Origin of the sequence: Aeromonas aquatica (genome assembly GCF_000764655.1) — a bacterium.
Taxonomy (GTDB): Bacteria; Pseudomonadota; Gammaproteobacteria; order Enterobacterales; family Aeromonadaceae; genus Aeromonas; species Aeromonas aquatica.
Map to the genome: position 1 here is coordinate 1 of NZ_JRGL01000006.1, position 57671 is coordinate 57671.

Sequence of the window (57671 nt, forward strand, 5' to 3'; positions counted from 1 at the left end):
CTGAAACGGGCACGGCTAAGCAGGTAGTGACCTGTCAGGTAATCACCGCTGTCCGAAGCGGACGTGCGCAGGTCGATATAATAAAAGCTTCCTGATCAGGGTTACTCTCTTACCCGCGGTATCCAACTGTTCGATATTTCTCCGTTTATCCTTGTTTTGAATATAAAAAGTACAGAATGTGATACCCCTACCTTTCTTGGCGGGCCCGCTCTGCTTTAATTCGTCTGCCCACATTCGATGGGCCAAGGAAACACAATAATCTGAGGAATGGACACATGTTCAAAAGAACAGTAACGATGATGCTGGCGGCGGGAACCCTGGTATTAGGCGGTTGTGCAGCTAACGGTGGCGCTGAGCAGGCGGGGGCGGACAACAGCGATTTCGGCGGCAAGTCCATCTACCTGCGTGGGGAGATGAACGACTGGATGGCCACTGATGAGACCAAGGCGGTCAAGGTGGCCGACAAGCTCTACATGGCCAAGGGCACACTCAAGAAGGAGTGGGCTCCCTACAAATTCAAATTTGGTGACTCAAGCTGGAGTTGCGGCACCAACTTTGGCTACAAGAGCCCGAGCGATGGCGTCGCCGTGCTGGGCGGCGAGCCGGTGCCGGTCAACCCCTGCTCCAAGTATGAGGACATGAAGTTCTCGCCGGAAGCAGACGGGGTCTATGAGTTCTATCTGAACCTGGCTGGCGAAACCCCGACGGTCTACGTCAAGAAGCCCTGATCCTGCCCCGAGTGGTCAATCCCTCGGACAATGAAACGGTTAACAGCTCTGGCCCAGCACTCTGCTGGCCAGGGCATTTTTTTAAGCTTGGGACGGCGGCCCATGATATGAAGACTACTATATATAGTGTTTTCGTATTTCACATTCACCTATTAGTTGTGTTTTTATCCCTATCATGACGCTGATGTATTCACATAAGGTGGCTTGAAAATGGCTAAATCCAATCCGGTGCTGGAGACCGATCCCGGCACCGACCTCATCCCCATGCAGGAAACCTCCCTCGAGATCTGGGATAGCAAGTATCGTCTCAAGAGCAAGGATGGGGCCCCCATCGATAGCACCATCGACGAGACCTACCAGCGGGTGGCCCGTGCCTTGGCCGAGCAGGAGCGCGAGCCGGATGCCTGGTATGAGCCCTTCCTGTGGGCGCTGCGCAATGGCGCCATTCCGGCGGGCCGGATCACCTCCAACGCGGGGGCCTTCGAGCACAAGCCCGCCACCTCGACCATTAACTGTACCGTCTCCGGCACCATCGAAGATTCGATGGATGACATTCTCGGCAAGGTGCACGAGGCGGGGCTGACCCTGAAGGCGGGTTGTGGCATCGGCTACGACTTCTCGACCCTGCGCCCGCGCGGTGCCTTCGTCTCCGGTGCCGGGGCCTATACCTCGGGCCCGCTCTCCTTCATGGATATCTACGACAAGATGTGTTTCACCGTCTCGTCTGCCGGCGGTCGCCGTGGCGCCCAGATGGGCACCATGGATATCCGTCACCCCGACGTGATCGAGTTCATCCAGGCCAAGCGGGAAGATGGTCGTCTGCGCCAGTTCAACCTCTCTCTGCTGATCACCGAAGAGTTCGTCAAGGCAGTGAAGGAGGATGCCCCCTGGCAGCTGATCTTCCCCTACACGGCCAAAGAGGTGGAGCAGGACGGCATAGCGCTGGATGATCCCGACGTGGTGTTCTGGGCCGACTGGCCCAACAAGGAAGGGGTGGTCATCAACGCACTGGGCCAGGTGGCCTGCAAGGTCTACAAGACCCTGCCGGCGCGCAAGCTGTGGAACGTCATCATGACCTCTACCTACGACTATGCGGAGCCCGGGTTCATCCTGATCGACAAGGTCAATCAGATGAACAACAACTGGTTCTGCGAAGAGATCCGTGCCACCAACCCCTGTGGCGAGCAGCCGTTGCCCCCCTATGGTGCCTGTCTGTTGGGCTCGGTCAACCTGACCAAGTTCGTGCGTCACCCCTTCACCGAGCAGGCCAGCTTCGACTGGCAGGCGTTTCGCAAGGTGGTGGCCATCTTCACCCGCATGCTGGACAACGTGGTGGAGATCAACCAGCTGCCCTTGCCCAAGCAGCGTGAGGAGATCACAGCCAAGCGTCGCCACGGCATGGGTTTCCTCGGCCTCGGCTCGACCCTCACCATGCTGCAGATAAAGTACGGCTCCGCCACCTCCGCCGCCTTTACCGAGCAGGTTTCTCAGGAGCTGGCCATGACCGGCTGGCAAGAGTCCCTGCGTCTGGCGAAAGAGAAGGGTCCGGCGCCCATCATGGAGCAGGAGTTCGAGGTGACCGGCAAGATGCTGCGCCTGCGTCCCGGGATGGCGGCCGATGGTATCAAGGTCGGCGACAGGCTCAAGGGCAAGGTGCTGCACGCGCGCTACAGCCGCTACATGCAGCAGGTGGCCGAGGTGGATCCCGCCCTGGTGGCCGCGCTGGCCGAGGTGGGAGGACGTTTCACCCATCACAGCAGCATAGCGCCGACCGGTACCATCTCCTTGTCGCTGGCCAATAACGCCAGCAACGGCATAGAGCCGAGCTTCGCCCACCACTACAGCCGCAACGTCATCAAGGCGGGCAAGAAGAGCAAGGACAGCGTGGATGTCTACTCCTTCGAGCTGCTGGCCTACCGGGAGCTTATCAACGCCGCTGCCATGCCTTACACCGAAGATGATGCCTGCCGCCTGCCGGATTACTTCATCACAGCCGACGACATCAGCCCGGCCCAGCACGTGGACATCCAGGCGGCGGCCCAGCGCTGGATAGATTCGTCCATCTCCAAGACGGCCAACGTGCCGACCGACTTCCCGTTCGAGCAGTTCAAGGACATCTACATGTATGCCTCGGACTCGGGGTTGAAGGGTTGTACCACCTTCCGCTTCAACCCTGAGGCCTTCCAGGGGGTGCTGGTGAAGGAGAAGGATCTGGAGAACACTCAGTACGAGTTCACCCTGGAGGATGGCTCCGTCATCACGGTCAGGGGCAACGAAGAGATCGAATACGATGGCGAGCTGCACACCGCCGCCAACCTCTATGACGCCTTGAAAGAAGGCTATTACGGTAAATTCTGAGAACAGATTATGGTCAAGAAGATCGACAAGAAAATCGTCGCCTACAAGGTGCGTACCAAGGATGAGCCGCAGGAAGATCTGGCCCCCCAGGATGACGTGGTGCAGATGCACGAGACGGTGCTGCGCCCGGAGCGCTTGATGGGCACCACCTACAAGCTGAAGACGCCGGAGCATGTCTCAGAGCACTCGCTGTTCATCACCATCAACGACATTATTCTCAACGAGGGGACCGTCCACGAGACGCGCCGTCCGTTCGAGATCTTCATCAACTCCAAGAGCCTGGAACACTATCAGTGGATAGTGGCGCTGACCCGCATCATCTCGGCGGTGTTTCGCAAGGGCGGGGATGTCACCTTCCTGGTGGAGGAGCTGCGTTCCGTGTTCGATCCCAAGGGGGGCTACTGGAACAAGGGCAAGTATGTACCATCGCTTATCGCCGAGATTGGCAACGTGATCGAGACCCATCTCACCGAGATAGGCATGTTAAAGGCAACCGGGCTGGATGAGCATCAGCAGGCGTTTCTGGCCGAGAAGCAGGCACAGATGCAGGCCGAACAGGAGGCTGACGCCCATCAGGCAGGCAGCGGCTTCCCGGCCAATGCGGCGCTCTGCTACAAGTGCCACAGCAAGGCGCTGGTGCAGAAGGATGGCTGCATGACCTGCCTCAACTGCGGCGACTCGAAGTGTGGCTAGCAGGTGTGGTTAGTCCGATAAGCAGTGCGAAAAGACCGGCCTATGGGCCGGTCTTTTCTATTGATTATTTTCTGTTCAATCGGTGGCGGGAGCCAAAGGGATTTGTTGCACGCTGGTAAAATCGGGCGTAGCGTGAGGGGTAATAAAACTGTCACGGCCGTGTGGTTTCAATGACATCTGAGATTCACACACGTGGCACCTTCAGTGCCAAGGAGGATGCTTATGGACAATACGGACCGAAAGCTGTTTATCCTGGATACCAACGTTCTGCTTCACGAACCCCTCGCCATCTACTCCTTCAAAGAGCACGACGTGCTCATCCCCATGACGGTGCTGGAAGAGCTCGACAACATCAAGGATCGTCAGAAAGACGTCAGCCGTGATGCGCGGGTCGCCATCCGTGCGCTGGAAGACGTGTTCCGTGACGCCAACCCTGAGCAGATAGTGCAAGGGGTGGCGCTGGCGGGTGAGGCGAGCGGTCATATCTCCATCTTCAGTGATCACCATCTGCCCCAGGATGCCGAGGTGTTCACCGACAAGGAGGCCGACAACCGCATCATCAACGCGGCCCTCTATCTGCAAAAGCACGAGATGAAACGCCAGGTGGTACTGGTGACCAAGGACATCAACATGCGCCTCAAGGCCAAGGGGGCCGGTTTGGCGCATGTGGAAGACTATCGCAGCGACCAGCTGATCGATGACATCCGGCTGCTGGCCAAGGGCTTCCAAGTGGTGCCGGGCAGCTTCTGGGAGCGGGTCGGCGAGTGCGACAGCGAGACCCATGGCCGCGACACCGTCCACGTGATCGACTCGAACCTGCTGGAGGGGGTGCACGTCAATCAGTACCTGCTTGACGAGGAGAACTTCTTCGCCGCCAGGGTATTGAGCAACGATGGCCACAAGATCCGCCTCAAGGATCTGGGCCGCGAGCGGTTGATGTCACGCAAGGCCTGGGGCGTGCATCCCAAGAACATCTATCAGGGCATGGCACTGGATGCCCTGCTGGATCCGCACATCGATCTGGTGATCCTGACCGGCCCGGCGGGCTGCGGCAAGACCCTGCTGGCCATGGCGGCGGCCCTGGAGCTGGTGATCGAGAAGGGGATCTACGAGAAGGTGATCGTGACCCGCAACACCCCGGAGATCGCCGAGAGCATCGGCTTCCTGCCCGGCACCGAAGAAGAGAAGATGATGCCCTGGCTGGCGGCGGTCACCGACACCCTGGAGGTGCTGCACAAGCAGGACGAGAACATGAGCGGGTCCCTCAGCTACATCATGGAGAAGGCCAATATCCAGTTCAAGTCGGTCAACTTCATGCGCGGGCGCAGCATCCAGAACACCTTCGTGCTGCTGGACGAGTGCCAGAACCTGACCGCGTCCCAGATCAAGACCATCATCACCCGCTGCGGCGAGGGCACCAAGATCGTCTGCTCCGGCAACCTGGCCCAGATTGACTCCAACTACCTGAGCCCGGTGACCTCGGGCCTGACCTACATCGTCGAGCGTTTCAAGGATTTCGACGGCAGTGCCAACATCTTCCTGAACGGGGTGGTGCGCAGCAAGCTCGCCTCCTTCGCCGAGGAAAACCTCTGATTTAACTGAATATCTTCATATGAAAAAGGGAGGCCATTGGCCTCCCTTTTTTGTTCCCGCTGGCTGCTATTGACCAAGGTAACGCAGCAGTCCCGGGTGATCGCTGTTTTGCAGGATATCCGGGGTGCCCTGCAGGGCGATGCGCCCCTCGTCCACGAACAGCACCCGATCGGCGATCAGTTGGGCATCCTCGGGATTGTGAGACACCATCAGCACGGTAATGCCCTGCTCGCAGGCGAGCCGGGCGACTTCCGCCAGCATCTCCCGGCGCAGGGCGGGATCCAGCGCCGAGAAGGGCTCGTCCAGCAGCAGCAGCGGCTTGCCGCGCACCAGGGCGCGGGCCAGCCCCACCCGCTGTTGCTGGCCACCGGAGAGCTGCTCCGGCAGGCGGCTCAGCATGTCGCCAAGACCGACTCGCACCGCGCCCTGCTTCACCTGCTCGCGCTGGGCCGGACTCAGGCGCAGGCCCGGATGCAGCCCGATGGCGATGTTGTCGAACACCGACAGGTGCAGGAACAGGTTGTGATCCTGGAACAGGGTGGTGACCGGGCGCTCGGCGGGGCCGAGCGGCAGCAGATCGACGCCATCGAAGCGCAGGGCTCCTGATTCTACCGGCACGAAGCCGGCGATCATGCCGAGCAGAGTTGATTTACCGGCACCGCTCGGGCCGATCAGTGCCGTGATCTCCCCCTTGGGCAGAGAGGCGTTGAAGCTGACGCGCCAATCAGGGTAACTGGTTGCCAAATCATCAATTAACAGCATCTTTGACTCCTATGATGTGGCTGGGTGCGCAGACCGTATGTAGATCCGCATTTGGGCAGCAAACTCGACTATCACGCATCCAGGTTTTTGCCCCCGAGACCCCGCTCCACCAGCCAGAACAGGGAGAAACACAGGGTGAGCAGCAGCAGGGCGGTGGCCGCCGCATCGGTCAGCCGGTAGCTGCCGAGCTGCTGATAGAGCAGCCAGGGCAGGGTGGTGAGCGCCTGGCTGCCAAACATGGCGATGGCACCCAGGTCTCCCAGGGACAATATCATGGAGAGCGCCATGGCCAGCGCCAGTGGGCGGCGCAGCAGGGGCAACTCGACCAGGCGCAGGCGTTGCAGGCCGCGCACTCCCAGGCTGTCTGCCAGCCTGTCGTACTGGCGCACCACCAACTGCATGGGGGCGCTCAAGGTGCGCAGCACATAGGGCAGCGCCATCAGGGCGTTGACCAGCACCACCAGCCAGGGCCCGAGGGCAAAGACATCGGTGAAGGGCATAAACAGGATGAAGAGGCCCGTGCTCAGCACCACCGCCGGGATCATCAGGATCATGGAGCCGCTGGCCTCCCACAGGGCGGCGGCTCGCCGTTTGCGATCCCGCACCCTCAAGTGGCGGCTGGTGAGCAGCAGGCTGGCGCCGAGCAGGGTGGCGAGGCTTCCCGCCGCCAGTGCTATACCGAGGGACTGCCCCCCCGCCCGCCACAGCTGGGGCGAGCCGAGCGCCGTCAGCAGGCCGGGGTTGAAGCCCGCGATGACTATGGCCAGCAGGGGCGGCAGGAAGATGGCGAGGCCGAGACTGAGGGCCACGATATCAACCCACTGAGTGCCCGGCTGCTGTCTGTCCGGGCGCAGGCAGGGGCGGCGGCTGGTGAGGCGACTGGACGGGCTGGTCTGCAACTTGTGTTGCAACAGCAAGAGACCTGCGGTCAGCAGCAGTTGCACCAGCGCCAGGCCGCCGGCGGTGGCGAGATCGAAGTCAAAGCGCAGGGCCTGATAGACCGCCACCTCCAATGTGGTGGACTTGGGGCCGCCGCCCAGCGCCAGCACTGTGGTGAAGCTGGTGAAGCAGAGCATGAAGATGAGGCTCGCCAATCCGGGCAGCAGGCCACGGATGATGGGCCACTCCAGCAGCCGGAAGATATGAGAGGAGCGCATGCCGAGCTGGCTGGCGAGGCGCCAGGAGGACTCAGGAATGCTCTCTATGCCTTGCAATATGAGGCGCGCCGCCAGCGGCATGTTGAAGAACACGTGGGCCAGCAGTATGCCGAACAGGCCATACAGGTAGTTGCCGGGATCCAGCCCCAGGCTGCGCAGGGCATGGGGCAGCCAGCCCTGGGAGCCGTGCACCGCGACGATGCCGAAGATGGCGATGATGACCGGCAGCACCAGCGAGAGGCCGAACAATTTGAGCAGCAGCCGGCGGCCACGAAAACGGCGCCGCGCCAGGGCCCGCGCCACCGGAATGGCCAGCCCCAGGCTCAGCAAGGTGGAGAGCAGCGCCTGCCCCAGGCTGAAACCCAGCACGTGGCGCAGGTAGGGGTCTGCCAGCAGGGTGCTCGGCAGCGTGCCCGCCTGCCACAGCAGGGCGACAAGCGGGCCCAGCGAGAGCAGCAGGATAACGGCGGTGGCTGCGCTACCCGGCAGCCACCAGAGAGGACGAGCCTGTGGTTTTACAGCGTGACGGCTCACTGGGTGACGGCTTGCAGCCATTCCTTGATCCAGCCCTTGCGGTTGGCGGCCACCTCATCGGAGCTAAAGCTCAGCGGTTTGGCCACGGTGATCATCTGCTCGAAGCCCTTGGGTAGCGGGGTGTCCGTCACCGGATACATCCAGTTGCCGCCGGGGATCTCCTGCTGGAAGGCGGGGCTTATCATGAACTGCAGGAACTGGTCCGCCAGCTTGTCTTGCTTGGCACTCGCGAGCTTGGCGGCCACTTCCACCTGGCGATAGTGGCCCTCCTCGAAGGCGGCGGCCTGGTACTGGGACTTGTTCTCGGCGATCAGGTGATAAGCCGGGGAGGTGGTGTAGGAGAGCACCATGTCCGCCTCGCCGTCGAGGAACATGCCGTAGGCCTCGGACCAGCCCTTGGTGACAGTGACCGTCTTCTTGGCAAGCTGGGCCCAGGCGGCAGGCGCCTGATCACCATAGACGGATTTCATCCACAGCATCAGCCCCTGACCCGGGGTGGAGGTGCGCGGATCCTGGTAGATCACCTTGAGATCCGGGCGCTCCACCAGCTCCTTCAGGCTCTTGGGGGGAGTCTTGAGTTTGTCCTTGTTGTAGACGAAGGCGAAGTAGCCGTAGTCATAGGGGACGAAGGTGTCGTCCTGCCAGCCACCCGGCACCTTGAGGGCGGCCAGATCGGTGTGATGAGGGGCGAACAGACCGCTCTGCTTGGCCTCGCTCACCAGGGCATCGTCCAGTCCCAGCACCAGATCGGCCTGGCTGTGTTTGCCTTCCAACCGCAGCCGGTTGAGGATGGCGACCCCGTCTTCCAGTGCCACCAGCTTGAGGGTGCAACCACACTCCTGCTCGAAGGCCTGCTTGATCTTGGGACCCGGTCCCCATTCGCTGGCGAAGGAGCCGTAGGTGTAGACGGTGAGGGGGTCGGCGGCGAAGGCCTGGGCACTGAGCAGGCTGGTGGCGACCAGCAGAAGGGTTTTCATCGATGGCACTCCCTGTGGGTTGCGAGCTGCCAGCGGATGAGGGCGCAAAAAACGAGCGCCATGCCTCAAATTCCTCCGCCAGCATTATCTGGATCAGGTTCACGGGTATAATCTCAGCGGTAAACCGCACCCCGTTTGAGAAACGAATCGCATTGTATTAACGTTTTTTGGGGGAGGCCAGCACAATTATTTCACCGGCCGATACGGGCGTAACGGCATAGCAGAGGAGGTCCTCGTGATCACCAGTACCAAGGAAAGGCGCGCCTTTGCGCGCATGGTCATCAATGCCCCCGTCACCCTGTTTCAGCATCAGGATGTGCTGGAGGGGATCTGCCGGGATCTCAGTGCCAACGGCATGGGGGTCGAGGTGAACGAGCACAGCTTCGATGTGCATCAGCCCATCCGGGTGAGCCTGGCCACCAGCAGCAACCTGCTGCCGCCGTTCGAGGTCCAGGCCCGCATAGTGCGGGTGCTGGAGGAAGAGAGGGGGCTCTTGCTGGCGTTGGAGTTTCAGTCTCTGGCCTGATATGGCGACAGATTTCACTGCTTTTCATCGGTCAGCATCTGCTGGCCGATGTCATTTAGGTTTTCAATAGATTGATATGCTGCCGCTTGGCTGTTCTCCATCGCTTCTCGGCCTGTCTGGAGGCGACTCATTGACTGGCCAGCACGGGCTGCAGGCTCCATTGTCTGCTGTCGACCAGCATTTTGCTGGTGGGCGCCAGCTGGCCCATGGGGAGCTGGGCCGGGCCGGTAGGCTCCATCAGCAGATAGGTCTGCCCCTCCCAATTCAGGGTCGCGTCTCCCGGCTTGGCGGGCAGGGCGACGCCGAGCAGCGCATGGCCCGGCACGAACACCATGGCCTGGGGGAGCTCGGGGAAGAGCTGGGCCAGCATGGCCGCCATCAGGGTCATCTTGCTGTCGCAATCCCCCCGGTTCTGCTCCAGCACCTGGCGCGGGGTCAGAAAGCCCTTGCCGGCCCGGCCGGACTGGCTGTCCAGCAGGCTATAGGGAATGGCTTGAACGAAATCGAGCATGAAGGCCACCGTCTGTTGGCGCGCCTCCACCTCTGTGGTCCCCTGCCGTTTGAGCTGATCCGCCAGCGGTGCCAGCTCGGTCCGGCTCTCCAGCGCGATACGCACGTGATCCTGTTTGATGGCGGGCACGCCATCGGACGGGGTGAAGCGCTGGAAGTAGTGTTGCTTGAGCCACTCCTGCTCCAGCTTTGCCTGCTCAGGCCCGACCCAAGCCTGGGCTTCCCTCGCCTTGTCGGCGTTGCGGCTCTTGATGTTGAGGGCGAGCGCGGGGCGGGAGAGGGAGAACTGCACCTCGGGAAACGCGATGACGGCCTGTTGCAACAGCTGCTGCAGCATATCCTCCTGCATTCGCGCGGGTCTATAGGCGATGAGCGGCGGCAACGTGCCCGCCTCCAGCCGGTAGCTGAGCTGCTGCGCCTTGTCCTCCCTGTCCTGCCAGCCGACGTTGAGCTGGCCGCCGTTGCTGTGAAAGTAACGCTGCCCGGCACTGGCCGGCAGGGCGAACAGCAGGGCGCAGAGCAGGAGGCCGCTCGCTTTCGTCATCATCCTCTCCTCAGGTATCGGTTGGGCCGTCTCTTGCCGTCAGCCGGAAATAGAACAGGGAGCCTGGGCTCCCTGTGGATGCTACTCGTTGTGGCTATTCGTGCCTAGATCCCGCTCGGCTGCCTTGGGTTGTCTCGAAGGCGCCGATGTGAGTCTTGAGCGTGCTTAGATCCAGCTGGGTTGCTTCGCCTCGAAGGCGTCGATGGCGGCCCCGTGCTGCAGGGTCAGGCCGATGGCGTCCAGCCCGTTGAGCAGGCAGTAGCGGCGGAACTCGTCGATCTCGAAGCTGAAACACAGATCGCCGGCGCGCACCTGGTTGGCCTCCAGATCCACCTCGATCTGCAGGCCTGGAGTGGCCGCGACCAGCTGGAACAGGGCCTCCACCTCTTGCTCTTGCAGGCGCACCGGCACCAGGCCGTTGTTGATGGCGTTGCCGTAGAAGATGTCGGCGAAGCTTGGGGCAATGATGGTCTTGAAGCCGTAATCCGCCAGCGCCCAGGGGGCGTGCTCGCGGCTCGAGCCGCAGCCGAAGTTCTCCCGGGCAAGCAGTATGCTGGCACCAGCAAAACGCGGCTGGTTCAGCACGAACTCGGGGTTTGCTTGCTGGCCTGCGTCATCCAGGAAGCGCCAGTCGTGGAACAGATGCTTGCCAAAGCCGGTGCGGTTCACCTTCTGCAAGAACTGCTTGGGAATGATGGCGTCGGTGTCGACGTTGGCGCTGTCGAGGGGGACGACGATCCCTTTGTGTTGCTTGAAGCCTGTCATCTTGTTCTCCTCGTAATTACAGCGCGCGAATGTCGGCGAAGATGATGTCGGTGACGGCGAAGGGCCGTCCGTGTTGTTTGAAACCTGTCATCATGTTCTCCCTGTCGTTACAGCGCACGAATATCGGCAAAGTGACCGGTGACGGCGGCGGCGGCGGCCATGGCCGGGCTCACCAGATGGGTGCGGCCGGCGCGGCCCTGACGCCCCTCGAAGTTGCGGTTGCTGGTGGAGGCGCAGCGCTCCCCCGGTTGCAGACGGTCGTTGTTCATGGCCAGACACATGGAGCAGCCGGGCAGACGCCACTCGAAGCCCGCCTCGATGAAGATCTTGTCCAGCCCCTCGGCCTCGGCCTGGGCTTTCACCTGCTCGGAGCCCGGCACCACCAGCGCCTGTACGCCAGCTGCCACCTTGCGACCGCGGGCGATGGCGGCGGCGGCACGCAGATCCTCGATGCGGCTGTTGGTGCAGGAGCCGATGAACACCTTGTCGATGGCGACATCGCTGAGCTTCTGACCCGGTTGCAGATCCATGTAGGCGAGTGCCTTGCGGGCGGACTGTTGCTCCATCAGATCGCTGAAGGAGTCCGGATCAGGAATAGGCTCATTGACGGCGATCACCTGACCGGGGTTGGTGCCCCAGGTCACCTGCGGCGCGATATCGGCGGCATTGAGTACCACCTCAGCATCGAAGCTGGCATCGGCATCGCTCTTGAGGGTCTGCCAGTAGGCGATGGCCTGCGCCAGTGACTCGCCGGTGGGGGCGAATACCTTGCCCTGGATGTAGTCGATGGTGGTCTGGTCGGGGGCGATCATCCCCGCCTTGGCGCCGAGTTCGATGGCCATGTTGCACACCGTCATGCGCCCTTCCATGGAGAGACCCGCGATGGCATCCCCCGCGAACTCCACCACATAGCCGGTGCCGCCAGCGTGGCCGACCTTGCCGATGATGGCGAGCACCACGTCCTTGGCGCTGATGCCCTCGGCCAGCTTGCCGTTGACGCTGATGCGCATGGTCTTGGCCCGACCCTGCTTCAGGGTCTGGGTCGCCATCACGTGTTCCACCTCCGAGGTGCCGATGCCGAAGGCCAGGGAGCCGAAGGCGCCGTGGGTGGCGGTGTGGGAGTCGCCGCAGACTATGGTGGTGCCGGGCAGGGTGATGCCGAGCTCGGGGCCCATCACGTGGACGATGCCCTGATACTGGTGGTTCAGGTCATAGAGTCGGACCCCGAACTCCTTGCAGTTGGCTGCGAGCGTCTCCATCTGGATGCGGGCCATCTCGCCGGAGGCGGCGATGTCCTTGGTGGTGGTGGAGACGTTGTGATCCATGGTGGCCCAGGTGAGATCCGGGCGGCGCAGCGGGCGATTCATGGCGCGCAGGCCGTCGAACGCCTGCGGGCTGGTCACTTCGTGCACCAGGTGGCGGTCAATGTAGATGAGGGGGGTTTCGCCTTCCACTTCACGCACCACATGGGCGTCGAACACTTTCTGATAGAGGGTCTTGGACATTGCTCTCTTCCTTGTTATCTGGTGTCTTCAGATGCGCGCGGCGATCTGGTCACCCATGGCGGCGGTACTCTGCACCGGGTGACGGGCATCGGCCCGATGCAGATCGGCGGTGAAATACCCTTCGGCCAGGGCCTGGGCCACGGCCTGCTCTATGGCCTGGGCGGCGGCTTCCTGGCCGAGGCTGTAGCGCAGCATCAGGGCGGCGGAGAGGATCTGGGCGATGGGGTTCGCAATCCCCTTGCCGGCGATGTCCGGCGCCGAGCCACCGGCCGGCTCGAACAGGCCGAAGCCGGATTCGTTCAGGCTGGCGGAGGGGAGCAGCCCCATGGAGCCGGTGATCATGGCGCACTCGTCGGAGAGGATGTCGCCAAACAGGTTGGAGCAGAGCAGCACGTCGAACTGGGACGGATCCTTGATGAGCTGCATGGTGGCGTTGTCGATGTACATGTGGTTTAGCGCCACGTCCGGGTAGGACTTGGCGACCTGGGTCACCACCTCGCGCCACAGGATGGAGGAGGCGAGCACGTTGGCCTTGTCGATGGAGGTGACCTTGGCTTTGCGTACCCGGGCAGATTCGAACGCTATCTTGGCGATGCGCTCGATCTCGAAGCGGTGGTAGACCTCGGTGTCGAACGCCTTCTCGGTGGCCCCTTCACCCTCGCGTCCCTTGGGTTGACCGAAGTAGATGCCGCCGGTCAGTTCGCGCACGCAGGCGATGTCAAAGCCGCGATCCGAGATGTCGGCGCGCAGCGGTGAGAACTGCTCGAGTCCGGTGTAGATGCGGGCCGGACGCAGGTTGCAGAACAGCTTGAAGTGGGCGCGCAGGGGCAGCAGGGCGCCGCGTTCCGGCTGATCGTTCGGCGGCAGATGCTCCCACTTGGGGCCGCCGACCGAGCCAAACAGCACCGCATCGGCCGCTTCGCAGCCGGTTATGGTGCTCTGGGGCAGCGGGGTGCCATGGTTGTCGATGGCGATGCCACCGACGTCGTGGCGGTCATAGTCGAGGGAGAAGCCGAATTTGGTCTGTACCTTGGCCAGTACCTTGATGGCCTCGGCCATCACTTCCGGGCCAATGCCGTCACCCGGCAATACTGCGATCCGATAACTGCTCATACTGTTTCCGTCCTGATGTTGTCGTTATTGAGCCATCTGCCCAGCGACCCGATACTGTGATCCGATCACTGTTCAGGCGGTCTCCGTCCTGATGTTGTTATTGAGCCCCATCTGCCCAGCGACCCGATACTGCGATCCGCTACCTGTTCAGACTGTCTCCATCCTGATGTTGTTTTTGCGTCCCATCTGCTCAGCGTTCTGATCACCGTTCAGACTGTCTCTGTTTTGATGTTGTGCTTGGATCCCATCTATTCAGCGATATGGCTCAGACGGTTTCCGATTTGATGTTGTTATTGCGTTCCATCTGCTCGGCGACCTGATCGGCGCGCCAGATGCTGTTGATCACATGGACCAGGGCCTGGGCCGAGGACTCGATGATGTCGGTGGCGAGCCCCATGCCATGGAATTTTCGGCCCTTGTACTCGGCGACGATGTCGACCTGGCCGAGGGCGTTCTTGCCTTCCCCCTTGCCCTTGAGCTCGTACTTGTCGATGCGGATCTCGTAGCCGGTGATGCGATTGATGCACTGGTAGACCGCATCCACAGGACCGTTGCCGGTGGCCGCTTCGCAGATCAGATCCTGACCCACCTTCAGCTTGACCGAGGCGGTGGCGAGCACCGAGCTGCCGCTCTGCACGCCGAGGTACTCCAGCTTGAAGTGCTCGGGTTCTTCGTGGATCTGGCTGAAGAAGGCCAGCGCCTCGAGATCGTAATCGAATACCTGCCCCTTCTTGTCGGCCAGGGTCAGGAACTTGCCGTAGAGGTCATCGAGGTCATAGCTGTTCTCGGCGTAGCCCATGCTCTCCATGCGGTGCTTGATGACGTGGCGACCGGAGCGGGAGGTCATGTTGAGGTTGTTCTGGGTCAGGCCGATGCTCTCAGGGGTGATGATCTCGTAGGTGTTCTTGGCCTTGAGCACGCCGTCCTGATGAATGCCGGAGCTGTGGGAGAAGGCGTTGGCGCCGACGATGGCCTTGTTCGGCTGCACCGGCATGTTGCAGATCTGGCTGACCAGCGTGCTGGTACGATGAATTTCACTGTGGCGGATGTTGGTGTGGACCCCGAGCAGGTCGGCGCGGGTCTTCAGGATCATCGCCACCTCTTCCAGGGAGCAGTTGCCCGCCCGCTCGCCGATGCCGTTGATGGTGCACTCGATCTGGCGCGCCCCCATCTGCACGGCGCCGATGGAGTTCGCCACCGACAGGCCGAGATCGTCGTGGCAGTGCACCGAGATGATGGCCTGATCGATGTTCGGCACCCGGTTGAACAGGGTCTGGATGATGCCGGAGAACTCGGTCGGTACCGTGTAGCCCACGGTATCCGGGATGTTGATGGTGCGGGCACCGGCCTTGATGGCGGCCTCGACCATGCGGCACAGGTTATCGATGGGGGTGCGGCCCGCATCCTCGCAGGAGAACTCCACATCGTCGGTGTAACGGCGGGCATGCTTGACCGCACCGATACCCATCTCCAGCACATCCTCGAAGCTCTTCTTGAGCTTGCTTTCGACGTGAATGGAGGAGGTGGAGATAAAGGTGTGGATGCGGAAGGCTTGTGCTACTCGCAAGGCTTCGCCGGCGGCATCGATGTCCTTGGGCAGGGCGCGGGCCAGGGCGCAGACTCGGCTGTTCTTGATGTGGCGGGCGATGGTCTGCACCGAGAGAAAATCACCGGGGGAAGAGACCGGGAAGCCCACCTCCATGACGTCGACCCCGAGCCGCTCCAGTGCCAGGGCGATCTGCAGCTTCTCCTTGACCGTCAAGCTGGCCGAGAGCGCCTGCTCACCATCACGCAAGGTGGTATCGAATATGATGACGCGATCTGACATGTGACTTCCCTCTTCCTAAGTTCGGTACGTGCATCCTGCATGGCATAAAAAAACCCGTGCGGGGTGCACGGGTTTTTGTAAATTCCGGCTATGCCTTAGCCCGGCTACAAGGATCCCGCGCGAGGAGTCGCGATTAGGGAGAGCAGTAGTAGCGGAGCGGCAAAATGCATGATGACTCAATCCTTCCAGTCGATAACGCTTCTACCAATATCGAGATTTTTATGCTGTGTCAACACGAACAGACAGGATCAACTCGCTGTGTTATTTAATCGGATTGTAAAGGAATGCAAATTTCCTTGTCCCATATTCGGTTCATGCCTGATTATCTGGTCATTCCTGCTGTGCTCGATCACCCACACAATCAGATCGACTTATCAGCTTTTGCTGAATTATCTGAGGTATTCCATGGAAAAACGCAGACCTGGTCGTCCGGTCGGACGCTCCGACATTCGTGACAAGCTGCTTGCCGCCGCTCGCGAACGTTTTCTGAACACTCCCTACAGCAAGGTGACGACCCGCGAGATCGCCGAGCTGGCCGGTTCCAATCTGGCGATGATCCATTACTACTTCGGCAGCAAAGAGGGCCTCTACAAGGCGGTGCTGGGGGATGTGGCCGAGCCGCTGGATCAGGCCTGGCATGACGAGAGCAGCAACCGCAGCCTGACCGATCTGCTCAATACCTACTATCAGGTGATGGCACCGAACAGCGAACTGACCTCCGCCATCTCCAGTGCCTTGTCGACCGAGAAGAGCCCGGGACGGGATTTCGTGTTGAACCGTCTGCTGGAGCGTCAACTGCCCCAGTTCGATGCCCTGCTCGAATCCATGCGCTCCAATGGTCAACTGGGTGACAACCTGGATCCCGAGATGCTGAAGATCTCCTTCCTCAGCATGATGTGGCAGCCCTTCGTGATGAAGGATCTCTACGAGCAGGTGTTCGGCCTGACCGTGGATGAGAGCTTCATGAGTCGTCTGGCGGCCCACAACTGCCAGCTGATGGAGAACGGGCTGCGCGGCTCCCTGAACTGAGTTCCGCCACCTGAAGAATGAAAAAAAGGGCCGTTCGGCCCTTTTTTCATCGCGCCTTTCACAAATCTGTTATCTGCCCTTCAACGAACTGTCACTCCGCCGCCCTAGTCTGCACAGAGATCTCGGGGAAGGAGGGGTTATGAACAAGATCCAGCAATGGGACCTGCAGGTGTGCCGTGTCTGTCTGCTCCATCCCTACAATCGCTCGCAAGCCAGAGTCAGCCGGCTCATCTCCCGCACCGGCGACGGTCCACTCTACGCCGTGCTGGCGGCCCTGCTCTGGTGGCAGGGCGGTGCGCAGCGCGAGACGGTGCAGATTGCCGTGCTGGCCTTTGCCCTCGAACTGCCGCTCTATCTGCTGCTCAAGAACGCTCTGAAACGCCAGCGCCCGGTGGGCCTGCCGGTCTTTATCACCCCCTCGGATCGCTACAGTCTGCCCTCTGGTCATAGTGCGGCGGCGTTTTTGATGGCGACCGTGCTGGCGGCCAGCTTCCCGCTCTGGGCGCCGCTGCTGTTCGCCTGGGCCGCGCTGGTGGGGGCATCCCGGCTGCTGCTCGGGGTGCACTACCTGAGCGACCTGGTGGCCGGTGCCCTGCTCGGCGGTGGTTGCGCCCTCTGGGCACTGAGCGGGAGTCAGGCATGAAGATACTGTTCGGGGTTCAGGGCACCGGCAACGGTCACATCAGTCGCAGCAGGACTCTGGCGCGCGCCCTGAAGAGCAGGGGGATAGAGGTCGACTACCTGTTCAGCGGGCGCGCCGCCGACGGCTACTTCGAGATGGGGGAGTTTGGGGATTATCGCACCTTCCCCGGTATCAGCTTCGTCAGCCACGAAGGCTGCATCTCGAGCTGGCGCACCCTCAAGGGGCTCTCTCCCTGGCGTTTCTGGCGGGATATGCGGGCGCTGGATTGCCGCGACTACGACCTGGTGATCAGTGATTTCGAGCCCCTCAGCGCCCATGCAGCCCGTCGCTGGCAAAAACCCAGCCTCACCATCAGCCATCAGGCCAGCTTCGACTGGTCCATTCCGCGTTGGGGGGAGAGCGGCTTCAGCCGCCAGCTGATGCACCGTTTCGCCCCGGTCCGGCAATCCTTGGGACTGCACTGGTTTCACTTCGGCCAGCCGCTGTTGCCCCCCATCATCGACCCCATCGCGCTGGCCCCGGACAATCACCAGATCCTGGTCTATCTGCCATTCGAGCAGACCGAGCAGATAGCGGCCCTGCTATCGCGCTTTAACCAGCAACACTTCGTCTGCTTCCATCCCGCCATTCGGACCCCCAGCCAGTGGCGCAACATCCACTTCGAGCCCCTGGCGCGGGAAGGGTTCAAGCAGGTGCTTGCCGGTTGTCGGGGGGTCATCACCAATGCGGGTTTCGAGCTGGCCTCGGAGGCGCTCTCCCTTGGCAAGAAGCTCTTGGTCAAGCCACTGGGTGGCCAGTTCGAGCAGTTGACCAACGGCAAGACTCTGGAGCTGATGGGCTTGGCCCAGCTGATGGAGGTGCTCGATGCCAATGCGGTGCGCGGCTGGCTCGAGACGGCGGCACCGGGGGCCGTTCGCTACCCGGATGTGGCGGCTGAATTGGCGGACTGGCTGGCCGCCGGGTCGGAGGAGAGCATTGAACTCTTGTCTCGCCGGCTGTGGGCCAGGACCCTCTTCCCGGAGGAGGTGTGTGATCGGCTCAGCGAGCTGGCCGAAAACCCGGCATTGACCCGCCCCTGGTTATCGCAACTCAGTGCCTTTGACTAAACTGAGATGACCCCACCCAAGGAGAGGACGGATAGCATGCGCTTTACCAATGAGAACGGCGACACCATGACCCTGGCGGACAATCTCACCCTGCATGAGCTGCTCGACATGGGGGTCAGCATCTCGGTCTGTGAAGAGACGGATCCGGATCAGCAGATCTGGCTGGTGGAGCCGGAACAGGACCATTGAGTCACCGGATAGTTGACGGGCCCACCCAAGCGGTGGGCCATTTTGTTCCGTTAAACCTCAATTTTTCAGCATGATCCGCTGCTTTACTCCTCCTCCTCTTCGCTTTCTTTCCTGCCCTCTGGCCAAGTCACTGAATGTTAATAGCTGTTTGAAATTTATGACTGTTCAGGCCAGACAAAGCCGTGGACAAGCGTTCACAAGCGGGTTAAGTTGGTTTTTCACCCGATTTTCGGGTGAATGATGGAAAAAATCACTTTTTCTACTATCGACAGCTCCGTACTCGCCTGGTCTGTATTCAGACAACAACAAGACACGGACTGGCGTTGCCGGGAAGCAGCGGACTGTCGATAGCTTTCGCTTAACGGAGCAAAGCCTGGAGGGCTTTATCATGGAGATGTTATCAGGCGCCCAGATGGTGGTTAGAGCGCTGGAAGATCAGGGAGTGGAGCACGTGTTCGGCTACCCTGGTGGCTCAGTGCTCGACATCTATGACGCTCTCTTCGAAAACGGCAAGATGGAGCATGTCCTGGTGCGGCACGAGCAAGCCGCAGTGCACATGGCTGACGGTTACGCCCGCTCCACCGGCAAGGTGGGCACAGTGCTGGTCACTTCGGGCCCCGGTGCCACCAACTGCATCACCGGCATCGCCACCGCCTACATGGACTCGATCCCCCTGGTGATCCTGTCCGGTCAGGTGCCGACCAGCATGATAGGGGAAGATGCGTTTCAAGAGACCGACATGATCGGTATCTCCCGCCCGGTGGTGAAGCACAGCTTTCTGTGCAAGAAGGCCAGCGAGATCCCCGACGCCATCAAGAAGGCCTACTACATTGCTGCCAGCGGCCGCCCGGGGCCGGTGGTGGTGGACTTGCCCAAGGATGTGCAGAACCCGAAGGAGAAGTTCCCCTATCAGTATCCCGAGTCCGTCTCCCTGCGCTCCTACAATCCGACCAAGGCCGGACACAAGGGCCAGATCAAGCGGGCAGCCAAGCTGTTGACCGAGGCCCAGCGTCCGGTCATGTACGTGGGCGGTGGCGCCATCAACGCCAATGCGGATCATCTGGTGACCAAGCTGGCCGAGTTGCTGAACCTGCCGGTGACCACCACCCTGATGGGACTCGGGGCCTTCCCCGGCACCCATCCGCAGTTCATCGGCATGCTCGGCATGCACGGCACCTTCGAAGCGAACAAGACAATGCACAACGCGGATCTCATCTTCGCCGTGGGTGCCCGCTTCGACGACCGCGTCACCAACAACGTGGCCAAGTTCTGCCCCAATGCGACCATAGTCCACATCGACATCGATCCCACCTCCATCTCCAAGACGGTGCAGGCCCATGTGCCCATCGTCGGCTCGGTGGAAACCGTGCTGGAGCAGATGCTGGAAGTGATCCGCGAGTGTGGCTTTGACAACGACAAGCAAGCGCTGGCGGAGTGGTGGGAGCAGATCGCCCAGTGGCGTTCCCGCAACTGCCTGGCCTACGAGACCTCGCCCACCCTGATCAAGCCGCAACAGGTTATCGAGGCGCTGTACAAGGTGACCAAGGGGGAGGCGTTCGTCGCCTCGGACGTGGGCCAGCACCAGATGTTCGCCGCCCTCTACTATCCGTTTGCCAAGCCACGCCAGTGGATCAACTCCGGTGGTCTCGGCACCATGGGCTTCGGCATTCCCGCCGCCATGGGCGCCCAGTTCGCCAACCCGGATGCGGTGGTCTGCTGCGTGACCGGTGACGGCTCGGTACAGATGAACATCCAGGAGCTCTCCACCTGTCTGCAGTACGGGGTGCCCATCAAGATCATCTCCATCAACAACCGCGCCCTCGGCATGGTCAAGCAGTGGCAGAAGATGTTCTACGGCGGCCGCCACAGCCATTCCTACATGGAATCCCTGCCGGACTTCGTCAAGCTGGCGGAGGCCTATGGCCACGTCGGCATCGCGGTGAGCGATCCGGCGGAGCTCGAGAGTGCCATGGAGAAGGCCTTCGCCCTGAAGGATCGGCTGGTGTTCATGGACATCTCGGTCGACCCGGATGAGCATGTCTATCCGATGCAGATCAAGTTTGGTGCCATGGACGAGATGTGGCTGAGCAAGACGGAGAGAACCTGATGAGACATATTATTTCCGTTCTGTTGGAAAACGAATCCGGCGCCCTGAGTCGTGTGGTGGGCCTCTTCTCCCAGCGCGGCTACAACATCGAGACCCTGACGGTGGCCCCCACCGAGGATCCGACCCTGTCGCGCATGACAATCGTCACCATGGGTGACGAGCGGGTACTGGAGCAGATCCAGAAGCAGCTGCACAAGCTGGTGGACGTGCTCAAGGTGTGTGACCTGAGCGAAGGGGAACACATCGAGCGGGAGATCGCCCTGGTCAAGGCGCGCGCCGCTGGCGGTGCCCGTGACGAGCTGAAACGGCTGGCGGATATCTTCCGCGGTCAGATCGTCGACGTGACCCCGGAGCAGTACACGGTGCAGCTGGTGGGCACCAGCGAGAAGTTGGACGCCTTCATCAAGACGGCGGCTCAGACCAACGAGATCATCGAGGTGGTGCGCTCAGGGGTCTGCGGCATCTCTCGCGCCGACAAGGCACTGCGCCCCTGATACCGCTGGTTGGCTGCATCATCCAAAAGGGGCTCTTCGGAGCCCCTTTGTTATTTCGTAGGGTGGTGCGCCTCAAGCTGTCTGCAGGATTTCCCGGGCTGACAAGGCGCTGCGTCTCTGACTCATCCTGCCGGTCAATTGGTTATCCACAAAGGGCTCCTCGGAGCCCTTTTTCACGGGCGCGAGCCGGGGCAAGGGAAAGGGTGAGTCTGTCATTTTCTTTCAAATGATCGGTAAACTATCCACAAAAGCTGTGGAAAACTCTGTAGATTAGCGGTGTGTCTGGCGTTAGTTGACTGATCTTAAAAGGATATTTTGATTTGATCCTGGCTGGATCGCAATTGTGCAATCCTTGGCGAGCTGGTGAGCGTTTGCTTATCGCCGGGGCCTTGTCAGACGAGGCCCAGCACCAGGAAAGTAGATCCGCTCAGGATCCTGATTTGATCTTGCGGATCAACAGCTCGCCTGCCAGCCATAAAAAAACCCGCCTCTCGGCGGGTTTTTTAGCAGTGTCAGCATAGGGCGAACTTATGCTTCGGCTGCCTCGGCCTGGGCGGCCTGGATACCGGTCAGGGCGATGGTGTAGACGATGTCGTCCACCAGGGCGCCGCGGGACAGGTCGTTGACCGGCTTGCGCATGCCTTGCAGCATGGGGCCGATGGAGACCAGCTCGGCGGAGCGCTGTACCGCCTTGTAGGTGGTGTTGCCGGTGTTCAGGTCCGGGAACACGAACACGGTGGCTTTACCCGCGACCGGTGAGTTCGGTGCCTTGGACTTGGCCACGTTCTCCATGATGGCCGCGTCGTACTGCAGCGGGCCATCGATGATGAGATCCGGGCGCTTGGCCTTGGCCAGCTCGGTCGCTTCACGCACTTTCTCTACGTCCGCGCCGGCGCCAGAGGTACCGGTGGAGTAGGAGATCATGGCGACGCGCGGCTCAATGCCGAAGGCGGCAGCGGAGTCGGCGGACTGGATGGCGATCTCGGCCAGCTGTTCGGCGCTCGGATCCGGGTTGATCGCGCAGTCACCGTACACCAGCACCTGATCAGGCAGCAGCATGAAGAAGATGGAGGAGATGAGGGACGAACCCGGGGCAGTCTTGATGATCTGCATCGGCGGACGGATGGTATTGGCGGTGGTGTGCACGGCGCCGGAGACCAGGCCATCCACTTCACCACGTTCCAGCATCATGGTGCCCAGCACCACGTTGTCTTCCAGCTGTTCGCGGGCGACCACTTCGGTCATGCCCTTGCTCTTGCGCAGCTCGACCAGACGCGGCACATAGCGCTCGCGCACTTCCAGCGGATCGATGATCTCGACGCGATCGGTCAGTACCACACCCTGCTGTTCGGCGACGCGGCGGATCTCTTCCGGGTTGCCCAGCAGGACCGGACGGGCGATGCCACGTTCGGCACAGATGGCGGCAGCCTTGATGGTGCGCGGCTCTTCCCCTTCCGGCAGCACGACGCGCTTGTTGGCCTGACGGGCCAGCTCGGTCAGCTGATAACGGAACGCCGGCGGGCTCAGACGACGGGAGCGGGTGGACTTGGCAGAGAGAGACTCGATCCAGTGCTTGTCGATGTGGCCAGCCACATAGTCCTGCACCAGCTCGATCCGCTCGCGGTCATCTTCCGGGATATCGACGTTGAAGTTCTGCAGGCTGACGGCGGTCTGCCAGGTGTTGGTGCCGGTGATCATGATCGGCAGGCCGGTGGCCATGGCCTGTTGGCACAGGGCGATGACTTGCGGCTCCGGATGATAGTTACCGGTCAGCAGCAGGGCACCCAGCTTGACGCCATTCATGGCGGACAGGCAGGCGGAGACGATGACGTCGGAGCGATCGCCTGAGGTCACCAGCAGGCTGCCCGGACGGAAGTGCTCGATCATGTTGTGGATGGAGCGGGCACAGAAGGTCACGGTCTGCAGGCGACGGCTGTCCAGCTCACCCTTGTGCAGGATCTTGGCGGCCAGGTGCTTGGCGAGATCCTTGGCGCGCGGGGCGATCAGCTGGGTGTTCCAGGGGATGCAGCCGAGGATGCGCAGCGGGCTCTTGCCGAAGACCTGCAGCACTTCCAGGTTATGAGCGGAGTCGGAGGTGTGGTGATGAGCCTCGAACATCTCGGTCAGATCGGGGCGGGTCACGCCATGCTCGTCAACCGGTGCGCCGACCTTGTTGATCACGCAGCCCACGATACGCGGGTTGCTGACGCCACCGAAGTTGGAGCAGGCCAGCTCGATGCGCTCTTTGAGCTTCTGGCTGGAGTCGTTGCCCGGATGGGTCACGAACACCATGTCGGCATCCAGCGCCTTGGCCACGTCGTAGTTCAGCTTGTTGGCAAACGGCTGCTTGTCGGTCGGGACCAGACCTTCGATCACCACCACTTCGGCACCGCTGCTCTTCACGTGCTCTTCGAAGCGAGCCACGATCTCTTCCAGCAGGATATCGGTGTTGCTGGAGGTGATCATGTTCTCGGCGTAGGAGAGGGCGAACGGCTCGGGCGGATTGATGTTGGCGGCGGCGCGGATCACGGCGGTGGAGCGCTCGGTACCGGTTTCACCCGGACGCGGCTGAGCCACCGGTTTGAAGAAGCTGACATTGACACCGTGACGTTCCATGGCGCGAACGACGCCAAGACTCACGGAGGTTACGCCGACACCAGTGCCGACCGGGATGAGCATAATAGTGCGTGCCACTTATTACCCCTTGTTCATTTTTTGGGATCAGGAAAAGGCCGCCCGGGGGCGGCCTTGCTCTACAGCTAAATTATGCGCCGACCAGTTCCAGCGCGTCGTGGGCGATGACCCACTCTTCGTTGGTCGGGATAACCAGGGCCTTGGTGGAGCCAGCCTTGGTGATCTCGCCACCCTTGCCGAAGCGAGCGGCCAGGTTGGCGTCGTGGTCGACGTCAAAGCCCAGCAGGCCCAGCTTGTTCAGGGTGATTTCACGGATCGGGGCGGAGTTCTCGCCGATGCCACCGGTGAAGACCACGGCATCCAGACGACCGTCCATGGCGGCGGCGTAAGCGCCGATGTACTTGGCCAGACGGTAGCAGTACACGTCCATGGCGCGCTTGGCTTCTTCCTTGCTGTCGTAGTTGTCTTCAACGAAACGGCAGTCGGAAGTGACTTCGGTCAGACCCTGCAGGCCGGATTCCTTGGTCAGCATGGTGTTGATCTCGGCCACGCTCATGCCCAGCTTGTCGTGCAGGAAGAAGATGATCGCCGGATCCAGATCACCGGAACGGGTACCCATCACCAGGCCTTCCAGCGGAGTCAGACCCATGGAGGTGTCGACGGACTGGCCATTCTTGATGGCGCAGACGGAGCCGCCGTTACCCAGGTGGCAGTTGATGATGTTCAGCTCGGATACCGGCTTGTTCAGCTGCTTGGCGGCTTCCAGGCTGATGTAGTAGTGGCTGGTGCCGTGGGCGCCGTAGCGACGGATGCCGTTCTCTTTGTAGAGCTTGTACGGCAGGGCGTACAGGAAAGCTTCTTCCGGCATGGTCTGGTGGAAGGCGGTGTCGAACACGGCGACGTTCTTCTCGGCCAGCTCAGGGAACACCTTCAGCGCGGCACGGATACCGATCAGGTGCGCCGGGTTGTGCAGCGGAGCGTAAGGAATGGCGGCTTCGATACCGGCGATCACGTCTTTGCAGATCCGCACGGAGGAAGTGAATTGCTCGCCGCCGTGAACCACGCGGTGGCCGATGGCGATCAGGTTCTTGGACAGCTCCGGGTTGAGCGGCAGGATCTTGTGGACAATGAAGTCCAGCGCTTCCTGGTGAGCGGCACCGGCACCCAGATCGGCGCTACCCTTTTCACCATTCAGTTTCCACTTGATGCGGGCGTCGTCGAGGTTGAAACACTCGGCCAGGCCGGACAGCAGATCATCACCGGTGGTTGCGTCAATGACAGCAAACTTCAGGGACGAGCTGCCACAGTTAAGAACAAGAACCAGCTTACTCATGAATAAATCCTATCGCAGATTGGGTTGGGTTGGAGGATGCGCCGGACGCGGAGCGTCCAAAAACAATCAACTTATCCTTATGAGGGTTGGCAATCTGTTGCTTGCCCCTTGTATAGTGATACAAGACCCGAAATCCAGACGTCCCTGACTGGCCAACGGCAGGCCGTTGGCGTAAAAATTAGGCGCTCAAAGGATAACCTGATTGTTGAAAAATAACAAAGTCATCCTCAACCTTTGTTATTGAACCTCAAATATTGTCGAGGTTTTGCCGTTAATACGTTCAAAAAGAGCTCGGAGGTAGTATGAGCATGAACATTTTTGGAACTAAATTACAGCAAGGCCGTCATTATATGACTCTTTGGCCGCGCCGTCCCGAGCTTAATTCCATGTTCCCGGAGAATCGGGTGATCAAGGCGACCGAGTTTGCCCTCAAGATCATTCCGGCCCTCGCCGTGCTCAGCGTCATGTTGCAGTTCCAGTTCGGCGAACAGCATTATTGGCCCTCGGTCATGGCCTCCGTGCTGTTTCTGCTCAGCCTGCCGCTGCAGGGCTACTACTGGCTCGGTCAGCGCGCCGACACCCGGTTGCCTCCCTCTCTTGCCAGCTGGTACCGGGAGATCAACGGCAAGATGAACGAGCAGGGGGGGCACCGCCAGCTGGTGGCGCGGCCCCGTTATGAGGAGCTGGCCGATACCCTCAATGCCGCCTTCAAGCAGCTGGACAAATCCTTCCTCTACGAATGAGCCGGTAGCACGGCCAAAAAGGCGCCCAAGGGCGCCTTTTTCATCTGTTTTTTCAGGCCGCCAGCACCTTGCTGATCTCCTGGATGGAGAGCTTGTACTGACGGGGGCACTGACGCCAGGCCGCCAGCATGCGCTGGTACTTGTCACGCATGGCGATGTCGCTGGAGAGCTCGTCACAGGGGCACGGCAGCTCGGGGAAGCGCTTGTCCACTTCCAGCAGGAAGCAGACATAATCCGCCAGTTCCCGCTCCTGGCTGCGGCTGTAGCCGTTGAAGCTCAGTCGGCTGGCGTTCACCTCGGCCTGGCTGGCGGCGTCCAGGTTGCCCCAGGAGATGGCCAGCGCATGGTGCAGCTCCAGAGTGTCCAGCACCTCCTGGCAGGTGGCGAGATCCAGATGACCGAAGCTCTTCTCCAGCTCGAGGATCTGCAGGCAGTAGCCGCGCTCGACTATGGTGCTGGCGCGCTGGTAGAACGGCGCCTTTTCCGGATTGAGTTTGGCCAGGATCTCGTACTGATTGCTCAGGATCAGGCGTTCGGTGTGGCTCATATTCATGGGCTGTCTCACTGGAAAATGAATCTGCAGCCACGTTAACCCATATCTAAGATGAATTTTTTGATCTGGTAGGGGAGGTTGGCGAGAAAAACGGGAGAGGGGAAATCAAAACCGCCGGCGACCTGGTTAATTAAATGTGTCCTGGCCGACTTGAATTGTGTGGTGGAGAGGCAAAAATGTAAGCGTCATTTGGCCATGCCAGATGATATACCACCAAGTCACCCCATCAGGTGCAAGCCATCATAAGGATCTCGCCGCGGCCCAGGGCTCGCAGGTGGGGCGGGGCAGGCAGCCGCGTGCCCCGTAGTTTCTGAAGACGAAGTGCATCAGCAAAGAGGGCCTGCAACTGCAGGCCCTCTTTCTATCAGGTGCGAGGTGATTCAAGCGTCCGCCGACTGGCCCTTGATAAGGGAGAGCACCACCTGATGGTGATCGCTGGTCTTGAACTTGTCGAAACGGTGGGCCACCTTGCCCTCCTCGTCGATGAGGAAGCTCAGCCGATGGATGCCGTCGTACTCCTTGCCCATGAACTTCTTCGGGCCCCAGACGCCGAACGCATCGGCGACCGCGTGATCCTCATCCGCCAGCAGGCGGAAGTTCAGGCTGTCGCGCTCCTCGAACTTTTTCAGGCGCTTGGCCGGATCCGGGCTGATGCCGAGTACCACCACGTTGAGGGCAGCCAGCTCGGCGTTGACGTCACGCAGGCCGCAGGCCTGGGTGGTGCAACCCGGGGTCATCGCCTTGGGGTAGAAATAGATGAGCACCTTCTTGCCGCGCAGGGAGGACAAACTAACCTGATTGCCATCCTGATCGGAGAGAGAGAAGTCGGGGGCCTGGGTGCCAGCTTGTAGTGGTTGCATGGGGTCTCCTGAGCCGTCAGGCGTATTTGTGATTGATGAGGAACTCGAACGATTCGGCGCCCAGTTCACGACAGAATTCGGCGAAGGCCGCCTTGGATTCACTAGACTCTCCCTGCTTGGCCAGGTTCAACTGAAAGCTCGCCTTGAGCAGGTTGAACGGCTGTTGTTCGAGGGTAATGGTCTGCATGGCCTGGATGTCCCAACCATGATCGCTGAAGAACTGGGTGCACTGGCTGACGATGCCGGGCTGATCCCGGATCAGGACCTCGGCACTGGCGCTGATGTCGTACTGCAGGGAGTGGTGGCGCTCGGTGCGCTTCATCATGGTGATGAGATCCCACTCCTGGCTGCGCAGGGGCAGACTGATTTCGAGTTGCATCAGGCTATTCCAGTCACCGGACAACAGCATGATGAAGGTGAATTCGTTACCAAAGATGCCAAGACGGCTGTCGACAATGTTGCAACCGCAGCCACTGACGTGGCGGGTAACCTCATTGACGATGCCAGGTCTATCCGTGCCGATGGCCGTTACGACCAGGTAGTGAGTCATAAATGTCCTCGTCCATTAGTGCGAATGCGATGACTGCGAGCGCTATTCATGGGCATGGCCGCCAAGCGTTGGAGCATGTCCTGCTCTCGTGCATCATTTTTAGGGCGGATGGTATCACGGCTTGTCCCTTGCCTCCCTTGTTTTTCAAAGGGGGCAGCTTTACCATAACGCCCCTGAAAATCGGGAGAAAAATCCATGTTACGCGGTAGTATTGTTGCGCTCGTTACCCCCATGCTGGCCTCGGGTGACATCGACTGGACCAGTCTGGCAGCCCTGGTCGATTATCATGTCGACGCCGGCACCAGTGCCATCGTCGCGGTGGGCACCACGGGAGAGTCGGTCACCCTGACCGAGCAGGAACATATCGCCGTGGTGGAGAAAACCGTCGAGTTCGCCGCCGGCCGCATTCCGGTCATCGCCGGCTGTGGCTCCAACAGCACCGCTCACGCCATCGAACTCTCCAGGCGTTTCGCCAACATGGGCGTGGTGGCGGGCCTCTCGGTGACCCCCTATTACAACAAACCGACCCAGGAAGGCCTCTATCGTCACTATTGTGCGATCGCCGAGGCTAGTGGTCTGCCCCAAATTCTCTATAATGTGCCCGGTCGCACCTGCTGCGATCTCAAACCGGAGACGGTGGCCAGGCTGGCGAAGGTGCCCGGTATCATAGGTCTGAAAGAGGCCACCGGCGATTTGAGTCGCACCCCGTTGCTGCGGGAGCTGTGCGGGCCGGATTTTGCGCTATATAGTGGCGATGATGCCAGTGGATGTGATTTTATGCTGCAAGGGGGCGATGGAGTCATCTCGGTCACCACCAATATTGCGGCGGCCCAAATGGCCGACATGTGTCGTGCTGCGCTGACTGGCGATGCCGGACGGGCGTATGATATCAACAATCGATTGATGCCGTTGCATCAGACTCTGTTCTGCGAACCGAGTCCCATCCCGGTGAAGTGGGCTTGCGCCCGACTGGGATTGATGGCGACGGCGACCTTGCGTCTGCCGCTGACTGACCTCACCCCAGAGGGAGAACAGGCGATGACGCGAGCACTGACGACTGCGGAGTTGATGGCGAGTGTTTAAAGCAAATGGAAAGGGAAATGCAGTGCGCCTGGTGCTGAGTGTCGCGACCGTTGCCGTGTTGGCAGCCTGTAGCTCACCCCAGGATCGCAAGATGGCCAACCGTGGCTTCGAGTATGAAGAGAGCCGCCTCGAAGGTCGCGCCTTCCTCGTACCCGCCGGGTTGAGTACCCCCGCCTTTAACAGCAGTTTCGACATTCCGGCCCTGCCCGAGAGCAGCCGCGAGGGTGCCCTGGGTGCCAAGGTCGATGTGCGCCCACCCGCCCAGTTGCTGACCGTGGTACCGGGCAGCCAGGTGGTGACCAAGGCCAGCGAGCCCACCCTGGCCTTCTATGCCCTGAGCACCAGCCAGAGCGTGGAGCGCGATACCTGGGCCTTCCTGATGAACTTCCTGGCCCAGCACAAGGTGACCACCGAGAAGCTGGATCAGCAGGCCGGCGTGTTGCAGACCGGCTGGTTCGACAATACGGTCGCACTCGATGGCTGGGGTGAAGAGGACGAAGACTTCAAGATCCGTCAGCGCTACCAATTCACCCTGAGCAACGATGCCCAGCGTCACGCCGTCAACATGTCGGTGCGGGTGCTGGAGCACGAAGAGACCTACGACGGTGAGACCAGCACGGCGCTGACCGCCGCCGATGCCCAGCGCTACGCGACCCGGGCCCTGAACCAGTTCTCCCTCTACTACGACAAGCAGCTCAAGGCGCGCGAACAGCACAAGTCCAGCGATGGCATGGGCATGGAGCTGGGTCTGGACAACAACGAGCTGAGCGCCTGGATCGCCGACGGCTCCTTCGAGCAGGTGTGGCGGCGCCTCAACCAGGTGCTGCCGGGTTACGGCTTCACCATCAAGGACACCCAGCAGTCCCTGGGTTGGATCGACGTCGAGTATGACGATCCGGGCAGCGACTTCTGGCAGGCCAAGGGCGCCGAACCCTTCAAGCTGGAGGAAGAGGCATATCGCTTCCAGCTCGGCGAGATGGCGGGAGGCAAGACCTCCATCACCCTGTTCGACAAGGACAAGAAGCCGGTCGCATCCGGGATCATCTCCCAGATGTACATCAGCCTGTCCGAGGCGTTTGCCAAGGGGCAGGCCGATCAGGCAGCAGCAAAAGCAGAATAGAAACAGGGGCCTGGTGCCCCTGTTTTGTTTTATGAATTCCCATACAAACAGGGAGCCTAGTACTCTTGTTTGTTAAGTGAATCCCCCAGTTTATAAAGGGGGTAGTGCTCTCGCTTCATTATGTTTACCCCCACAAACAGGGGCCTGGAGCTCCTGTTTTATCAGTCCCACAACAGGAAGTGTTAAAAGCCATGAGTCTTGCAGATCAAGTATTGGCGGTGAATGACGATTTGCCGATCCGTACCGATAAACCTGTCCATTCCGGCAAAGTGCGCAGCGTCTACTGGTTGACCCAGGCGGACAGTGCCCGGCTCATCAGAGAGAAAGGCTATGACGTACCGGCCGATGCACCGCTCGCCATCATGGTGATCAGCGATCGCATCTCGGCCTTCGACTGCATCTGGCAGGGCGTGGACGGGCTGAACGGCGTGCCGGGCAAGGGTGCCGCACTCAATGCCATCTCCAGCCACTGGTTCAAGCTGTTCAAGGAGAAGGGACTGGCCGACAGTCACATCCTGGACATTCCGCACCCCTTCGTCTGGATAGTGCAGAAAGCCCGTCCCGTGATGATCGAGGCCATCGCCCGCCAGTACATCACCGGTTCCATGTGGCGTGCCTACAAGGACGGTGAGCGCGACTTCTGCGGCATCCGTCTGCCGGAAGGGCTGAAGAAGGATCAGAAGCTGCCCGAGATCCTCATCACCCCGTCCACCAAGGGCGTGCTCAAGGGGCTGGAAGGGATACCGGAGGCCGACGACGTCAACATTTCCCGTGCCGACATCGAGCGCCACTGCCAGAGCTTCAACTTCAGCACACCGGCCGACATCGATCGCTACGAAGTGCTGCTCAAGGAAGGCTTCAACGTGATCAGCGATGCTTTGGCTGCGCTGGATCAGATCTTCGTCGACACCAAGTTCGAGTTCGGTTACGTCAAGGACGCTGCCGGCAATGAGAAGCTCATCTACATGGATGAAGTCGGCACCCCCGACAGCTCCCGCATCTGGGACGGCCAAGCCCTGCGCGATGGCGAGATCATCGAGAAGTCGAAAGAGGGCTTCCGCCAGTGGCTGCTGAACCACTTCCCGGATCCGGACATTCTGCTCAACAAGCATCGCATGCCTGAGCGCTTCGCCCTGGCCCGTGACAACAAGCTGCCCACCGAAGTGATGATGGACATCTCCAACACCTACGTGGGGATCGCCGAGAAGATCATCGGTCAGCCGCTGGTGCGCAGTGCCAATCCGAAGCAGGAGATCATTGAGGTCTTGCGCACTCAGTACGACCTCGTTGACTGAGGCTTGCCGCCTTTTTTTGCCATCGACAAACAAACGTTTGCTGATGGTGAGAGACTGGCGGCACCGCCGAGGTGACAAACGAACGGGCCCCATTGCGGGGCCCGTTTTTATTGGGATGTCAGCTGGTTTGAGCAGGCGTTAGCCATTGACCCTGAACACCTGGCCGCTCTGCACCCCCAGCACCGACTTCTTGTAGGCCTGGGCCACCCGGGCGGCGGGCACGGGCACGAAGCCCGGGAAGAAGTCGGCGTACTTGTCCATGGACTCTTCCAGCACGGTCGGGCTGATGACGTTGATGCGCAGGCCTCGTGGCAGTTCGCAGGCGGCGGCGCGCACGAAGTGCTCGATGGCGCCGTTGATGGTGCTGGCGCTGACCCCCCAGTTGATGGGTTCCTCGCTCAGGATGCCGCCGATCAGGGTGATGGAGCCCCGATCGTTGAGGTGCGGTATGGCGGCGCGGGTCAGCCTGATCTGGCCCATCAGCTTGCTCTCGAGCCCTGTCTGCCACTGCTCGTCCGTCAGCTCGGTCAAGGCATTGAAGGCGACGTTGCCGCTGGCCACCACCAGGGCATCGAACCGGCCTATGCCTGCAAACAGGGCGGCGATGGAGGCGCCATCCGTCATGTCGACGGTGGCATCTCCCTGACGATGGCCGACCCGGATCACCTCGTGGTCTCTGGCAAGCAACTCGCTGACGGCGGATCCGACGGTGCCTGAGGCACCCACTATGACGATTTTCATCTTGGTCACTCCTGTTTGGGATATTTATCATTTTAGTCGGCATAAAAAGAAGAAAAAGCGCTTAGCATGAACGTATTGTTTCCATATTGGAGTTAATAGATGGACGTTAGTCACCTGGCTAGCTTCTATGAGGTGGTCAAAGGGGGCAGCTTCTCCGCCGCCGCTGACCTGATGGGGGTGAGCAAGGGGATGCTGAGCCGCCACGTCAGCGCGCTGGAGGCGTCCCTCAATGCCCAGCTGTTGCAGCGCACTACCCGCCGGCTCAGCCTGACGGAGGCGGGCAAGACCCTCTATCTGCAGGCGGGGCAGATCTTCGCGCTGGCCCGGCAGGCGGAGCAGGACATCCAGGCCCTGACCGAGGAGGACAGCGGCCGGCTGCGCTTCACCTGCCCGGTCAGTACCGGGGATCGCATGGTGAGCGAGCTGTTGGCGCGTTTCGCCACGCTCTGTCCCGGGGTCGAGGTCGAGCTCAACTTCACCAACGCCATGATCGACATGAGCCAGGGGGAGCACGACATCGCCCTGCGCGCCATGGAGCGGGTGCCGGACAACCTGGTGGCGCTGCCGCTCGGTCGCTTGAAGGACATGGTGGTGGCGAGCCCGGCCCTGATTGCGCGAGAAGGGATCCCGGCCACCCCCTACGAGCTCGGCGGCCGCACCTGTCTGCGGCAGGGGAGCAACCCCGCCTGGGAGCAGTGGCACTTTCGCAAGGAGGGGGAGGAGGTGCAGATCCCGGTGCAGGGGCGAGTGCGGGCCAACCACTACAGCACCCTGCTGCAACTGGTCCACGCCGGCATGGGTTACGCCAAGTGCCCGCTGATGCTGGTGGAGGCCAGCCTGGCCAAAGGGGAGCTGGTGGCCGTGCTGACGGACTGGCAGACGGGGCTGCACCCGCTGCACGTGCTCCATGCCCAGCAGCGGCGGGTGCCGCGCAAGATCCGGCTGTTCAAGCAGGTGCTGGCCCAGTGGTTCGCCGAGCGGCCCCATTACTTGCTCTGAAGTTGTTGTTCCGAGCTGCGTTATTTTTCTGTCATATCCGGCTGCTAGCCTGCGCCATCATCGCGATCAAAGAGAGGCAGGGAATGAAGCGTCATCAAGTTTGGATTGGGATCATGCTGCTGTGCGGCGGCGTGGCGCAGGCCGAGGTGCGGGTTGAGGTGCCCCAGGATTTCCGGATCCTGACGGTGAGCGACGGCAAGTTGCAGGATGATCGGCACGCGGTGCTGGCCGATGGCGAACAACAGCTGCTGGTGCGCTATGAGGGGGTGATCCCGAGTCGCAACAGCAGCGACAACGATCGCCAGATCCGCTCCGAGCCCCAGGTGATCCGCTATGAGGCCCGGGGCCTGCAGCTGAAACTGCAGGCCGCGGTTCCCACCGATGAGAACGGGATGGAGCGCTACGCCAAGGCCCCGGCCATGAGCCTGCAAGGGGCAGGACAGCCAGTGGCGGCGGTGCAGGATGAGCTGGCAATCAAGGGCATGCAGATCGGCATGGACTGGCCGGCCCGGCTGGCGGAGTACAACCGCGGCGCGGGCAAGGCGGCGCTGATGACGGCGGCGGCAACGGCCACTGCGCCGGGAGAGACTCAGACCGCCTCCGTGCCCGCCAACGAGCTGGAGAGGCAACTGCAGCAGCTGTTCCTGCAGGCGGATCCCGAGCTTCGCAAGCGCTTCATCGGCTGGGCCGTGCCCCGGCTTTAAGTTTGCCCCCCGTTGCAGTAACGTGGGCGCATCCAACGATGTGCCCTCCTACCGACGAGGTTCTTATGTTTGAATTGCATCCCCGCCTGCTGGCGGATACCAAGTCCCTCGGGGATCTGCCGCTGTGCCGCGTCCTGCTCGCCAAAGACAGCCAATATTCCTGGCTCATCCTGGTGCCACGGGTCGCCGACTTGCGGGAGATCCACCATCTGGCCCCCCCCCAGCAGCAACAGTTGATGCAGGAGTCCTGCGCCGTCGCCAGCCTGATGGAGCAGGCGCTCAGTCCCGACAAGATCAACGTGGCGGCGCTGGGCAACCTGGTGCCCCAGTTGCACCTGCACCACGTCTGCCGTTTCAGCACGGATCCCGCCTGGCCTGGCCCCATCTGGGGGGCTCATCCTGCTGTCCCATATAGCGCGCAAGATTTGCAGCGCGAGGCCGATAACTGGCGAGCCCGCCTGGCCACCTTGAGTGGATTCAGCCCGCTTGCCGACTGACAAAGTCGTCAAGTGGGAGCCGGCTCGCGGTTTCGACGCCAGAATCGCATTATCTGTTAGCGCGACGGCCGGGCGCGTGGTGACATGAGTGACGAGACAGACAAGCCCACTTTTTTCGATCAGCAGGAAGGTTCCATGATAGTGACAAGATCCGAGGATGATGCCGTATTCACCACAGAGGACGTGCTGCTGAGCCTGTGCAATTCGGTGACGACGGTATTGAGCGCGGCGACCATGAGTCAGGTCCGCTTCTCCGGCATGGTGCAGCGGATCAGCAAGACTTGCCTCAAGCCTGACATCGGCTGCTTCGTGCTGTTCGACGGCGGCTTCTCCGGCTTGGTGGTGATCAACTTCTCCGCCGCGGCGGCCATGGAGCTTTACCAGAGTTACATGCTAAGCATGGGGCTTTCCAAAGAAGATCTCGCTATTTCTCACACCTCTGACGAGGTGAGCAACGTCATGGGCGAGCTGATGAACCAGATTGTCGGCAGCTTCACCGGCAAGGTCGGCCGCGAGCTGCAGACTCACATCACCCAGAACCAGCCCAAGATGCTGGCCTTGAACAAGCAGGTGATGCTGAGTGTCGACACCAACCTCGACAACCCCGAGACCCGCCGGGTCACCTTCTTCACCGCCACCAACAACATCTTCTATCTGGAGCTGGCGATGGACAGGACCGAGTTTATCCGGATCCACGATGGCGGAGTGCAGGAGGAGGTCGATCCGGACGAGTTGATCGCCCAGGCCAAGCTGGCGGCAGCCAAACCCGCTCCCGCACCGGCGGCACCCGCCAGCAACGATCACGACGATCTGCTGAACTCCCTCGGGCTCTGACAGTTCGCCACAAACAACAAGGCCACCCTAGGGGTGGCCTTGTTGTTTGTATCGGCAACGACTCAGAAGTTGTAGAGCAGGCCGGTGCTGAAGACGCTGGTCTGGTTGTCGTAGAAGGCGATGTCGGAATCGGCCTGGCTGTAAGCCGCGGTGATGACGCCGGTGAGATCCTTGACCCCGAGCAGACGGTGCCAGAAGAAGGTGCCGGTGAGAGCAAACTCCTTGGCATCGGCGCGCTGGCCGAAGAGCGGGTTTGCCTCGTCATAGTCGCGCTTGCCCATGTAGGCGTTGCTGACGATGGACCACTGGGGGCCGCGTTTGGCATAGGTCAGCTGCAGACCGGTGTTCTTGAAGCTCTCGGCGCTGCCGTCGAGTTTGGCCTGCTTGTAGAGAATGGCGGGCTCCAGCACCTGGCCATCGCCGAAGTGCCACTGGTAAGAGAGCTCCATGTTGTTGACCTTGCCGTTGCGATCCAGCATGGGGGCATAGTGGGTGCCGTGGGCCAGGTCGTACTGCTGGCCGCTGCGCTCCTCGTCCAGATCCACTTCCCGGCTGGTGATGCTGCCGTTGAAGTTGCTGCCCCAGATCTTGTCCCAGGCGAAGCGCACCCCTTTTGACTTGGCATCGGTGGAACTGCGATCCACCCCGGTGGCGAAGGGATCGCTCCACAGCTCGACCGGCATGACGTTGAACACCACTGAACCGGCCACTATGCCCTTGTCCCCCATGGCCTGGCGGATCCCGAGCTGCTGGGTAAAGTCGAAGCGCAGCGCATCCTGGATGAGGTTGCCGAGGAACACCTGGGTGCGGGTATCGGCGAAGGTGTAGCGGATGTCGGCGTTGATGAGGGGAGAGAACGCGCTCTCGCTGCTCGGGGAGCCGAGGTTGTCGATACGGCTGTTGCTGTCACCACCGGCATAGAAATTGGATTCATGGCTGCTGGCGGTGACGCCCCCCAGCAGAAAACCGGACCAGCCCGATTGTGTGGGAATGGCACCAAGGTCGGCGTGGGCGGTGGTGGCGACCAGCAGGCCGAGACTCAGCAGAACGGGATTACGCATCGGTAAGGGCTCCTGACAGTGAGGGATGATGGCGGCGGTAGTCTGGCTCGGATTCGTTTGCTGAACTGGAGCTGACTGGATGCGGGCATGCTACCCCAGTAGGAGTGTGACGTTAATCAATAATTTAAGATGCAACGGGCAAGAGTTCGGGGCGCCGTACTGGTATTCTGTTTGCGCAATCGCGGGGAGAAAATAACGAGATGAAGCAAATCAAATCCTGGGCGCAGTACTATGTCGACCTGATGACCAAGCTGGGGCTGGTGCGTTTCAGCATGTTGCTGGCGGCCTGCATCATCGTACTGGCGGTCTCCATCCAGATGGGGGTGACCCTGTTCCTGCGCGGCACGGTGGACATCGTCGACCTGGTGCGTTCGGTCTTCTTCGGCCTGCTGGTGACGCCCTGGGCCGTCTATTTTCTCTCCATCGTGGTGGATCAGCTGGAAGATTCTCGCCAGCGCCTGAGCCGTCTGGTGGCGAAGCTGCAAGACATGCGCGAGCGGGATCTCGAACTCAATAGCCAGTTGCAGGAGAACATTCACCGTCTCAATGCCCAGATAGCCGAGACCAACAGGGCCGAGACCCTGCGCCAGCAGGCGATCGAGGATCTGGAGAACGAGGTGTTCCAGCGTGAGAAGGCCCAGTTGCATCTGGGAGAGCGCACCGCCCTGCTGCGCTCCTTCATCGACTGCTCGCCGGATCTGGTCTATTACCGCAACGAGGAGGAGCAGTTCTCCGGTTGCAATCGTGCCATGGAGGAGCTGACCGGCCGGGTCGAGGCGGATCTCATCGGCCTGACTCCCTTCGATGTCTACAAACAGGATATCGCCAGCAAGGTGGTGGAGACCGACAAGCAGGTCTTCGCCAACAACGAGCCGCTCACCTATGAGCAGTGGCTGGAGTATCCGGATGGCCGCAAGGCCTACTTCGAGCTGCGCAAGGTGCCCTTCTTCGACCGCTTCGGCAAGCGGCTCGGTCTGCTTGGCTTTGGCCGGGACATCACCGAGCGCAAGCAGTATCAGGACAAGTTGGAGAAGGCGAGCCGCGACAAGACCACCTTCATCTCCACCATCAGCCACGAGCTGCGCACCCCGCTCAACGGCATCGTTGGCCTGAGCCGGATGCTGATGGACACGCCGCTCGACCCCGTGCGGCACCAGCAGCTCAAGACCATTCACCTCAGTGCCGTGACGCTCGGCAACATCTTCAACGACATCATCGATCTGGACAAACTCGACCGCCGCCGGCTGGAAATCGCGCCGACCCGCATCGACCTGCCCGCCTTCCTCGACGAGCTGGAGACCCTGTCGCGCATCCAGGCGGAGCAGAAGGGGCTCTATCTGCATTTCGACAGGGACGGCGACATGCCGCAGTTCGTGATGGCCGATGGCACCCGGTTGCGCCAGGTGTTGTGGAACCTGGTGGGCAATGCGGTCAAGTTTACCGACGAGGGTGGGGTGACGGTGCGTTGCCTCTCCCACGCGTCCGATGTGCCGGGCAAGCTGGCGCTGCACTTCGAGGTGGAAGACACCGGGGTCGGCATCCCCCGCGCCCAGCAGGAGAAGATCTTCGCCATGTACTATCAGGTGCAGGGCAAGAAACACGCCACCGGCACTGGAATCGGCCTCGCGGTCTCCCGCCAGCTGGTGCAGGCCATGGGCGGTCAGCTCTATGTGGACAGCGATCCTGGCGAGGGCTCCTGCTTCACCGCCGAGCTGGAGGTGGACTGCGTCGAACCTCAGGCCATCGAGCCGGAGCAAGAGCTGCCGTCCCTCGACATCCTGCTGGTGGAGGACGTGGAGCTAAACGTGACCGTGGCCTGCGCCCTGCTGAGCAAGCTGGGCCATGAGGTCAAGGTGGCACGGGATGGCGCAGAGGCGCTGGCCATGGCCAACCCGGATGACTTCGATCTGATCCTGCTCGACATCCAGCTGCCGGACATGACCGGTTTCGATGTGGCAGCCCAGTTGCTGGCGCGCTACGGCGACAGCCTGCCCCCCATGGTGGCGCTCACCGCCAATACCACGGGGGATCGCCAGTATTATCGGGATCGCGGCATGCAGGATGTGATCAACAAGCCGCTCGGATCCAAGGCGGTGCGGGAGGTGATAGGCCACCTGTTTGCGGATCTGGCCTTCGATGAGGCCGATGCCATAGAGGATGCGAGCAATCAGGATGCCTTGCTGGACTTGCCCTTCCTCACCGATTACGCCAGCACGGTCGGCAAGCCGATCCTGCTCTCCAGCGTCGACTTGTTCGAGAAGATGATGCCCGACTACATGGCGGTGCTCGATTCGAACATGATTGCCAAGGATCAGGCCGGGGTGGTTGAGGAGGCGCACAAGATCAAGGGGGCGGCCGGCTCCATCGGTCTGCGCCGCCTGCAACAGACGGCGCAGCTGATCCAGAGCCCGGATCATCCCGCCTGGTGGGAGAACGTGGAAGACTGGATTGAGACGCTACGCCGGGAATACCCGGGAGACATCGCTCGATTGCGCCGCTGGTTGCTCTCCTGAGCCGCTCGCCGATTGTCATCAACGCCAAGGAGACAGACCCATGTATCAGCGCCTGATCCCGTCACTGCGAATTCACAGCTGGGGCGAGGAGCCCCTGCTGGAGGCGACCGAACAGGATCGCGCGCGCATCGTGCAGGCCGCCCCGGTGCGTCGCCTGCAGCAGAAGACCCAGGTCTTTCCGCTGGATGTGAAGGCCTCGGTGCGCAGCCGCCTCACTCATTCCCTGGAGGTGCAGGAGACGGGCCGCCAGATCAGCCGCCGCATCCTGGCCCTGCTGCCTGCCGGCACCGTGTGCGAAGGGGCCTTCATCAACCTGGTGGAGATGTCCTGCCTGCTGCACGATGTCGGCAACCCGCCGTTCGGCCATTTCGGCGAGCAGGTGATGAGTCAGTGGCTGACACAGGCGCTGGATGATCTCTTTGCCAGCGCCCATGACCAGCTGCCGAGCCCGCAGTGGGCCGAGCTGCGCCAGGACTTGCTGGTGTTCGATGGCAACGCCCAGAGCCTGCGACTGGTGCACAGCCTGCACGAGCTGAACCTGACCCTGGGCCAGCTGGCGGCCCTGTGCAAATACCCGCAGCAGCCCCAGCCCGGCCTGCATTATGGCCAGCACCACGGCTGGACCAGCAAGCGTGGCATCTTCTTCAGCGAGCAGCCGCTCTACAGCGCCCTCGGCCAGAGCCTGGGGTTGGCACCGGGCTGTCGCCATCCGCTGGTCTACATCATGGAAGCGGCGGACGACATCTCCTACTGCATCGCCGATCTCGAAGATGCGGTGGACAGACGGATCCTCAGCCTTGGCGAGTTGTTGCAGGCACTGCGCGGCGCCGATCAAGGGGACTATATGGCAGGGCTGCTGGCGGATGCCGGCGCCTCCGAGCGGGGTTTCTTCCCCCATTTTCGTCAGCAGCTCACCCGGGATCTGGTGATGCTGGCGGCCGATACCTATGTGAGCGAGCACGAGGCTGTTCTTAGCGGCGCCTATCCCCAGGCGCTGCTGCACGGTCAGGCGCCGGCGGCGCGGGTGCTCGATACCCTCAAACAGGTGGCCCGTGAGCTGGTGTTCATGCGCCCCGAGGTTGAAGCGCTGGAGCTGGAGGGCTACGCCGCCCTGCGCGGGGTGCTGTCGACCTATGCCTGCCTGCTGGCGCTGCCGGCCTCCCAGTTCGAGCGGCTGCTGGCTGGCAAGGGCGGGAGCGAGTTGTTCTTCGCCCGCCGGCTGTTTCACCGGCTCTCGGCCCGCCACCTCAAGGCGTACCGCTTGGCGGTGGCCACCGCGGATCCCCGCTTCGCCTCCGCGGCGGAGCAGGAGTGGTATTACAGGGTGCGCTTGCTGCTCGACTACGTCAGCGGCATGACGGATACCTATGCGCTGGAGGAGTTCAGATTGTTGTCCGGGATCTGAGAGGCTTCATCAGGCATCCCACCCATATGGGTGGGACAGATATTGCACAACATTCGGTGTTTTTCTAGACTGTGGCAACTTGTTCAACTTTCACTCGGTAAGGAGACGAATATGCAACATTCCATGTTCAACGTTGCGTTCGATCGCTGCATGAGCAGCGCGAAGATTCGTGCTCGTTATTTACCGCGTGGAGGGAACAGGTAACACCTGCCTTTTCATCACCCGCGGTTATCCCGCAGGGTGATGTCCTCTCTCCGGGAGAACCGCATGTTCAACTGGAGAATCATATGTCTATCGAACTCACTCTGCTGCGCACCGTCGAATCCCTGGTTCAGAAACGGATCACCCGACTGGAGCGGCGCGTCAGCTACCTGCACCTTTCCCCGGCCATGTTGAAGGATATCGGCCTGGAAGGCATGAATGTGCAGGTTTCCCATGTGCGTGAGCGGGAATTTCAAACCGGCTTCCGCCTCGGGAATCGAATAACCTGAGGTGAGGGGCCTGGCCCCGAACTCCTCGATGGCAGGCCTCGGCCTGCCATTTTTATATCCAGATGAAGGCGACACGCATTTATTAGTCGCACATTTAACCAAAAACTCTATGATCACCCCCCTGTTCGTATGGGAGTTCATTATGTTGCGCCGTTGCTATCGTCTCATCTTGTTGTGCTGGCTCGCCTGCTGGAGCCTGGTGACGGCTGCTGCCACCGCATTGAGTCACGACAACCTGGCCCGGGCGGAGCAAGCCTGGCTCGAGTCGCGCAGCGAGTTGGTGGTGGGCATGCCGACGGTGGATTGGCCCCCCTATGTCTATACCAATGGCCGGGGTGGGTTCAGCGGTCCCCTTGACGATTTTGCCGAGTTGGTGGCGAGCCAGCTGGGATTGACGCTGAAGTACCGGGGTTATCCCGATTATGCCCGCGCCCAGCAGGCGCTGAACGATGGTGAAACCGATCTGCTGCTGGGGGTGGTACCGGAGCAGAAACCGCAGCAGCAGGCGTTGAAGACGCTGGATATCATGGGGGTGCCGCGGGGGATACTGCTTGCGCGCACCCAGACCGAGACCGCTCTGGACGATGCGAGGCGCTGGCGTTGGGTGTGCATACGGGGCTTTGGGGCCTGCAATGAGCTGATCCGGCTCGGGGTGAAGGATCACAGCGAGGCCGACAGTGTCGACGAGGCGGCCTTCATGGTGAAGCGCGGGCTGGCGGATGCCTATCTGGCAGACCTGCCGACCCTGATCCGCCTGCAGCATTTGCGTCAGCATGCCCAGTTGCAGGTGATCACGCCATCCTGGGTGCCACCCACCCGGCTGACCATGGTGATGACGGCCAACAATCTGGGATTGCACAGCCTGTTGCAACGGGTGCTGGACTCCATCCCGGACAGCGAACGCAGGCAAGTGCTGGAGGCGGGCGGTGGCATCGATTATGGCCAGGTGCATGGCCCACGCCAGAACCTCTTCAACCAGGAGGAGCTGAACTGGCTGGCGCAGCACCCTGTGCTGAAGTATGGGGTGGCGCCCAACTGGCCGGCGATGAGCAATATCGACAAGCAGGGTCAGTTGGTGGGCTTTGTCGCCGATCTGCTGGACTTGATGAGCGCTCGCTCCGGCCTGCAGTTCAGCCTGGTGCCGACGCCGAGCTGGGGCGACACCCTGGCGCAGTTCGAGGCAAACAAGCTGGATTTCGTGCCCGCCATGACCCCGACCGACGAGCGTCGTCGATCCATGCGGTTTACCCCGAATTATGCCTTCATCAATCGGGTCATCGTAGGGAGGAAGGGGACGGATGAACTCTCCAGCCCAGCGGATCTGAAGGGACGCCGGGTGGGGATGGTGCGGGGATCTGTGGAGCAACTGCTGCTGGAGCGGGTCGGGGCCGTGATGGTCACCGCCGACAGCGACACCCAGCTGTTGCCGCTGCTAGACAGCCATCAGGTGGATTACACGCTGATCAGCATGAACACCCTGGGGCAGTCATTGCAGAAGGGGTTCAGCGATCACTATCAGGTGGTCTTCTCGGGCGATGAGCTCAGGGTCCCCGTTGCCATGGCGATACAGCAGCAAGATCCCATGTTGCAGCAGATCCTGAGCAAGGTGCTGCTCTCCATCCGGCCGGATGAGCTGGCCAGACTGGATCACAAGTGGCTTTCCCTGACCATACAGACGGGGCTGGATCCGAGCAAGGTACTGCTCTGGTCTTCCCTCGGAGGCGGTGTCTTCCTGCTTTGTGTCCTGTTGTCCGTGGGCTGGAACCGGACCCTGCGTCGCCAGATAAGCCAGCGACGAGAGGCGGAACAACGGCTGGAGGAACAACTGGCATTCGTTCAGATGATGCTCGATGCACTGCCCAATCAGGTGGTGTTGACCAATGAGCGCCATGAAATAGCGATGACGAACTGGGCGTACCGACAGTTGTTCTTGCAGGGGGAGAATCTGAACGGCTCCTGCTATCTGTTGCTTCAGGATCGGCTACCCGAAGCCATTCGGGCCAGGGTTATCGAGGAGGATACCAGGGTCTGGGAGAGCGGCGAGGAGCTCAATGGCAGCGGTGAGATCCAGCTGCCGGATGGTGCGCTGCATCAGATGCTCTACACCAAGCGGCTGTTTGTCGGCCCCGATAACAAGCGGCTCGGGATCCTGACCGTGCTGACCGATGTCACCGAGCTGAAGCAGGCGCGCTCCGCTGCGCAGGAGGCGGAGACCCGGCTCACCCAGATCACCGACAGCATGCCGGGCCTCGTCTATCAGTATCACTGGATTGGGCCGGGGAACGGACGCTTCCTCTATACCTCCCAGGGGCTCAAGGAGATAGTGGGTTATGACGAAGATCCGGTGCATAGCGGCGTCGTCGGCAGCACCATTTTGGGGCTGACAGGCCCCGCCCTGCATGACTTCGTTGCGACCGTTGAACGGCATGCCAGAACCATGCAACCCCTCGATCTTGAGGTGGATATCATGCGTCACGGAACCCCCTGCTACCTGCAGATACGGGGCCATTTCGTGCATCAGGAGGGGCTCGAGGGGGTCATCCTGAACGGGGTGGTGCAGGACATCACCAGCCTGAAGCGACAGGCGCTGGAGCTGCGTCAGGCCAGAACGGTGGCGGAGGAGGCGATGCAGGCCCGTAGCCGCTTCCTCGCGACCATGAGCCATGAATTGCGTACCCCCATCTCCGGCATGCACGGCATGCTGGAACTGCTGCAGATGAGCGATCTGGACGACGATCAACGCTATATGCTGCGCAACGTCTCGACCTCCACCAATCACCTGCTCTACCTGGTCAACGACATCCTGGACTTCTCCAAGATGGAGGCGGGCCAGTTGCAACTGCATTATCAAGTGGGCAGGCTCACCACCGTCATCTGCGATGTCATCCGTGGCCACGCCACCCTGGCCCATGGCAAGGGGCTCGGCGTGACCCTGGCCTGGGCCGCCGAGGTGCCGGATCAGGCCAGCATCGACGCCATTCGGGTCGGGCAGGTGATCTCGAATCTGCTCAACAACGCGGTGAAATTTACCGAGTCGGGGCAGATAGACATCCGGGTCGGTTATGACGACCATCGGCTGGTGTTTATCGTTCAGGACTCGGGGATCGGCATCCCCCTGGAGAAGCAGGCGAATCTGTTCATCCCGTTCAAGCAGGTCGAGTCCGACATCACCCGGCGTTTCGGCGGAACCGGGCTCGGGCTTGCCATCTGTCATCAGCTGGCCCAGAAGATGGGGGGCAGCCTGACGCTGGAGAGTCAGCCCGGGGTGGGGACCAGGATGACCTTCAGGATCCCCCTGAGCGAGTGCCAGTGGGATGTGCCGCCGCTGGCAGGGCAGGATTGGTGGTGGTTTGGCGAGGATGCTGTGCTGCAGTCGGTGATGGAACGGCTCGGCGCCAGGCTCCATCGACTGGAGCCCGCCCAGTGGCAGCCGTCGCTCGGCGGACGCCTGCTGGCACAAGAGAGTCACCTGGAGCAAGCCCTCGGCGGTGACTGGTTGCAGCATTTGCAGCAGTCCTCGCTCAAGGGCATAGTGCTCTCTTCACAGGAGGCGCTGCGTGGCCGGATGGGCTCGGATGCCTGGTGGCGACTGGGTCAGTCCCCGCTCTATCCCGACCTGTTGCTGGAGACCTGTCGCCAGCTGTCGGGGGAACGGGCGGCTCAACCGGTGCAGGCCTTGGGGGACAAGTTGCAGGGCCGGGTGCTGGTGGCCGACGATCACCCCGTCAACCGTGCCCTGCTGGCCCGCCAGCTCGCCATTCTCGGTATCGATGCCGAACTGGTGGATGATGGGGAGAAGGCGCTGCGCGCCTGGCAGGGACAGGGCTTTGCCCTGCTGCTGACCGATTGCCACATGCCGGTGATGGACGGCTATACCCTGACGCGCACCCTGCGAGCGGCAGGCGAGGAGGCGCCCATCATCGGGGTCACCGCCGATGCCTCGGAGGAGGCCAGCCTGCAGATGCAGGCCGCTGGCATGAACGACATGTTGTTCAAGCCTTATAGCCTGGAAACCCTGCGTCAGACGCTGGAGCGCTGGCTACCGACCGCCAGCTTGCCGTCGGGGGAGCCCGAGCCGCTCGTGCAGGCCAGGGTTCAGGAGCAGGGGTTGAACTGGTTATCCTTGTTTGGTGATGAGGGGCTGGCGCGTAGCATGGCGATGGAATATCTGGACTCCAATCGCCAGGATAGCGAGGACATGATGCGGGCGCTGGCACGCCAAGACGCCCAGGCACTGGTGGAGACGGCGCACCGCATCAAAGGGGCGGCCCGCATGGTCGGGCAGCTCGCGCTGGCAGAAGAGGCGGCCCGGCTGGAGACGGCGGCCCGCCTGAAGCAGCTGGACAGGCTCACCGAGTTGAGCCAGACGGTACAGGCATTGATGGATTCTATTACAGGCGAAATTGGATTATGGCTCGATGAATAGCACAGGGAATAATTTGGCAATCATGGTGGTGGAAGATCACAACTTCCAGCGCAAGGCCCTGATGCACCAGATCCGCGGACTCGGCTACGGCAATCTGCTGGAGGCGCAGGATGGGGAGGAGGCGCTGGCGCTGTGTCAGTATCACCAGGTTGATATTCTGTTTTGCGATCTGCGCATGCCCGGCATGGATGGCATGGCCCTGTTGCGCCGGCTTTCGCTTGGGGGATTTCGTGGTGGCATCATCTTGTGCAGTGCGCTGGAAGACGACGTGGTCGATGCCGTGCTGCGCATGAGCAGCGCCTACGGCCTGCAGGTGCTGGGGCGCATAGACAAACCCGCGAGCCATCAGCAGATCAAGCAGATGATCGGTGCCTGGCGGCCCCAGTTGGTACACAGTCAGAAGGAAGATGGCCACAGCCTGACGCTGGATGAGCTCAGCCAGGCGCTGGAGCAGGATCAACTGCTGCCCTGGTATCAACCCAAGGTGAGCTTTGGTACCGGTCAGTGGGTCGGCATGGAGGCGCTCGCCCGCTGGCAGCACCCGAAATACGGGCTCATCTCCCCGGCCCGCTTCATTCCGCTGGCAGAGCACCACGGGCTCATCGATCCGCTGACCGAGCTCATCATCAGCAAGTCTCTGCGCGATGGCCATCTGTGGGAACAGACCGGGCTTTCCCTCAACCTGTCGATGAACCTCTCCACCACCTCGCTGATCGAAGGGGATCTGTGCAACACCCTGCTCAACCACTGTCAGCGCTGGAGCATCAACCCTGAGCTGATTACCCTGGAGGTGACCGAGAGCGCCTTCGTCAAGGATCTGGGGAAGTCGCTCGAGGTGCTGACGCGGCTGCGCATGCACGGTTTTGGCCTTTCCATCGACGACTTCGGCACAGGTTACTCCTCCATGCAGCAGCTGGCCCTGTTGCCTTTCACCGAGTTGAAGCTTGACAGATCCTTCGTGGATCGCTGCTATGAAGATCCCTCCCGGCTCGCCATCATAGAGTCGAGCATCGAGCTGGCCCGCAAGCTGGGGCTCAAGTCGGTGGCCGAGGGGGTCGAGGATGAACCCACCTGGCAGCTGCTGGCCAGGCTGGGATGTGATCAGTGCCAAGGCTTCTTCTCCGCCCGGCCCATGCCGCGCGATCAACTGCTGGAGTGGCATCGCACCTGGCTGGACCGATTACCGGCGCTGATCAAGCATTAAACCCTGGGCAGGATGCCCGCAGTGGAACAAGGACGTTTATGAAAATATCAAGCAAGCTGTTGTTGAGCTTCTGTTTTATCAACCTGCTCATCATTCTCTCCTCCACCCTCGTCTACCATCAGCTCGGCCAGATCGAGCAGTCGCAAGATGCCCTGCTGGAGCAGGCGTTGCCCGCCCTGCAACGGGATGAAGCGAGTCAGAAGGCACTGATCGCCACCGTTTCCTCCCTGCGTGCCTACCTCATCCTCGGCAAGGACCAGGCCCAGGCCAGCCGTCTCAAGCAGGAGTGGGATGGCGCCTGGCATGCCATTGAACAGCAAGCCTTCACCCCCGCGCTGACCCAGTCTCTCAAGACGTTCAAGGGGGCCCAGGAGAAGGTGTGGGCCATCGCCCATACCGAGGAGAATCTGCCGGCCCACAGCCTGATGCTGCTGGAGGCGGGCCCGCTGGCGGAGGCGGCGCTCGATCAGCTGCAGTCCTTTGCCAATGAAGAGGTGGCCACTTCGCAAGCCGAGCTGCCGGGGGATCGTCGGCTGCTGCTCAAGCAGGTGGGGGATGCCTACAACGGCCTCGCCAATGCGCTCTCCGCCCTGCGGGATTTCCTCATCTCGGGGGACAAGGAATATCGGGACAAGTACCAGGATTACTACCAGTTTCACCTGCAGCGGGTGGCCGAGCTGAGGCAGCAAGAGGCCCACTTCACCGAGGCACAGAAGGGGCTGTGGGCGCTGTTCGAGCAGATGTCGGCCCCCTTTGCCGAGTTGGTGGGCCAGGTGATCAGCAAGCGCCAGGCACCGGACTGGGATCAGGCGAACCACCTGATGGCGACCGATATCGAACCGGCGCTGACCCGGCTCGCCGACCAGCTGGCGTCTCAGGTGACCCACACTCGGGCCGAGGTGGACGGAATGGCGCACAGGATGGCAGGCGCCAGCCAGACCATTCACAGCACCCTGCTGCTGGCCACTCTCAGCGTCATTCTGCTCGGCACCCTGGTGGCCTTGCTGTTCAGTCGCAGCTTGACCCGGGACATCGCCAGCCTGGTGACGCGTGCCGGCCTGGTGGCGGATGGCCGTCTGCCGGCCGAGCCCTTGCCGATCCTGCGTCAAGACGAACTGGGCGGTCTGACCGGCTCCATCAATCGGATGTCGGCCCAATTGCGCCAGCTGGTCGGCGAGATCCAGGGGGCCGTGGGTCAGGTGGAGGGGGCCGGCCGCGAGGTGGCTCAGACCACCAATGCCATCGTCGAGGATCTGGCAAGCCAGAATCAACGGGTCGATATGGTCGCCGCCGCCATCGAGCAGATGTCGGTCAGCGCCCGTGATGTGGCGGGCAACACCGCCGGGGCGGCCGAGGCGGCGCGTCAAACCGAGCAGCAGGCCCGCCAGGGGAGTGACACGCTGGAACGCATGGTGAACACCATGAAGCAGGTCGCCGTCATGATCACCCAGGCCAATCAGGCCATGGGGCAGCTCAGCAGCCAGAGCGAGCAGGTGGGGCGCGTCACCGAGGTCATCGCCACCATCGCCGAGCAGACCAACCTGCTGGCGCTCAATGCCGCCATCGAGGCAGCCCGTGCCGGAGAGCAGGGGCGTGGCTTTGCCGTGGTGGCGGACGAGGTGCGTCAACTTGCCAACCGCACCAGCCAGTCGACGGCGGAGATCAACCAGACCATCGCCAGCATCCAGCAGCAGACCCGACAGACAGCCGCGACCGTGGGTGGCGGGACCCAGCTGGTGGAGCAGGGGCGTACCGTCATGTTCGCACTGGCCGAGACGTTTGAGACGGTGATGCGGCTGGTGCAGGATCTCTCTGGTCAACTGGAAGCCATTACTGCCGTGACCGAACAGCAGTCCAGAGTGGCGCAGGAGGTGGCCGGGACTGTCGAGGAGATCGCCGGGCTCAGCCGCCAATCCAGCGAGCGCGGTCAACAGGGGGAGCGGATTGCCGCCAGATTGATCCGGGAGACGGGCCGCTTGACCTCGGTCATCAGCCGGTTCGAACTGAGGTGATAAGCGGGCGGGCAGATGCCCGCCCGTTGTTTAGTCCAGGCGGCGAAAGGCCTGGTTGTCGAAGCTGCCGCTGGTCTCCTGATTGAGCAGGGTGACCAGCAAGATGGCGCGCTTCTCGCCATCCGGTTCCAGATAAATGGCCTCGAATCCGGCGAGAGGGCCCGCCTCGATGAGCACCTTGTCCCCCTGCGTCGGCAGGCTGGCGTAGCTGGCCCTCGCCTCGTCGCTGTCGTCACGACTCATCAATCGATAGATCAGCTGACTGCTGATGGAGGTCCATTCCTTGCCGAAATGGACGATGCGGCTGATGCCGCGGGTCGATTTCAGGGTGACGGGGGTGACCTCGTCGAGATCCACATAGATGAACAGATAGTTGGGAAACATGGGCTCGCGTACGGGGACCCGCTTGCCGCGGCGCAGTTTCTCGACTTCGACCATGGGGTAATAGGATTCGACACCCTGGGCTGCCAGATGGGCGCGGGCGCGGGCTTCTTCCTTAGGCTTGCAATAGGCCAGATACCATTTTTTCATTGTTCTGTTTTGTGTTTGTTACCGTGCTGACGCCCATGATAACGGGGGCAAAAAAAAAGGCCACGCTTGGCGCGGCCTTTTTTGCAGAGTGAGTGGTTACCAACCTTTCACCAGACCGCCCTTGAACAGTTCGGTCCCTTTCTTGTAGACCTCGTCGGTCTGGAAGGACTGGACGAACTGCTTGACCTTCTCTTCGTCCTTGTTGTTTTCACGGGCGACGATCAGGTTGACGTAGGGGGACTCCTTGTCTTCGACAAACAGGCCGTTCTCGGTCGGGGTCAGGCCGATCTGACCGGCGAAGGTGTTGTTGATGATGGAGAGATCAACATCTTCCAGGGAGCGGGGCAGTTGAGCGGCTTCCAGCTCGACGATCTTGAAGTTGCGCGGGTTGCTGGCGATGTCCAGCACGGTGGCTTCCAGACCGGCGCCTTCCTTCAGCTTCAGCAGGCCCTGCTTCTCCAGCAGGATCAGGGAGCGGCCCAGGTTGGTCGGATCGTTCGGCACCGCGATCTGGGCACCGTCTTTCAGTTCACTCAGCGCCTTGATCTTCTTGGAGTAACCGGCGATCGGGTAGACGAAGGTGTTGCCAACCGGTACCAGCTTGAAGCCACGATCACGGATCTGGGCATCCAGATAGGGCTTGTGCTGGAAGGCGTTGACGTCGACGCTGCCGTCGTTCAATGCCACGTTCGGGGTGACATAGTCGGAGAAGGTAACGATCTCGACGTTCAGACCGTATTTCTCTTTTGCCACCTTGGCGGCAGTCTCGACCAGCTCGGTCTCCGGGCCGGCGATGGCGCCGACTTTCAGGGTCTTGTTCTCTTCCTTCTGGCCGCAGCCGACCAGAACCAGTGTAGCCAGCAGTGCAGCCGCAGCGGATTTAATGCCCAATTTCATAAAAACCTCCTGTCAGAAACCGACGATTAACGATGATCACATTGTTGAACCAGGCGCTCACCTGCGCTCTGGATGAGTTGAACCAGCACTACCAGAATGACCACGGTGACCAGCATGACGGTGGGATCGAAGCGCTGGTAGCCGTAGCGAATACCCACATCTCCCAGACCACCCCCTCCGATGGCACCGGCCATGGCGGAGTAGTTCACGAGCGTGACTAACGTGATGATGACGCTGTTGAGGATCCCGGGCAGGGCCTCGGGCAGCAGCACCTTGGCGATGATTTGCAAGGGTTTGGCACCCATGGCCTTGGCCGCCTCGAGCAGGCCGTCCGGCACCTCCATCAGGGCCCCTTCCACCAGGCGAGCGATGAAGGGCACGGCGCCTATGGTCAGCGGTACTATGGCGGCGATAGTGCCGATGCTGGTCCCGACGATGAAGCGGGTCAGCGGAATGATGGCCACCAGCAAGATGATGAAGGGCACCGAGCGGCCGACGTTGACTATGATGCCGAGGGTCCGGTTCAGCAGCGGGTTGGCCAGGATCTGGCCGGCTTTGGTCACGTGCAGCGCCACGCCGAGCGGCAGGCCGAGCAGGCAGCCAAACAAGGCGGAGGCAAACACCATGATCAGGGTGTCGCCGAGGGCTGAGATCAGCAGATTAATCATTGCTTCGGACATAGCCCATCACCTCTAGCTGAATATGGTTGTCTATCAGGAACTGCTGGGTGGCCTCGCACTGGGCCTCATCCCCGAACAGTTCCGCCAGCAGGAAGCCGAACTTGACGCCACCGGCGTATTCGATGTCTGCGCTCAGTATGCTGATGTCGATGTTGAAACGGCGGCTCACCTCGGAGATGAGCGGCGAATCGACGGTGGCGCCGGTGAAGCCGAGCTTCACCAGGGGATAGCTGTTGGCCACCCGCTCGCTGCTCATCCTGTCCTGATACTCCTGCGGCACCTCCAGATGGATGGTGGAGTGGATGAAGTCACGGGCCAGCTGGGTCTTGGCGTTGCTGAAGAACCAGGCCACTTCGCCCTGCTCGATCAGGCGGCCGTCGCTGATGATGGCGACCTCGTCGCAGATCCCCTTCACCACGTCCATTTCGTGGGTGATGAGCAGTATGGTGAGCCCCAGCTTGACGTTGATCTCTTTCAGCAGGCTCAGGATGGAGCGGGTGGTCTGGGGATCCAGGGCCGAGGTGGCCTCGTCACACAGCAACACCTTGGGGGCCGGGGCCAGGGCGCGGGCGATGGCGACGCGCTGCTTCTGACCACCGGACAGCTCGGACGGATAGGCGTGGGCGCGGGCCTCCAGCCCGACTAGGGCGAGCAGCTCCTCGACCCTTGTCTGGATCTGGGCCTTGCTCCAGCCTGCCAGCTCCAGCGGGAACGCGATGTTGGCGAACACGGTGCGCGAAGACAGCAGGTTGAAGTGCTGGAAGATCATGCCGATCTGGCGGCGTGCCTGAGTCAGATCCCGCTCCGGCAGGGCCACGAGATCCTGGCCATCGACGATGACCTGGCCGTCGGTAGGACGCTCCAGCAGGTTGACGCAACGAATGAGGGTACTCTTGCCGGCACCGGAGGCGCCGATCACGCCGAAGATCTTGCCTTGTGGCACATGCAGGCTCACGTCACGCAGGGCGTGCACGGCGTCAGTGCCCTTGCCGTAGACTTTGTTGAGACCGTTCAACTTAATCATGAATTCTTCCGTGCTAACAGCCTTAAAGCACAGGGCGCTACAGGCGGGTGAATTGGGCAGAGGTTTCACTGGGTTAGTCTGCCATCATGGAGGATGATGCTAAGATGTCCGGATGGCTGTGTCAACGCATGTTTCTACGTCTAGACGGCTAAAAAATGGATAAGGATTTCTGCTGATTGACTATAGATTGGCGGGAAACGGATCGATTCAATATTAGATTCTTATTTATAGCATAATGTCCGAATATAACCCGGCTGATGGACCTCAGGTCGCTGATTCATCAGTGCCGCCGCTTATCGTTACCTGCTCTTCTGGGCAGCCGTTGCCAAGATGACACGGACCTTCTGCCTTGTCCCGCTCTCTTTCTCTTTTCCATCCTATTGATAAAGCACAATAAACAACCAGTTCTGGTGAGAGGCAGGGTCGACTGTCGTTTGAGCCTGCCAGGAGGTGCACGCCAAGCGGGGAAACCGGTGGCTAAAAGCTAAAAGAAGGAGGGCTGCACTCGCCGAGGCGGCACTGTCTTGGCGCTGGCCGCATTCTCTCACCCTGATGATCAAAGAGGCCCGACATATGCCGGGCCTTTCTGATCATCTTGCGAGACAACGGCTCACTTTCCTTGCTGGGACTCGGCGTAGAGGGCGGCACCTATGATACCTGCCTGATTGAGGCTGGCCGCCGCTACCAGCGGGGCCCGGGTCTCTATCTTGTCGATGAACTTGTCGAGTTTGGCGGCGCTGCCGCCCCCCAGGATGAAGAGATCGGGGGAGAACAGGAATTCCAGCCTGGCCAGGTATTTGTTGAAACGCTTGCCCCAGCGGCTCCAGGAGAGATCCTCGCGCTTGCGGGCGGCGTCCGAACAGTAGTGCTCGGCGATCATGCCTTCCAGCATCAGGTGACCCAGCTCGGTGTTGGGCAGTAGCTGACCGTTAACGAACACGGCGGTGCCGATGCCGGTGCCGACCGTGATGAGGATGATGACCCCCTTGCGATCCTGACCAGTGCCAAAGCGCATCTCGGCAAGCCCGGCTGCATCGGCATCGTTGATCACGTGGCAGGGCAGGCCGGTCACGTCCGTAAACAGGTGGGCCGCATCGGTCTCGACCCAGCTCTTGTCGATGTTGGCGGCGCTCTTGGCGATGCCGTTGTGAATGATGGCGGGGAAGCCGCAGCCCACCGGGCCCTTCCATTCGAAGTGCTCGACCAGCGCCTTGAGGGTATGGGCAATGGCGGCCGGGGTGGCCGGCTGCGGGGTGGTCAGACGCAGGCGTTCGCCAATCAACTCGCCGGTCTTGGTATCGATCAGGCAACCCTTGATCCCGGACCCACCTATATCAACTCCCAACATCTGCATCAGAATGTTCCTTTTATTGCGCCTATGGTCAATGGTCGGCAGAGCATGAAAAAAGTGCTGTCATCCGGCAAGGGCCAGATCACTTATGCGTGATCCGGCAGGCCTTTTTCGATGCAGCGGATCAGCAAACGGGTCTTCTTGTTCTCTTTCTCCTGGCGCGCGGCCAGGGTCGCCAGTGCCCACTCTATGTGTTCGGCCACCATGGGCTCGGCCTCGGCCAGCGCCTGCTGCAGGGCTGCGATCGCCTCGGGGCTGGCCGGACCGTTGCCGAGCGCCACCGCCAGGTTGCGGCGCCAACGTTGATAACCGATGCGGCGAATGGGGCTGCCCTCGGTGCGCTTGAGAAAATCGCTCTCCTGCCAGCGCCACAGGGTGAGCAGGGGCGGGCGGTGCAGGTTGGGCCTTGGACTGAAGTCAGGCTCGGGGCTTACGTCCGCATAGCGATTCCAGGGGCAGATGAGTTGGCAGTCGTCACAACCATAGATGCGATTGCCCATGAGCGGGCGCAGCTCCAGCGGAATGGGCTCGTCGCTCTCAATGGTGAGATAGGAGATGCAGCGCCGGCCATCCACCACGTAGGGCGCTATGATGGCACCGGTCGGGCAGATGTTGATGCAGGCCACGCATTTGCCGCACTGTTCTTTCTCCACCGGCGCATCCATGGGCAGTGGCAGGCTGACGAGCAGCTCCCCGAGGAAGAAGAAGGAGCCGGCGGACTCGTTGAGCAGCAGCGAGTGCTTGCCCACCCAGCCGAGCCCGGCCTTGGCGGCGAGCGGCCGCTCCAGTATGGGGGCCGAGTCGACGAAGGGGCGCCACTCTCCCGTGGCCTGAAACAATGACTGGCAGCGTTGCTCTATGCGATCCCCCAGCTGTTTGAGCCGGTTGCGCATGACTTTGTGGTAGTCGCGGCCGAGGGCATAGCGGCTGATGTAACCCAGGGTGGGATCGCGCAGGGTGGCGGCAAAACCCGCCTCGAAAGGCAGGTAATTCATGCGTACCGACAGCACTCGCTGGGTGCCGGGCAACAACTCATGGGGGCGCGCGCGCATCATGCCGTGACGGGCCATGTAGTCCATGTTGCCGTGATGGTTCGCATCCAGCCAGGCCTGCAATCTGGGCTCTTCGATACGCAGATCGGTGTCGGTGATCCCGACCTGGTCAAATCCTAGCTCGCGTGCCCAGAGCTTGATATCTTGAGCCAGTTGCTGGAGTTCGGTTGCCGTCATGCTGCGCGGTCGGACCCGAGCCTCGAAGGCGGGATCTTGGGGAGCGGGCATGGGGCTGAGCAGGTGTCGTCATGCCACGGTATATGCCCGGCGCCGGAAGGTCGGATCACTGGATGATGAAGGTCGGGAGCCGTCATGGTACAGGTTATCGAGGATGCTATCTGCGGGGAAGAAGGCAACAGTCTAGCACAGCCCCTGTGGCGGACCGAACAGATCCGTCGCCTGGAGCAACACTGGGCCAGGCTCGAGGGGCGTGAATGTTATGACCTGATGGAGCGGGCTGGTGCCGCCCTGTGCAGCTATGCCTGTCACCACTGGCCCAAGAGCCGCCACTGGTGGATCTTCGTCGGCCCCGGCAACAACGGCGGCGATGGTTATGTGCTGGCGCGCCTCGCCAGACGGATCGGGCTCGATCCCCTGGTGATCGCCACTCGGGCCCCCGCGTTGCTCCAGGGCGACGCCAGACGAGCCGCCGATGGATGGCTCGCCGCGGGAGGGAGCGTGATGATGGCCGAGACGGCCGAGCTCGACTCACTGATGCCACCGGATCTGGTAATAGACGCCTTGCTCGGCACCGGTGTCCATATTTCCCTCTCCCCTTCAATGACAAGGCTTGTCGCAACAATCAATGCCTTGCAGGTCCCCGTGCTGGCGGTGGACCTGCCCTCCGGGCTCAATGCCGACACCGGTCGCGCCATGGGCGCCCTGGTGCGCGCCACCCGTACCCTCACCTTCATTGGCATCAAGCAGGGCATGTTGACCGGTGACGGGGTGGACGGGGTCGGTCGGCTCGACTGCGATAGCCTCGGTGTGATGCCACCGGATGGCGTTATTCCTGCCTCTCTGCGGATCGACTACCCCGGCCTCAGGGCACTGTTGATCCCGCGCCTCCGCTCGGCCCACAAGGGGAGCAACGGCAAGGTGCTGGTGGTGGGGGGCAATCTCGGCATGCAAGGCGCTATCCTGTTGGCGGGGATGGCCTGCCTGCGGACGGGGGCTGGTCTGGTGCGCCTCTGGCAGCATCCGGACTCGCCTCCCGTCAGCTTGGTGCAGCCGGAACTGATGGGCTGGTCCGGCGGAATAGACGATGGCTGGGCCAAGGTCAGGGTGCTGGGACCCGGCCTCGGTCGGGACGAGTGGGCAAGGAGCCGGTTCGAGCAGCTGATCACGACCGAGGGGCCGCTGGTATTGGATGCCGATGGATTGAATTGGCTGGCGCAGGGGCCCCGTCATCAGGATAATTGGGTGCTCACTCCCCACCCGGGGGAGGCGGCCCGCCTGCTGGATTGTTCCATCGCCGAGATAGAAGCGGATCGCTTCGCCGCAGTGCGGCAACTGCAACGGCGCTACGGCGGCGTCGTGCTGCTCAAGGGGGCGGGTACGCTCATCTGCGACGGGCACAGCATCACCCTGTGCGACGAAGGCAACCCCGGCATGGCCAGTGGCGGCATGGGCGACCTGTTATCTGGTATAATCGCCGCCCTCCTGGCTCAGGGCTGGTCTGCCTCCATGGCAACCCGGCTGGGGGCCGTGATCCACGGTGAGGCGGCCGATTGCGCCGCCGCAGAGGGAGAGAGGGGCATGCTGGCATCGGATCTGCTGCCCTGGATCCGCCGTCTGGTCAATCCGACACAGTAACAAGTTAAAAGAAGAACATGGCAAAACAGTTGATGATGACACTGCCGGATGAGGCAGCAACAGTGGCACTGGGCGGACGGCTGGCGCAGGCGTGCCAGCAGGCGACCACGGTATTCCTGCACGGCGCCCTCGGGGCCGGCAAGACCACCCTGACCCGGGGTTGGGTGCAAGGGCTCGGCCATCAAGGCAAGGTTAAGAGTCCGACCTATACCCTTGTTGAGCCCTATGAATTGGCCAACTGGCAGGTCTATCACTTCGATCTCTATCGACTGGCGGATCCGGAAGAGCTGGAATTCATGGGCATTCGGGACTACTTCGCGGCCGATACCCTCTGCCTGGTGGAGTGGCCAGAGAAGGGGGAGGGCTGGCTGCCCGCCCCCGATCTCGAGATTACCCTGACGTATGTAAACGAGCAGCGTGAGGCCCTGATAGCGGCCCGCACTGCTATTGGCGAAGCCATTCTGGAACGGTTGTCATCTCAGTGCGCTTGATCCTTGTCGTTGTATTTTCCCTGCTGGCCCTGCCCTCCTACGCGAATCAGCTCAAGAGTGTGCGGGTCTGGCCATCGCCGGATAACACCCGGGTCGTGCTCGACATGAGCAGTGCCCCCAATTTCAACTATTTCACCCTGACCGGCCCGAACCGCTTGGTGATCGATCTGAAGGGGGCGAGCAACGCCGCCAACCTGACCCGCATCGAGAACAAGAGCGAGCTGGTGCGCAAGATCCGCGAGAGCACGCCGCTCGAGAAGGGCAGCATGCGGCTGGTGCTGGACCTCAGCTCCAATATCAAACCGGTGGTGTTCCCGCTGGCACCGGCAGGCCCCTATGGTCACCGGCTGGTGATTGATCTGCCCTATGAGGAGAAGGGGGCCAGCGCCGCGCAGTCCACCCCCGTTGGCGGGCAGGGCAAGGCCATCGTCATCGCCATCGATCCCGGCCATGGCGGGGAAGATCCCGGCTCCATAGGCCCGCGCCGCACCTACGAGAAACGGGTGACCCTGGCGGTATCCCAGAAGCTGGCGGCGCTGATCGACCGTGAGCCCGGCATGCGCGCCGTGATGACCCGTCGTGGCGACTACTTCGTCGACCTGAACAAGCGCTCCGAAATTGCCCGCAAGGCCAAGGCCGATCTGCTGGTGTCGGTGCATGCGGACAGTTTCCACAACTCCACGCCGCGCGGCGCCTCGGTCTGGGTGCTGTCGACCAACCGCGCCAACCGCGAGATGGGCAGCTGGCTGGAGAAGCAGGAGAAACAGGGCGAACTGCTGGGCGGGGTAGGCAAGGTATTGGCCGAATCCGACCCCAACCCCTATCTGGCGCAGACCTTCCTCGATCTTTCCATGGACAAGTCCAGGGCCGAGGGCTATGACGTCAGCCGCCAGATCCTGCGCTCCATGGGCAAGGTCGCCCGGCTGCACAAGAAGGCGCCGGAGCACGCCAGCCTGGCGGTGCTCAAGGCACCGGACATCCCCTCGGTGCTGGTGGAGACCGGTTTCATCTCCAACCACGGGGAAGAGAAGCTGCTGGCCACCGCCAGTTATCAGGATCAGCTGGCGCGCGCCATCTTCGAGGGGATCCGCAACTACTACCGCAGCCACCCGACCAAGGGCCCCATGATGACCGGCAAGGGCCAGCAGGTGGCCAGGAACAGTCAACCGGCGGCGAAAAAGGCGGTGGTCGCCCCCGCACCCCAGCAGCAGGTGACCAACCGCATGCCGGCGACGGTACCGACCAGCAGCAATGATGGCGGCGCCCCGGTCAGCAGCGTCAGCGGCGGATCCGGCGCCGGGGTGATCAAGCCCTACTCGGTGGCGGCCAAGGAGCCGAGCGTGCCGGTCGCAAGCAGCCAGAGCAACGACAAGTCCAAGATGATCCGCCATGTGGTCACCCGTGGCCAGAGCCTCTCCCGTCTCGCCGAGAAGCACGGAGTGAGTCAGGCGAAGCTGGTCGAGATCAACAAACTCAAGTCGCGGGACATCCAGATTGGGCAGGTGATCTATATCCCCCAAGGATAAGAATCGGGAGCCAGCGATGCCGATCCGTATATTGCCACCGATCCTGGCGCACCAGATCGCCGCTGGCATGGATGAGGTGGAGCGG

The 57671-nt window shown here is 61.5% G+C and carries 50 protein-coding genes and 1 riboswitch (1 of these 51 running past the window's edge); of the genes, 29 read left to right on the plus strand and 21 right to left on the minus strand.

Annotated features, from left to right (window positions below):
• Positions 1-275 precede the first annotated feature (275 nt).
• From LG30_RS0100330 to LG30_RS0100345, 4 genes are all read left to right on the plus strand, one after another.
• Positions 276-728, plus strand: a complete 453-nt coding sequence (locus LG30_RS0100330) for an early set domain-containing protein (protein ID WP_033128720.1) — start codon at positions 276-278, stop codon at positions 726-728.
• Between the two features lie 210 nt (positions 729-938).
• On the plus strand, positions 939-3086 hold the full coding sequence (locus LG30_RS0100335) for an adenosylcobalamin-dependent ribonucleoside-diphosphate reductase (protein ID WP_033128721.1): 2148 nt from the start codon (positions 939-941) through the stop codon (positions 3084-3086).
• A 9-nt stretch (positions 3087-3095) separates the two neighbouring features.
• Complete coding sequence (locus tag LG30_RS0100340; RefSeq protein ID WP_033128722.1) at positions 3096-3779, plus strand: TSCPD domain-containing protein; 684 nt, start codon at positions 3096-3098, stop codon at positions 3777-3779.
• Positions 3780-4001: 222 nt separating this feature from the next.
• On the plus strand, positions 4002-5372 hold the full coding sequence (locus LG30_RS0100345; protein ID WP_033128723.1) for a PhoH family protein: 1371 nt from the start codon (positions 4002-4004) through the stop codon (positions 5370-5372).
• 66 nt (positions 5373-5438) lie between these two features.
• Here LG30_RS0100345 and thiQ read toward each other — a convergent pair whose 3' ends face one another.
• From thiQ to thiB, 3 genes are all read right to left on the minus strand, one after another.
• Positions 5439-6134 (minus strand): thiamine ABC transporter ATP-binding protein, encoded by a 696-nt coding sequence (thiQ, locus tag LG30_RS0100350; protein WP_033128724.1) that lies wholly within the window; start codon positions 6132-6134, stop codon positions 5439-5441.
• Between the two features lie 71 nt (positions 6135-6205).
• Positions 6206-7846 carry a thiamine/thiamine pyrophosphate ABC transporter permease gene (gene thiP / locus LG30_RS0100355; RefSeq protein WP_081965921.1) on the minus strand — a complete coding sequence of 547 codons (1641 nt, stop codon included), beginning with the start codon at positions 7844-7846 and terminating at the stop codon, positions 6206-6208.
• Positions 7822-8802, minus strand: a complete 981-nt coding sequence (gene thiB / locus LG30_RS0100360; RefSeq protein ID WP_033128726.1) for a thiamine ABC transporter substrate binding subunit — start codon at positions 8800-8802, stop codon at positions 7822-7824. Before thiB ends, thiP begins: the two co-directional genes overlap by 25 nt.
• Positions 8803-8855: 53 nt before the next feature.
• Positions 8856-8946, minus strand: a riboswitch (TPP riboswitch).
• Between the two features lie 91 nt (positions 8947-9037).
• On the opposite strand from thiB, the gene LG30_RS0100365 reads away from it, so the two are divergent.
• A complete protein-coding gene (locus LG30_RS0100365) occupies positions 9038-9328 on the plus strand; it encodes a PilZ domain-containing protein (protein WP_033128727.1) in 291 nt (96 codons plus the stop codon).
• A gap of 127 nt (positions 9329-9455) precedes the next feature.
• Here the strand turns inward: LG30_RS0100365 and LG30_RS0100370 are convergent, their stop codons facing one another.
• From LG30_RS0100370 to leuA, 5 genes are all read right to left on the minus strand, one after another.
• Positions 9456-10382, minus strand: a complete 927-nt coding sequence (locus tag LG30_RS0100370) for a transglutaminase-like domain-containing protein (RefSeq protein ID WP_033128728.1) — start codon at positions 10380-10382, stop codon at positions 9456-9458.
• A gap of 165 nt (positions 10383-10547) precedes the next feature.
• Positions 10548-11147 carry a 3-isopropylmalate dehydratase small subunit gene (leuD, locus tag LG30_RS0100375; protein ID WP_033128729.1) on the minus strand — a complete coding sequence of 200 codons (600 nt, stop codon included), beginning with the start codon at positions 11145-11147 and terminating at the stop codon, positions 10548-10550.
• A gap of 107 nt (positions 11148-11254) precedes the next feature.
• Complete coding sequence (gene leuC / locus LG30_RS0100380) at positions 11255-12652, minus strand: 3-isopropylmalate dehydratase large subunit (RefSeq protein ID WP_033128730.1); 1398 nt, start codon at positions 12650-12652, stop codon at positions 11255-11257.
• Positions 12653-12679: 27 nt separating this feature from the next.
• The gene (gene leuB, locus LG30_RS0100385) at positions 12680-13765 is read right to left on the minus strand and encodes a 3-isopropylmalate dehydrogenase (protein WP_033128731.1); all 1086 of its coding nucleotides are present in this window, start codon (positions 13763-13765) and stop codon (positions 12680-12682) included.
• Positions 13766-14030: 265 nt separating this feature from the next.
• Entirely contained in the window at positions 14031-15593 is a 1563-nt protein-coding gene (gene leuA / locus LG30_RS0100390; protein WP_033128732.1) for a 2-isopropylmalate synthase, read from the minus strand.
• Positions 15594-15998: 405 nt separating this feature from the next.
• Between leuA and LG30_RS0100395 the strand changes: the two genes are divergently transcribed.
• The 6 genes from LG30_RS0100395 to ilvN all read left to right on the plus strand — a co-directional run bounded on the left by LG30_RS0100395 (position 15999) and on the right by ilvN (position 21161).
• Positions 15999-16622, plus strand: a complete 624-nt coding sequence (locus LG30_RS0100395; protein ID WP_005323843.1) for a TetR/AcrR family transcriptional regulator — start codon at positions 15999-16001, stop codon at positions 16620-16622.
• Between the two features lie 139 nt (positions 16623-16761).
• Positions 16762-17265: a phosphatase PAP2 family protein gene (locus LG30_RS0100400; RefSeq protein ID WP_033128733.1), complete on the plus strand. Its 504-nt coding sequence runs from the start codon at positions 16762-16764 to the stop codon at positions 17263-17265.
• A complete protein-coding gene (locus tag LG30_RS0100405; protein ID WP_033128734.1) occupies positions 17262-18371 on the plus strand; it encodes an MJ1255/VC2487 family glycosyltransferase in 1110 nt (369 codons plus the stop codon). The genes LG30_RS0100400 and LG30_RS0100405 overlap by 4 nt, the downstream gene beginning before the upstream one ends.
• A 36-nt stretch (positions 18372-18407) precedes the next feature.
• Positions 18408-18560, plus strand: a complete 153-nt coding sequence (locus LG30_RS22455) for a hypothetical protein (RefSeq protein WP_126623399.1) — start codon at positions 18408-18410, stop codon at positions 18558-18560.
• 388 nt (positions 18561-18948) lie between these two features.
• Positions 18949-20667 carry an acetolactate synthase 3 large subunit gene (locus LG30_RS0100410; protein WP_033128735.1) on the plus strand — a complete coding sequence of 573 codons (1719 nt, stop codon included), beginning with the start codon at positions 18949-18951 and terminating at the stop codon, positions 20665-20667.
• Entirely contained in the window at positions 20667-21161 is a 495-nt protein-coding gene (gene ilvN, locus LG30_RS0100415) for an acetolactate synthase small subunit (RefSeq protein ID WP_005311605.1), read from the plus strand. The genes LG30_RS0100410 and ilvN overlap by 1 nt, the downstream gene beginning before the upstream one ends.
• Positions 21162-21689: 528 nt before the next feature.
• On the opposite strand, the gene pta is transcribed toward ilvN, so the two are convergent.
• Together pta and LG30_RS0100425 are read right to left on the minus strand one after the other, a co-directional pair.
• A complete protein-coding gene (gene pta, locus LG30_RS0100420; protein ID WP_033128736.1) occupies positions 21690-23855 on the minus strand; it encodes a phosphate acetyltransferase in 2166 nt (721 codons plus the stop codon).
• A 70-nt stretch (positions 23856-23925) separates the two neighbouring features.
• A complete protein-coding gene (locus LG30_RS0100425; protein WP_033128737.1) occupies positions 23926-25128 on the minus strand; it encodes an acetate kinase in 1203 nt (400 codons plus the stop codon).
• A 302-nt stretch (positions 25129-25430) separates the two neighbouring features.
• Between LG30_RS0100425 and yfbV the strand changes: the two genes are divergently transcribed.
• On the plus strand, positions 25431-25871 hold the full coding sequence (gene yfbV, locus LG30_RS0100430; RefSeq protein WP_033128738.1) for a terminus macrodomain insulation protein YfbV: 441 nt from the start codon (positions 25431-25433) through the stop codon (positions 25869-25871).
• A gap of 52 nt (positions 25872-25923) precedes the next feature.
• Here yfbV and LG30_RS0100435 read toward each other — a convergent pair whose 3' ends face one another.
• The 3 genes from LG30_RS0100435 to LG30_RS0100445 all read right to left on the minus strand — a co-directional run bounded on the left by LG30_RS0100435 (position 25924) and on the right by LG30_RS0100445 (position 27834).
• Positions 25924-26424, minus strand: a complete 501-nt coding sequence (locus LG30_RS0100435) for a YfbU family protein (RefSeq protein WP_033128739.1) — start codon at positions 26422-26424, stop codon at positions 25924-25926.
• Between the two features lie 380 nt (positions 26425-26804).
• Positions 26805-27284 carry a thioredoxin-dependent thiol peroxidase gene (gene bcp / locus LG30_RS0100440; protein ID WP_033128740.1) on the minus strand — a complete coding sequence of 160 codons (480 nt, stop codon included), beginning with the start codon at positions 27282-27284 and terminating at the stop codon, positions 26805-26807.
• 16 nt (positions 27285-27300) lie between these two features.
• Positions 27301-27834 (minus strand): glycine cleavage system transcriptional repressor, encoded by a 534-nt coding sequence (locus LG30_RS0100445; protein ID WP_033128741.1) that lies wholly within the window; start codon positions 27832-27834, stop codon positions 27301-27303.
• A gap of 195 nt (positions 27835-28029) precedes the next feature.
• Here LG30_RS0100445 and dapA point away from each other — a divergent pair, with 195 nt between their 5' ends.
• The 3 genes from dapA (at position 28030) to LG30_RS0100465 (ending at position 31332) form a co-directional block, all read left to right on the plus strand.
• Positions 28030-28917, plus strand: a complete 888-nt coding sequence (dapA, locus tag LG30_RS0100455) for a 4-hydroxy-tetrahydrodipicolinate synthase (RefSeq protein ID WP_033128743.1) — start codon at positions 28030-28032, stop codon at positions 28915-28917.
• Positions 28910-30037, plus strand: coding sequence for an outer membrane protein assembly factor BamC (gene bamC, locus LG30_RS0100460; RefSeq protein WP_152598958.1), 1128 nt, complete (start codon positions 28910-28912; stop codon positions 30035-30037). The genes dapA and bamC overlap by 8 nt, the downstream gene beginning before the upstream one ends.
• Positions 30038-30228: 191 nt before the next feature.
• Positions 30229-31332, plus strand: a complete 1104-nt coding sequence (locus LG30_RS0100465; RefSeq protein WP_033128745.1) for a phosphoribosylaminoimidazolesuccinocarboxamide synthase — start codon at positions 30229-30231, stop codon at positions 31330-31332.
• Between the two features lie 138 nt (positions 31333-31470).
• Here the strand turns inward: LG30_RS0100465 and LG30_RS0100470 are convergent, their stop codons facing one another.
• Positions 31471-32073: a short chain dehydrogenase gene (locus tag LG30_RS0100470; protein ID WP_033128746.1), complete on the minus strand. Its 603-nt coding sequence runs from the start codon at positions 32071-32073 to the stop codon at positions 31471-31473.
• Positions 32074-32172: 99 nt separating this feature from the next.
• Here LG30_RS0100470 and LG30_RS0100475 point away from each other — a divergent pair, with 99 nt between their 5' ends.
• The 4 genes from LG30_RS0100475 to LG30_RS0100490 all read left to right on the plus strand — a co-directional run bounded on the left by LG30_RS0100475 (position 32173) and on the right by LG30_RS0100490 (position 35107).
• On the plus strand, positions 32173-33072 hold the full coding sequence (locus LG30_RS0100475) for a LysR family transcriptional regulator (protein WP_033128747.1): 900 nt from the start codon (positions 32173-32175) through the stop codon (positions 33070-33072).
• Between the two features lie 83 nt (positions 33073-33155).
• The gene (locus LG30_RS0100480) at positions 33156-33776 is read left to right on the plus strand and encodes a DUF2057 domain-containing protein (RefSeq protein ID WP_033128748.1); all 621 of its coding nucleotides are present in this window, start codon (positions 33156-33158) and stop codon (positions 33774-33776) included.
• 65 nt (positions 33777-33841) lie between these two features.
• Positions 33842-34273: an HIT domain-containing protein gene (locus LG30_RS0100485; protein WP_033128749.1), complete on the plus strand. Its 432-nt coding sequence runs from the start codon at positions 33842-33844 to the stop codon at positions 34271-34273.
• A 135-nt stretch (positions 34274-34408) separates the two neighbouring features.
• Positions 34409-35107 carry a DUF3334 family protein gene (locus LG30_RS0100490; protein ID WP_033128750.1) on the plus strand — a complete coding sequence of 233 codons (699 nt, stop codon included), beginning with the start codon at positions 34409-34411 and terminating at the stop codon, positions 35105-35107.
• A 62-nt stretch (positions 35108-35169) separates the two neighbouring features.
• Here the strand turns inward: LG30_RS0100490 and LG30_RS0100495 are convergent, their stop codons facing one another.
• Positions 35170-36168, minus strand: coding sequence for a DUF2860 family protein (locus LG30_RS0100495; protein ID WP_033128751.1), 999 nt, complete (start codon positions 36166-36168; stop codon positions 35170-35172).
• Positions 36169-36368: 200 nt separating this feature from the next.
• Here LG30_RS0100495 and arcB point away from each other — a divergent pair, with 200 nt between their 5' ends.
• From arcB to LG30_RS0100525, 6 genes are all read left to right on the plus strand, one after another.
• Positions 36369-38681, plus strand: a complete 2313-nt coding sequence (gene arcB, locus LG30_RS0100500) for an aerobic respiration two-component sensor histidine kinase ArcB (protein WP_033128752.1) — start codon at positions 36369-36371, stop codon at positions 38679-38681.
• A gap of 40 nt (positions 38682-38721) precedes the next feature.
• Positions 38722-40086 (plus strand): dGTPase, encoded by a 1365-nt coding sequence (dgt, locus tag LG30_RS0100505; RefSeq protein WP_033128753.1) that lies wholly within the window; start codon positions 38722-38724, stop codon positions 40084-40086.
• Positions 40087-40373: 287 nt separating this feature from the next.
• On the plus strand, positions 40374-40577 hold the full coding sequence (locus LG30_RS21230) for a hypothetical protein (RefSeq protein ID WP_081965923.1): 204 nt from the start codon (positions 40374-40376) through the stop codon (positions 40575-40577).
• A gap of 142 nt (positions 40578-40719) precedes the next feature.
• A complete protein-coding gene (locus LG30_RS0100515; protein ID WP_033128755.1) occupies positions 40720-45003 on the plus strand; it encodes an ATP-binding protein in 4284 nt (1427 codons plus the stop codon).
• Positions 45004-45025: 22 nt separating this feature from the next.
• Positions 45026-46207: an EAL domain-containing response regulator gene (locus tag LG30_RS0100520; protein WP_374941505.1), complete on the plus strand. Its 1182-nt coding sequence runs from the start codon at positions 45026-45028 to the stop codon at positions 46205-46207.
• Between the two features lie 38 nt (positions 46208-46245).
• A complete protein-coding gene (locus tag LG30_RS0100525; protein ID WP_033128757.1) occupies positions 46246-48219 on the plus strand; it encodes a HAMP domain-containing methyl-accepting chemotaxis protein in 1974 nt (657 codons plus the stop codon).
• 30 nt (positions 48220-48249) lie between these two features.
• Here the strand turns inward: LG30_RS0100525 and rfaH are convergent, their stop codons facing one another.
• The 6 genes from rfaH to queG all read right to left on the minus strand — a co-directional run bounded on the left by rfaH (position 48250) and on the right by queG (position 53931).
• On the minus strand, positions 48250-48750 hold the full coding sequence (gene rfaH, locus LG30_RS0100530; RefSeq protein WP_033128758.1) for a transcription/translation regulatory transformer protein RfaH: 501 nt from the start codon (positions 48748-48750) through the stop codon (positions 48250-48252).
• Positions 48751-48846: 96 nt separating this feature from the next.
• A complete protein-coding gene (gene metQ, locus LG30_RS0100535; RefSeq protein ID WP_033128759.1) occupies positions 48847-49647 on the minus strand; it encodes a methionine ABC transporter substrate-binding lipoprotein MetQ in 801 nt (266 codons plus the stop codon).
• 26 nt (positions 49648-49673) lie between these two features.
• Complete coding sequence (locus LG30_RS0100540) at positions 49674-50327, minus strand: methionine ABC transporter permease (protein WP_033128760.1); 654 nt, start codon at positions 50325-50327, stop codon at positions 49674-49676.
• The gene (metN, locus tag LG30_RS0100545; RefSeq protein ID WP_033128761.1) at positions 50308-51351 is read right to left on the minus strand and encodes a methionine ABC transporter ATP-binding protein MetN; all 1044 of its coding nucleotides are present in this window, start codon (positions 51349-51351) and stop codon (positions 50308-50310) included. The genes LG30_RS0100540 and metN overlap by 20 nt, the downstream gene beginning before the upstream one ends.
• 610 nt (positions 51352-51961) lie before the next feature.
• Positions 51962-52705: a polyphosphate--glucose phosphotransferase gene (ppgK, locus tag LG30_RS0100550; RefSeq protein ID WP_033128762.1), complete on the minus strand. Its 744-nt coding sequence runs from the start codon at positions 52703-52705 to the stop codon at positions 51962-51964.
• Positions 52706-52788: 83 nt separating this feature from the next.
• Positions 52789-53931 carry a tRNA epoxyqueuosine(34) reductase QueG gene (gene queG, locus LG30_RS0100555; protein WP_033128763.1) on the minus strand — a complete coding sequence of 381 codons (1143 nt, stop codon included), beginning with the start codon at positions 53929-53931 and terminating at the stop codon, positions 52789-52791.
• Between the two features lie 135 nt (positions 53932-54066).
• On the opposite strand from queG, the gene LG30_RS0100560 reads away from it, so the two are divergent.
• The 4 genes in view from LG30_RS0100560 to LG30_RS22845 are tightly spaced (at most 17 nt apart) and all read left to right on the plus strand, a layout consistent with a single transcriptional unit that may run on beyond the window.
• Positions 54067-55569 carry a bifunctional ADP-dependent NAD(P)H-hydrate dehydratase/NAD(P)H-hydrate epimerase gene (locus LG30_RS0100560; RefSeq protein ID WP_033128764.1) on the plus strand — a complete coding sequence of 501 codons (1503 nt, stop codon included), beginning with the start codon at positions 54067-54069 and terminating at the stop codon, positions 55567-55569.
• A gap of 17 nt (positions 55570-55586) precedes the next feature.
• Positions 55587-56060, plus strand: a complete 474-nt coding sequence (gene tsaE / locus LG30_RS0100565; protein ID WP_033128765.1) for a tRNA (adenosine(37)-N6)-threonylcarbamoyltransferase complex ATPase subunit type 1 TsaE — start codon at positions 55587-55589, stop codon at positions 56058-56060.
• Entirely contained in the window at positions 56051-57586 is a 1536-nt protein-coding gene (locus LG30_RS0100570) for an N-acetylmuramoyl-L-alanine amidase (protein ID WP_033128766.1), read from the plus strand. Before tsaE ends, LG30_RS0100570 begins: the two co-directional genes overlap by 10 nt.
• 16 nt (positions 57587-57602) lie before the next feature.
• On the plus strand, positions 57603-57671 hold the 5' portion of the coding sequence (locus LG30_RS22845) for a hypothetical protein (RefSeq protein WP_274518475.1). Its footprint extends 54 nt past the window's final position; only the first 69 of its 123 coding nucleotides appear in the window; the start codon lies at positions 57603-57605; the stop codon falls past the right edge of the window.

Coding starts and splice junctions, on each gene's coding strand:
- LG30_RS0100330 (WP_033128720.1), top strand. CDS start 276: ATGTTCAAAAGAACAGTAACGATGATGCTGGCGGCGGGAACCCTGGTA.
- LG30_RS0100335 (WP_033128721.1), top strand. CDS start 939: ATGGCTAAATCCAATCCGGTGCTGGAGACCGATCCCGGCACCGACCTC.
- LG30_RS0100340 (WP_033128722.1), top strand. CDS start 3,096: ATGGTCAAGAAGATCGACAAGAAAATCGTCGCCTACAAGGTGCGTACC.
- LG30_RS0100345 (WP_033128723.1), top strand. CDS start 4,002: ATGGACAATACGGACCGAAAGCTGTTTATCCTGGATACCAACGTTCTG.
- thiQ (WP_033128724.1), bottom strand. CDS start 6,134: ATGCTGTTAATTGATGATTTGGCAACCAGTTACCCTGATTGGCGCGTC.
- thiP (WP_081965921.1), bottom strand. CDS start 7,846: ATGGCTGCAAGCCGTCACCCAGTGAGCCGTCACGCTGTAAAACCACAG.
- thiB (WP_033128726.1), bottom strand. CDS start 8,802: ATGAAAACCCTTCTGCTGGTCGCCACCAGCCTGCTCAGTGCCCAGGCC.
- LG30_RS0100370 (WP_033128728.1), bottom strand. CDS start 10,382: ATGACGAAAGCGAGCGGCCTCCTGCTCTGCGCCCTGCTGTTCGCCCTG.
- leuD (WP_033128729.1), bottom strand. CDS start 11,147: ATGACAGGCTTCAAGCAACACAAAGGGATCGTCGTCCCCCTCGACAGC.
- leuC (WP_033128730.1), bottom strand. CDS start 12,652: ATGTCCAAGACCCTCTATCAGAAAGTGTTCGACGCCCATGTGGTGCGT.
- leuB (WP_033128731.1), bottom strand. CDS start 13,765: ATGAGCAGTTATCGGATCGCAGTATTGCCGGGTGACGGCATTGGCCCG.
- leuA (WP_033128732.1), bottom strand. CDS start 15,593: ATGTCAGATCGCGTCATCATATTCGATACCACCTTGCGTGATGGTGAG.
- LG30_RS0100395 (WP_005323843.1), top strand. CDS start 15,999: ATGGAAAAACGCAGACCTGGTCGTCCGGTCGGACGCTCCGACATTCGT.
- LG30_RS0100400 (WP_033128733.1), top strand. CDS start 16,762: ATGAACAAGATCCAGCAATGGGACCTGCAGGTGTGCCGTGTCTGTCTG.
- LG30_RS0100405 (WP_033128734.1), top strand. CDS start 17,262: ATGAAGATACTGTTCGGGGTTCAGGGCACCGGCAACGGTCACATCAGT.
- LG30_RS22455 (WP_126623399.1), top strand. CDS start 18,408: ATGCGCTTTACCAATGAGAACGGCGACACCATGACCCTGGCGGACAAT.
- LG30_RS0100410 (WP_033128735.1), top strand. CDS start 18,949: ATGGAGATGTTATCAGGCGCCCAGATGGTGGTTAGAGCGCTGGAAGAT.
- ilvN (WP_005311605.1), top strand. CDS start 20,667: ATGAGACATATTATTTCCGTTCTGTTGGAAAACGAATCCGGCGCCCTG.
- LG30_RS0100425 (WP_033128737.1), bottom strand. CDS start 25,128: ATGAGTAAGCTGGTTCTTGTTCTTAACTGTGGCAGCTCGTCCCTGAAG.
- yfbV (WP_033128738.1), top strand. CDS start 25,431: ATGAGCATGAACATTTTTGGAACTAAATTACAGCAAGGCCGTCATTAT.
- LG30_RS0100435 (WP_033128739.1), bottom strand. CDS start 26,424: ATGAATATGAGCCACACCGAACGCCTGATCCTGAGCAATCAGTACGAG.
- bcp (WP_033128740.1), bottom strand. CDS start 27,284: ATGCAACCACTACAAGCTGGCACCCAGGCCCCCGACTTCTCTCTCTCC.
- LG30_RS0100445 (WP_033128741.1), bottom strand. CDS start 27,834: ATGACTCACTACCTGGTCGTAACGGCCATCGGCACGGATAGACCTGGC.
- dapA (WP_033128743.1), top strand. CDS start 28,030: ATGTTACGCGGTAGTATTGTTGCGCTCGTTACCCCCATGCTGGCCTCG.
- LG30_RS0100465 (WP_033128745.1), top strand. CDS start 30,229: ATGAGTCTTGCAGATCAAGTATTGGCGGTGAATGACGATTTGCCGATC.
- LG30_RS0100470 (WP_033128746.1), bottom strand. CDS start 32,073: ATGAAAATCGTCATAGTGGGTGCCTCAGGCACCGTCGGATCCGCCGTC.
- LG30_RS0100475 (WP_033128747.1), top strand. CDS start 32,173: ATGGACGTTAGTCACCTGGCTAGCTTCTATGAGGTGGTCAAAGGGGGC.
- LG30_RS0100480 (WP_033128748.1), top strand. CDS start 33,156: ATGAAGCGTCATCAAGTTTGGATTGGGATCATGCTGCTGTGCGGCGGC.
- LG30_RS0100485 (WP_033128749.1), top strand. CDS start 33,842: ATGTTTGAATTGCATCCCCGCCTGCTGGCGGATACCAAGTCCCTCGGG.
- LG30_RS0100490 (WP_033128750.1), top strand. CDS start 34,409: ATGATAGTGACAAGATCCGAGGATGATGCCGTATTCACCACAGAGGAC.
- LG30_RS0100495 (WP_033128751.1), bottom strand. CDS start 36,168: ATGCGTAATCCCGTTCTGCTGAGTCTCGGCCTGCTGGTCGCCACCACC.
- arcB (WP_033128752.1), top strand. CDS start 36,369: ATGAAGCAAATCAAATCCTGGGCGCAGTACTATGTCGACCTGATGACC.
- dgt (WP_033128753.1), top strand. CDS start 38,722: ATGTATCAGCGCCTGATCCCGTCACTGCGAATTCACAGCTGGGGCGAG.
- LG30_RS21230 (WP_081965923.1), top strand. CDS start 40,374: ATGTCTATCGAACTCACTCTGCTGCGCACCGTCGAATCCCTGGTTCAG.
- LG30_RS0100515 (WP_033128755.1), top strand. CDS start 40,720: ATGTTGCGCCGTTGCTATCGTCTCATCTTGTTGTGCTGGCTCGCCTGC.
- LG30_RS0100520 (WP_374941505.1), top strand. CDS start 45,026: ATGGTGGTGGAAGATCACAACTTCCAGCGCAAGGCCCTGATGCACCAG.
- LG30_RS0100525 (WP_033128757.1), top strand. CDS start 46,246: ATGAAAATATCAAGCAAGCTGTTGTTGAGCTTCTGTTTTATCAACCTG.
- rfaH (WP_033128758.1), bottom strand. CDS start 48,750: ATGAAAAAATGGTATCTGGCCTATTGCAAGCCTAAGGAAGAAGCCCGC.
- metQ (WP_033128759.1), bottom strand. CDS start 49,647: ATGAAATTGGGCATTAAATCCGCTGCGGCTGCACTGCTGGCTACACTG.
- LG30_RS0100540 (WP_033128760.1), bottom strand. CDS start 50,327: ATGTCCGAAGCAATGATTAATCTGCTGATCTCAGCCCTCGGCGACACC.
- metN (WP_033128761.1), bottom strand. CDS start 51,351: ATGATTAAGTTGAACGGTCTCAACAAAGTCTACGGCAAGGGCACTGAC.
- ppgK (WP_033128762.1), bottom strand. CDS start 52,705: ATGCAGATGTTGGGAGTTGATATAGGTGGGTCCGGGATCAAGGGTTGC.
- queG (WP_033128763.1), bottom strand. CDS start 53,931: ATGACGGCAACCGAACTCCAGCAACTGGCTCAAGATATCAAGCTCTGG.
- LG30_RS0100560 (WP_033128764.1), top strand. CDS start 54,067: ATGGTACAGGTTATCGAGGATGCTATCTGCGGGGAAGAAGGCAACAGT.
- tsaE (WP_033128765.1), top strand. CDS start 55,587: ATGGCAAAACAGTTGATGATGACACTGCCGGATGAGGCAGCAACAGTG.